The sequence below is a fragment of the Deltaproteobacteria bacterium genome, assembly GCA_035063765.1.
GTDB lineage: Bacteria > Myxococcota_A > UBA9160 > UBA9160 > PR03 > CAADGG01.
Genome location: JAPSFT010000012.1, coordinates 1 through 57,671 on the forward strand (window position 1 = coordinate 1; position 57,671 = coordinate 57,671).

A 57,671-nucleotide genomic window follows, 5' to 3' on the forward strand; every position below is an offset into this window, starting at 1 on the left:
TTCGGTTCTTTCGCTTCTATCCCCGGCCTCCCCGGGTCTGTCCCCGTCAGATCGAGCGCTCGCGGCCGGCCCAGTGGGGGTCGCGCAGCTTGCGCTTGTAGAGCTTGCCGTTCGGGTCGCGGGGCATCTCGGCGATGAAGTCGATCGACTTCGGGGTCTTGAACCGGGCGAGCTTGTCGGCGCAGAAGGCGAGCAGCTCGGCCGCCAGCTCCGGGCCGGGCGTGGCGCCCGCCGCCGGCTCGACGACCGCCTTCACCTCCTCGCCCCACTCCTCGTGCGGAACCCCGAAGACCGCGACGTCGCCCACCTTCGGGTGCGCCAGGAAGACCGACTCGATCTCGGCGGGATAGATGTTGGCGCCGCCCGAGATGATCATGTCGGCCTTGCGGTCGCGCAGGAACAGGTAGCCATCCTCGTCGAGGAGGCCCACGTCGCCCACCGTGAAGTAGGGCCCGATCCGGTTCTTGCGCGTCTTGTCCCGGTCCTTGTAGTACTCGAAGTCGGCGGCGCCGAGCTTCATGTAGACGGTGCCGACCGCGCCGGCCGGGAGCTCGTGGCCGGCGTCGTCGAAGATCTTGATCTCGGCGCCGGCCCAGGGGCGGCCCACCGTGCCGGGCTTCTTCAGCCACTCCTCGGCGCCGACCAGCGTCCCGCCGCCCTCGGTGGCCGCGTAGTACTCGCTGATCGCCGGGCCCCACCACTCGATCATGCGGCGCTTCACGTCGGGCGGGCAGGGCGCGGCCGCGTGCACCATGCAGCGTACCGACGAGACGTCGTAGCAGCGGCGCGTCTCCTCGGGAAGCGCGAGCAGGCGGTGGAACTGCGTCGGCACCATGTGGCTCGTGGTGACGCGCCAGCGCTCGATCGCCGCGAGGCAGAGCTCGGGCGTCCACTTCTCCAGCAGCACGACGGCGTGGCCGTAGTGGAGCGAGGTCGAGGCGAAGACCAGTACGGCGGTGTGGTAGAGCGGCGAGCCGCACAGGTGGACGTTGCCGCCCTCGGGCGCGATCCCGAACATCGCGAAGAAACCCGTCAGGAGGGTGGCGGCGGTGTCGGGGTCGAGCGGGGGCAGCGCGCGGCGCACGCCCTTCGGGCGCCCCGTCGTGCCCGAGGTGTAGTTCATGACGGCGCCGGCCGCGCGCTCGGCGGGAGGTGCGTCGGACTGCCCGGCGGTCAGCTCCGCGAAGGGCCGGAAGTCCGGGATCGCCCCGATCGCGAAGCGCCGGTCGGCCGGGAAGCCGGCTTCGTCGGCGGCCTTGCGGACCGTGTCGGCGAAGCGCTCGTGCGCGACCAGCACCTTCGCCTCGCTGTCGGCGACGATGTAGGCGATCTCGGGCGCCGCCAGGTGCCAGTTGATCGGCACCAGGTACATGCCGGCCTGGCAGACGGCGAGGTAGAGCTCGAGCAGCGCGGGGTCGTTCGGCAGCACGGCGGCCACGCAGTCGCCCTTGCCGAGCCCGAGCGCGCGCAACCCGTGGACGATCCGGTTGGCCGCCGCGTGCAGCTCGCCGCGCGTGCGCGTGCCGCCCTCGGCGTCGACCAGGGCGAGGGCAGCCGGGTTGCGCTGCGCGTGGTTCCAGAAGCCGTGGTCCGCCATCAGCTCGCGTCCTCGGCTTGCAGGGCCGCCGCGGTGCGCTTGGCCCAGGGGTAGTCGGCCTTGCCGCTCGGGGAGCGCTGGATCTCGGGCACCACGTGGAGCGCGCGCGGCACCTTGTAGCCGGCGAGCTGCTTGCGGCAGTGCGCGATCACCTCCTCCGCGGCCGGCGCACGGTCCGGCCGGAGCTGCACGACGGCGGCCACCTGCTCGCCCCAGCGGGCGTCGGGGAGCCCCACGACCAGCGCGTCGAAGACGTCGGGGTGCGACTTCAGGGCGCCCTCGACCTCCTCGGGGAAGATCTTCTCGCCGCCCGAGTTGATGCACTGCGAGCCGCGGCCGAAGACCGTGATCGTGCCGTCGGCCTCCGGCCGCGCGAAGTCGCCGACCACGACGTGCCGCACCCCGCCGTACTCGAGGAAGGTGCGCGCGCTCTTCTCCGGGTCGTTCCAGTAGCCGACCGGCACGCGCCCGCGCAGCGCCACCCGCCCGGTCTGCCCGGAGCCCGGCGCGATCACGCGTCCCTCGTCGTCGAGCACGACCGTGTGCTCGTTCATCCGGAAGCGCATGCCGCCCTCGACGCGCCCCCCGCCCGCGTCCACGCCCTGCGAGCCGCTCTCCGAGGAGCCGAAGTTGTCCATGATCACGAGCTCGGGGAAGTGCGCCTGGAGCTGCGCCTTGACCGTCGCCGACAGGATCGCGCCCGCCGACGAGAGGATCCGCAGCGACGAGAGGTCATAGGAGACGCCGGGCTCGTCGAGGAGCTCCGCGAGGGGCCGCGCCATCGCGTCGCCCACGATCGAGAGCGAGAGCACGCGCTCGTCCTGCACCGTCTGCCAGACGAGCTTCGGGTCGAAGCGCGGCGCCAGGCAGGCGCGGTAGCCCTGCATCATCGCGATCCAGGAGGCGAGCTGGCCCGCACCGTGGATCAGCGGCGCCGCCGACATCAGCGCCTGCGGCGGCTTCTCCGCCGCGCGCGCCGCCACCTCCTCGGGCCGTGCGGGCTGGGGGCCCATCGGGTTCCCGCCCATCATCCCGGCGAAGAACCAGTCCTCGTGCTCCCACATCACGCCCTTCGGCATGCCCGTCGTGCCACCCGTGTAGACGATCCAGAGGTCCTTCGGCGAGCGCTCCGGGAAGTCGCGCGCGGGCGAGCCCTCGGCGAGCAGCGCCTCGTAGCGCTCGGCGCCGGCCAGGTCCGCGGCGCTCCCGTCCTCGACCGCGACCACCACGCGCAGCTTCGGGCAACGCGCGCGCACCGCGGCGACGCGCGGCGACAGCTCGCGGGTGTGGAAGACGGCCTTCGAGCCGGAGTCGTCGAGCAGGTAGCGGAGCTCGTCCTCGACGTAGCGGAAGTTCACGTTGATCGGGACGGCGCGGATCTTGAAGCAGGCGAGCATCGTCTCGACGTACTCGGCGCAGTTGGTCATGTAGAGCGAGACGTGATCGCCGGGCCCGAGGCCGCGCGCCGCGAGCGCGTGGGCGAGCCGGTTGCTGCGCTCCTCGAGCTCCGCGTAGGTGCGCCGCTGCGGGCCGCAGACCAGCGCCGTGCGCTCGCCCACGCGGTCTGCGATCGACTCGTAGAGGTCGGCGATGTTGAAGTGCATGGTTCGAGTGCGCCTTCCCGTTCAGGGCCGCTGCCCGCGGACGATCCACATCGCGAAGAACTGCGAGCCGCCGCCGTAGGCGTGGCCGAGGGCGGTCCGGGCCCCGTCCACCTGGTGCTCCCCGGCCTGCCCGCGCACCTGCAGCGCCGCCTCGGCGAAGCGCAGCATGCCCGAAGCCCCGATGGGGTTCGACGAGAGCACGCCGCCCGACATGTTGACGGGCAGGTCGCCGTCGAGCGCCGTCGCGCCCTCGTAGGTCATGCGCCAGCCCGAGCCCTCGGGTGCGAAGCCCAGGTTCTCCATCCACATCGGCTCGAACCACGAGAAGGGCACGTAGATCTCGGCGCAGTCGATCTCGCGCCGGGGATCGCGGATCCCCGCCTTGTCGTAGACGGCCTTCGCGCACGCGCGCCCGGCCAGCGGGTTCACCTTCTCCTGGCCGGCGAACTGGGTCGGCTCGCTGCGCATCGCGGTGGACCAGACCCAGGCCGGCGGGTGCGCGGTCTCCGGCAGCGCCGCATCGCTCGACAGCACCAGCGCGCAGGCGCCGTCCGAGGACGGACAGGTCTCGTGGAAGCGGATCGGGTCCCAGAGCATCGGCGAGGCGGCCACCGCGTCGAAGCTCAGGGTCGCGTCGCGCACGTGCGCGTAGGGGTTCTTGAGCGCGTTCGCGCGGTCCTTCACCGCGACGCGGATCCCGGTGTCGTCGGGCGCGCCGCTGCGCTGCATGTAGGCGCGGATCAGCGGCGCGAAGTAGCCGCCCGCGCCCGCCACCACCGCCGCCTGGAGCGGCGTCTTCACGGTGAGCGCCCACATCGCGTTGCTCTCGCTCTGCTTCTCGAAGGCGACGGTGAGCACGCGCCGGTGGATGCCGGCCTGCACCAGGCTCGCCGCGACGATCGCGGTCGAGCCGCCGACCGAGCCGGCCGTGTGTACGCGCAGGAGCGGCTTGCCCGCCGCGCCGAGCGCGTCGGCCAGGTACAGCTCGGGCATCATCACACCCTCGAACATGTCGGGCGCCTTGCCGACGACGACGGCCTCGATGTCGCCCCAGTCGAGCCTGGCATCGGCCAGCGCGCGCTCGGCGGCCTCGCGCACGAGGCCCGCGATCGACACGTCGTCGCGGCGCGCCGTGTGGTGCGTCTGCCCGATCCCGACCACGGCGCAGCGCTCGGCCATCACTCCCCCTCCAGCACGCAGACCAGGTTCTGCTGCAGGCACGGGCCCGAGGTGGCGTGGGCCACCGCGCGGCGCGCTCCTCCCTCGTGGATGCGCCGGGCCGCCTCGCCGATCCGGACCAGGCCCGCCGCCATCATGGGGTTCGCTGCGAGCGCCCCGCCCGAGGGGTTGATCACGACGTCCTCGCCGAGTCCCAGCGCCTCGCGCAGGATCCACTCCTGGTGCGTGAAGGGTGCGTGCAGCTCCGCCAGGTCCACCGGCGCGCGGCCCACACCGGCCTGCTCGCCGGCGAGCCGCGTGGAGGGCGAGCTCGTGAGGTCGCGCGCGCCGAGCGCGTGGGGCTCGATGCGGTGGTCGATCCCGCGGATCCAGGCCGGACGCCGGCAGACCTGGCGGGCGCGCTCGCCCGCCACCAGCACCAGCGCGGCGGCGCCGTCCGAGATCGGCGCGCAGTCGTGGCGGCGCAGCGGCGAGGCAACCGGCGGCTCGGCGAGCAGCTTGGCGACCTCGAAGTCGCCGGCCACGGTCGCGTAGGGGTTCGCCTTCGCGTCGCGGCGGCTGCGCGCCGCCACCGCGGCCAGGTCGCCCTCGCTGCGCCCCGTCTTCTCGAGCCAGGCGCGCGCCTGGAGCGCTGCCAGCGACACCGCGTCGGGCCAGAGCGGCGCCAGCACGTAGGGATCGAGCTGGCGCGAGAGCACCTCGGGCAGGTCGCCGGGCGACGACTTCCCGAAGCCGTAGACCAGCGCCGTCTCCGCCTCACCGGTCTGGATCTTCACCCACGCCTCGTAGAGCGCCCAGGCGGCGTCCATCTCGACGTGCGACTCGGGGATCGGCGGCCAGGCGCCCGCGGCGTCGAGCGCGAGCACGAAGGCGAAGGGCTGGCCCTGCAGGAAGTCGGTCGAGCCCGAGCAGGTGAAGTCGAAGGGACGCGCGATGCCCGAGCGCTCGACCGCCTCGTGCACCACCGGCATCAGGATCTCGACCTCGTTGCGCAGATCGCGCCGCGCGTGCTTCGACTGGGCGAAGGAGACGATCGCGACCTCGCGCATCACAGGTGCTCCTGGAGCTGGTCGAAGGGCACGTCCGGCTCGTCGATCGGCCGGAACCAGCGGATGCTCTGCAGGGTGGGCGCGAGCTCGGCCTCCGGCACCCAGGCCGCCTGCACGCGCATGCCGATCCGGACCTGCTCGAGCGGGCACTCCTGCACGACCGAGAAGAACGGCACGTCGGTGCCGTCGAGCAGGATGTGCACGCAGGCGAAGGGCAGCGGCACGTCCAGGTTCTCGCTCGGCACGCGCACGATCGCGAAGGTGGTGACGGTGCCCTTGTCGGAGCACTCCACCTCCTGCTCGGTGGCCACCGCGCAGCGCGGGCACGAGCCTCGCGGGGGCACGTACACCTTGGCGCAGCGCGGGCAGCGCTGGCCCAGGATCTTCCCCTGCGCGATGCCGTGCAGGAAGCGCGAGGTGGCCGTACCGGCCGTGTACTGGTACTGGAGCCGCATGGGGGTCTTGATCGTCTTGACGGGCTGGGGCGCGGCGGTGTCGCTCATGGTTCAGCCCTCCAGCTCGAAGCACTCGATGTCGCCGATGTCGCCGACGGTCTCGGTGCGCCAGCGCGGGCGCACGCGGGCGCCCGTGCGCAGCCGGGCCGGGTCGCCGGCGTCGACCGCGTGCAGGAGCGCGGTGTCGGCGCCGTCGAGCCGGATCAGCGCGTAGGCGAAGGGGTGCGCGAGCGGCTGCGTCTCCCGCGGCCGGGACACCCAGGTCCAGGTCGTGATCGTGCCGCCCGGGCCGACCTCGACGTAGTCGTCGGTCACGGCGGCGCCGGTGGCGGGATCCGCCTCGGCAGGCGGGCACAGCACGCGGCCGGCGCGCGTGCGCACCCCGACCAGCCGGCGCTCGCGCAGCGCGGTGAAGAAGCGCGACAGCACCGGCCCCACCGAGCGCCGGTACGGGTACTCGAGCACGTGCGGCGCCGAGAGCACGCCGTCGATCGTGGTCGCCTGGCCCATGCGTTCCTCCCCGGTGCCGCGACCGGCTCAGCGTCCCCCGGTCCCGAGCACCAGCTCCGCCGCCACCCGCACCTGCTCGACGACGCCGCGCTCGGTGTGCAGCCCGGCCGACCAGCCGACCAGCGCCGAGAACCAGACGTGCATGAGCGTCTGCGCGGCGGCGCGCTCGCGCGCGCTCCCGATCGAGGCGTCGAGCGGCGCGGCGAGATCGGCCGGCGCGCCGCGCAGCGCCGCCGCCACGAGCCGCGCGATGCGGAGCTGGAAGGCCGCGACCTTGAACGCCAGCTCCTCGGTGCCGGTGAGGGCACGGATCATGGCGCGGGTCAGGGCGGGGCGGCCGATCAGTGCCCGGCTCGTGCGGCCGAAGAAGTCCGCGGCGCGCTCGAAGGGGCTCGCGCCCGCGGGCGGGCGCGCGAGCAGGCCCTGCTCGAGCCGGCCCACCTCCTCGTCGAGCGCGAAGAGGAGGATGTCCTCCTTCGAGCGGAAGTACTTGTAGAGCGTCCCGAGCGCGACGTCGGAGCGCTCGGCCACGTCGCGCAGGCGCACCGCCTCGAAGCCACCCCCTTCGGCCAGCGCGACCGCGGCGTCCACGATCCGGCGCATGCGCTTGATCTGGTTGGCCGCGAGCCGGGCACCGGTCGGCACGGGCGTTCCAGGCAGCGGCGCGCGCGCGGCACGGGAGCCGGCACCAGCGGCGGGGTCGGCCTGGCGGGGGCGGGCCATGGCGCAGGATTAGAACACGTTTCATTCCTGGCGGCAAGCGCCGGGGACGCCGGCTCAGCGCCGCCCGCGCGCCGCCTTGGCCTTGCGGGGCCGCTTGGTCGGCCGGGCCTTCGCGGCGCTCCGGCGCTTCGCCGCGCGCGGCGCGCGCAGCCGCGCGGTCACGCGGATCTCGACCAGCGCCCCGGGCGCCGCCAGCTCGACGATGCCGATCGCGGTCCAGGCCGGCCAGGGCGCCCGGAAGTAGCGGTCCTTCACGGCGAGGAAGGTGGCGATGTGCTCGCGCAGGCCCACGTGGAAGGTGGTCATCTCGACCACGTCCGAGAAGTCGAGCTTCGCCGCCGCCAGGACGCGCTTCACGTTCTCGAAGGCCTGCACGAACTGCGCCTCGGGCTCCGTCGAGGCCAGGACGAAGTGCTCGTCGGTGCCGAGCTGGCCCGCGCAGCGCAGCAAGCCGCCGGCGCGGACGGCCGGTGCGAAGTGGAACTGGTCGTAGGCGATCTCCATGCCCCTCGGCACGACGACGTCGCTCTGCTTCATGGTGTCCTCCCGGGTCCCTGCGCGCGGCCAGACGATAGCGGCAGCACGGCGAAGCGGGGGGACGGTACGATCGGCCCGTGCCCGGCAAGCCGCGCGTCTTCATGCCCGACCTGGGCGTCCCGCCCTACGTCGCCCGCTGCAACGAGGTGGCGGCGCGGGGCTACGAGGGCTTCGCGGTCGCCTGAGTCTCGGGGCGCACCGCTCCGCGCGCGCGCAGCTCTCCGATCGTCACGATCTGGCCCGTCCAGGCGAGCGGCTGGCGCGCCATCCACAGGACGGCGTCGGACATGATGACGGGGTCCTCGAAGGGGAAGGCGTCCGCGTCGCCGAGCGTGGCGGCGAAGCCCTCCGTCCAGACCGGGACCTCGAGGCGCAGGCAGTTCACGGCGACCGCGCGCGCGCGCAGCTCGTGGCCGAGGCACTCGGTGAGCGACTCGAGCGCCGCCTTGGTCACCGTGTAGCCGGGGCGGCCGAACTGCGGGGTCCGCGCCGCACCGGAGGAGACGTTGACGACGCGGCCGCCGCCGGCCGCGGCCATGCGCGGCGCCAGGTGCCAGATCGCGTAGAAGGGGCCGTTCAGGTTCACGTCGACCGCGAGGCGCCAGCGCTTCGGCGTGTCGGCGAGGGCGGGCTTCGCGGGCGCCACGGCCGCGTTGTTGACGAGCAGGTCGCAGCGGCCCCATTCCGCGTAGAGCCGCTCGACGAGCCCGGAGACCGCGCCCTCGTCGCGCACGTCGAGCGGTACGGCCCAGGCGCGGCGGCCGGCCCGCTCGACGAGCGCCACCGTCTCCTCGAGCGTGCCGGGGAGGCTGCCGGGCCGCTCGGAGGTCGAGCGCGCGGCGCACACGACGTCCCAGCCGGCGGCAGCCAGGTCTGCGGCGAGCCGGCGGCCGATGCCGCGGCTCGCCCCGGTGACGAGGGCGACCGGCGCCGGCGCCGCACTCATCCGCGCACCTTGCGGAAGAACGACCGCACGTCCTCGACGAGCAGCTCCGGCTCCTCGAGCGCCGCGAAGTGGCCGCCGCGCGGCATGCGCGTCCACTGCTGCACCTCGAAGGCGCGCTCGGCCCACGCGCGCGGCGCGCGGTAGAGCTCCTTCGGGAAGATCGCGCAGCCGGTCGGCGTCTCGACGCGCTCGCCGGCCGGGCCGAAGCGGCCCGAGTGCATGGTCTCGTAGTAGAGCCGCGTCGACGAGGTGATCGACTGCGTGATCCAGTAGATCATCACGTTCGTGAGCAGCTCGTCCTTCGTGAAGCGCCGCTCGACGTCGCCGTCGCAGTCGCTCCAGGTGCGGAACTTCTCGACGATCCAGGCCGCCAGGCCGGCGGGGGAGTCGTTGAGGCCATAGCCCAGGGTCTGGGGCTTGGTGCCCTGGATCTGCTGGTAGCCGGTCTCCTCCTTCTGGAAGTGGGCGAGGTCCCCGAGCCCGGCCTTCTCGACGTCGTCGAGGCCCGCCATCGGATCGCTCCCGTCGGCCGGCGGGAACGCGACCACCATGTTGAGGTGGATGCCGACGCAGTGCGCGCGGTCCACCAGCGCGTTCTGGGTCGAGATGATGGCGCCCCAGTCGCCGCCCTGCGCGCCGTAGCGCGCATAGCCGAGCCGGGCCATCAGCTTGGCGTTCCCCTCGGCCATGCGCCGCACGTCCCACCCCTTCGTGCGCGGCGCCTCCGAGAAGCCGTAGCCCGGGATCGACGGGCAGACCACGTGGAAGGCGTCCTCGGCGCGCCCGCCGTGCTTCTCGGGCTCGCTCAGGGGGCCCAGGATCTTGTGGAACTCGAAGATCGAGCCGGGCCAGCCGTGGGTCACGACGAGCGGGAAGGCGCCTGCGTGCGGGGAGCGCACGTGGAGGAAGCGCACGCGGTGGTCGTCGATCACCGTCGAGAAGTGCGGGAAGGAGGCGAGCCGCGCCTCGTGGCGGCGCCAGTCGTAGTGGTCGCGCCAGTAGGCGACGAGCTCGCGCAGGTACGCGAGCTCCGTGCCGTAGCTCCAGCCCGCGCCCTCGAGCTCGTCCGGGAAACGGGTGCGTGCGAGCCGCTCGCGGAGGTCGGCGAGCACCTCGTCGGACACCTCGATGTGGAACGGCTCGATCGCGTCGCTCATGGCGTGGCCTCCGGCGCAGGCGCGCGGCGACGATACCCCAAAGTGAAGGGGCCGGGACGGTCTCCCGTCCCGGCCCCCGATTCCTGCGGTACGCGGCTCAGCGCCCCTTGGTGAGGCGCCCGATGTCGATGTAGCGGCGGATCTTGCCCTTGCTCGAGTAGGGCGTACCGCTGTTGTCCCAGAACTCGATGCGGTTGCCGGTGCCGGTCTGGACGTTCACGATCGTGTCGGACACGATGCGCAGGTCCAGCGGCTTCGGGATCCCCTCCCAGCCCTTGTACTCCGGGAAGTCATCCTCGCTCCAGCGCGTGTTGTGCCAGATGATCTTCCACAGCTCCTCCTTCTGGTCGTAAGCGAAGGAGTAGAGGGCGTTGTAGGTCTGCTTGTCGATGTAGATGTCCTTGTGGTGGTACGGATGGTCCTTGGCGTTCGGGACCATGCGCACCTTGACCGCCTTGCGGAGCTCCCAGTTGTCGCTCGCGTAGGACAGGCCGTAGGGGCCGAAGTTGTGGTCCTTCGTGTACGGGTACGCGCGCACCTTCGAGTTCACCGGCGCGATGATGTCCATCTCGCCGAGGCAGGTCCACTGGTACTGGGGGACGATGCCGGCGAAGGAGCGCAGGTCGTCGAAGGTGAAGTCGGTGCCCGACACGGCGTCGGTGCGCTGCGCGGTCGAGATGCGGCGCACGCGGCGCAGCGTCGGCACGTAGACCCAGGTGTCGTCGTTCTTGGTCTCCGAGGTCTGCTTGTCGGAGTCCTTGTAGCGGTAGGTCATGACGAGGATGCCGCGCGCGTCGAAGGGCGCGTCCACCTCGATGCCGAAGGCGAGCTTGCGCTTCTCGCCGCGGAACAGGTCGCCGTTCTGGGTCTCGAGGAGCTCCGGCTCGATCCGATGCGAGAGGCGGATCGTCTTCGAGGTGCCCTCGTAGTAGAGGGGCAGCTCCTCGCCGCGGTCCCAGTACGAATAGAAGAAGTGGGTATCGGAGCCGTCGCCGTCCCAGGCGTAGTCGAAGTTCCACATGTGCTTCACGCCGGCCTCTGGATCGCCCTTGCAGTCGATCTCACCGGGGAAGGGGGCGCCGGCGACGTAGTTCACGAGGCTGTTGCCGGGACCGATCTTGGGCTGCCCCTTGAACTTGTCGGTGGCGGCCTGGTACTCCGGCGGCGGCGAGTAGTCCCGGAAGGAAGGACCGATCTCGAGCTTCATGCCCTCGTAGAAGAAGAAGTCCCGGTTGGCCCAGAACTCGGGGGGCAGGAAGGGCTTCAGCTTGTCGACCTGGTCCAGCGTGATGACGTCGCCTTCCTTGAAGCTCGGACCGGCGACGCCCGCGTCGTCCTGCGCGCGTGCGGCGGGCGGGAGGACCAGGGCGGTCAGGGTGAGAGCGGCCAGGAGCCAGCTCGGGCGCCAACGCGTCATCGCGTCGATCTCCTTCGTTGATCCGCGGATGGATCGGGGCGCCCATCCTACCTCATCGACCCGGGAAGTCAGCGCGAATCCGCTCGCGCCCCGTGAAGAGCAGACGCACGGGCTCGGGCGGTGGATTCGCTGACCAGCAGTCGCGTCAGGAGCGCGCGAGCGCACGGTGGGCGGCGATCACCTCGGGCGGGGCCTGCACGAGCTCGATCAGGACGCCCGCGCCGCCGATCGGCGCAGCCTCGTTCCCCTTGGGGTGGATGAAGCACACGTCGAAGCCGGCCGCGCCCTTGCGGATCCCGCCCGGTGCGAAGCGGACCCCCTGTTCGCCGAGCCACTCCACCGCCGCCGGGAGGTCGTCGACCCAGAGTCCCACGTGGTTCAGGGGAGGCTCGTCGACGCGCGGCCTGCCCGCGGGGTCGATCGGCTGCATGAGGTCCACCTCGACCGCGAACGGCCCGCGGCCGGCCGCCGTGATGTCCTCGTCGACGTTCTCGCGCTCGCTGCGGAAGCTGCCCTTCGGCTCGAGCCCGAGCAGATCCACCCAGAGCCTGCGCAGCGCCGCCTTGTCCCGAGCCCCGACGGCGATCTGCTGGACTCCGAGCACGTGGAAGGGGCGGGGCGACATCGCGGGCTCCTCGGGCAGGAGCCGTAGGCTACCAGCCTCCTGCTAGCCTGCCTCGCCGTGCCCAACCCCCCCAAGGCCGCCGTCCACTTCCGCACGCTCGGCTGCCCGAAGAACCGCCTCGACGGCGAGGTGATGCTCGGCACCCTCGCGAGTGCCGGCTACGCGCTCGCCGAGCGGATCGAGGACGCCGACGTCGCGGTGGTCAACACCTGCTCGTTCATCGAGAGCGCCCGCGCGGAGTCGATCGACGCGATCCTCGAGGTGGCCGAGCGGCGCGGCGGCGGGCGGCTGCGGGGGCTCCTCGTGACCGGCTGCCTGCCCCAGCGCTACGGCGCCGACCTCGCCACGGAGCTTCCGGAGGTCGACGCCTTCATCGGCACCGGGGAGTTCCCGCGCATCGCCGGGATCCTCGACGGCCTCCTCGAGGATCCGGAGGGCACGCGCCGGGAGGGCCGCACCCGGGGCGTCTACGTCGAGGCCGGGCGCACGCACCTCTACGACGAGCACGCGCCGCGCCTCCTGATCGGGCCGACCCACACGGCCTACCTGAAGATCGCCGAGGGCTGCGACCGCGTGTGCGCGTTCTGCGCGATCCCGGGCATCCGCGGCCGCTTCCAGAGCCGCACGCTCGACTCGGTGCTCGCCGAGGCGCGCCAGCTCGCCGCCGCCGGGGTGCGCGAGATCAACCTCGTCGCGCAGGACTCGACCTCGTGGGGGAAGGACCTGGGGCCCTCCGCGGAGGGCGCCGGCCGCCGCCGGCTCGCCGACCTGCTCGTCGCCCTCGACGCCGATCCGGGGCTCGACGGCGTGGCGTGGGTCCGCCTCCTCTACGTCTACCCGAGCGCGGTGACGGAGCCCCTCATCGAGGCGCTCGCGGCCCGCCGGCGGGTGCTGCCCTACGTCGACGTGCCGCTCCAGCACGCGAGCGACGCGATGCTGGAGGCGATGCGCCGGGGGACCACGGCCGATCGCCAGCGCAGGCTCGTCGAGCGCCTGCGCGCCGGGATCCCGGACCTCACCCTCCGCACGACCTTCGTCGTCGGCTTCCCGGGCGAGACGGACGCGGACTTCGAGACGCTCTGCGATTTCGTTCGCGAAGTACGTTTCGATCGGGTCGGCGCGTTCCGCTACTCCGACGAGGAGGGCACCGCCGGCTTCGAGCTGCCCGCCAAGGTGCCGAAGCGGGTCGCCCGCGAGCGCCACCGCGCGCTGCTGGCGCTCCTGCGCGAGCTCCAGCGCGAGCAGCTCGGCGCGCTCGTCGGCCGCGAGGCCGACGTTCTCGTCGACGCCGGCGGCCGCGACCGCGCCCGGGGCCGGCTCGCCTCCCAGGCGCCCGAGATCGACGGCGAGGTCCTGCTGCGCGGCGGGGCCGGGACCGGGAGCTTCGTACGCGCGCGGATCAGCGGGGTGCGCGCTCCGGACCTGGTCGCGGAGCCCTGTGCGGAGCCGGCCTGAAGGCGCCCGGATGCGTGGCTACTCGTCGGAGGCGTCCCGGCGGACCGGATCGGCCGGAACCGGCGCGGGGGAGCCGGCCCGGGCAGCATCCCTCGCCGGCAGCCCCCTGAAGTCGCGGGCGACCAGGTACTTCTCCGCGCTCCCCTGCCGGGTCGCCTGGAGCTTCGTCGTCTTGCAGGCCGCGAAGCGGCGGCCGAGGCGGCCGGCGATCGCCTGCGCCTCCGGGCTCTCGAGCAGCTTCAGGACGAGCGCTCCGCCCGGGCGCAGGAGCTTCGGGACGAGCGCCTCGACCGCCTCGAGGAGCGCCTCCTCGCGGGCGCGGTCGGTCGCACGCACCCCCGTGAGCTTGGGCGCAGCGTCCGAGAGCACGACGTCCGCCAGGCCCCCGAGCGCGTCGAGAATCCTTGCTTCGACGCCGGCTTCCGAGAGATCTCCATGGATTGCGATCGCGTTCGCGAGATCCGGAAACGGCTCGATCCCGGCCTGATCGATGCCGGCGACGCGGCCGCCGGGCCCGACCGCCGCCGCGGCCACCTGCATCCAGCCCCCCGGCCACGCGCCGAGGTCGGCGACGCGCTGGCCCGGGCGCAGCACCCGATGGGCGCGCTGGAGCTCCTCGAGCTTGTAGGCCGCGCGCGAACGGAACCCTTCCCGCTTGGCACGCCGGTAGAAGGGGTCCTTGCGCTCGTACATGACGACCCGGAGGGCCAGGCGCTCCACGCGCCCTGCAGGCAGGCCCTACCTGCGCGGAGCCACCGCTGCCCGCACGCGGACCAGCCCGTCGTTCGGGCCGGGCACGGCGCCGCGCACGAGGAGCAGGTTGCGGTCGGCGTCCACGCGGGCCACGACGAGGTTGCGCGTCGTGACCTGCTCGTTGCCCATGTGGCCCGGCATGCGCAGGCCCTTGATCACGTGGCCGGGATAGGTGCCGGGGCCGATCGAGCCCGGCAGCCGGAAGCCCTCGTGGGTCCCGTGCGATTCCTTCTTGACCGCGAAGTGGTGGCGCTTCACGACGCCGGCCATGCCCCGGCCCTTGCTGGTGCCGACGACGTCGATGCGCTGGCCCTTCGCGAACACGTCGACCTTCACTTCCTGGCCGACTTCCCACTTCGTGGCATCCTCCCCCGTCACCCGCGACTCGCGCAGGTGGCGCTTGGGAGCGACCTGGGCCTTGTCGAAGTGGCCGAGCAGCGCCTTCGTCGTGCGCACCCGCTTGCGCTCGCCGAAGCCGAGCTGGAGCGCATCGTACCCGTCCTTCGCGGCGGTCTTCTTCTGGACGACGGGGTTCGGGCCGGCCTCGAGGACCGTCACCGGGATCATCTGGCCCGTCTCGTCGTAGATCCGGGTCATGCCGATCTTGCGGCACAGCAGCTCGAGCGCCACGAAGGGGTCTCCCAGGCTCTGAGGGGCGGCGGAAAGTAGGAGAAGCGTCCCATCGTGTCGACCCGCCCCAGCGACCCGCCGAAGATCCGCGCCACCCTGATCCCCGGCGACGGGATCGGCCCCGAGGTCACCGGGGCCGCCCTCCGGATCCTCGACGCCGCCGGCGTCGCGATCGCCTGGGAGCAGGTCGAGGCCGGCGGCGAGGTGGTGGTGAAGTACGGCACACCCGTCCCGGAGGCGGCCCTCCAGTCGATCCGGCGGCTCGGCCTCGCCCTGAAGGGTCCCATCACCACCCCCGTGGGTGAAGGCTTCCGCAGCGCCAACGTGACCCTGCGCCAGGCGCTCGACCTCTATGCGTCGGTGCGGCCGGTGAAGACGATCCCGGGCCTGCCGGCCCGCTTCGAGGCCGTCGACCTGATCGTCGTGCGCGAGAACACCGAGGGTCTCTACTCGGGCCTCGAGCACCGCGTGGCGCCGGGGGTCGTGACGAGCCTCAAGGTGGCGACCGAGCGCGCCTGCCTGCGCATCTCCCGCTTCGCGTTCGGGCTCGCCGCGCGCCAGGGCCGGCGCCGGGTGACCGCGGTGCACAAGGCCAACATCATGAAGATGAGCGACGGCCTGTTCCTCGAGTGCGCCCGCAAGGCGGCCCGCGAGCACCCGGCCATCGGGTACGACGAGATCATCATCGACAACTGCGCGATGCAGCTCGTGCGCGATCCCTCGCGCTTCGACGTGCTGCTGCTCGAGAACCTCTACGGCGACATCGTGTCGGACCTGTGCGCGGGGCTGGTCGGCGGGCTCGGGGTGGTGCCGGGCGCCAACGTCGGCGACGACTGCGCGGTCTTCGAGGCGGTGCACGGCAGCGCGCCCGACATCGCCGGCAGGCGGCTCGCGAACCCGACCGCGCTGACGCTCTCGGCCGTGGAGCTGCTGCGCCACGCCGGCGAGGGCGAGGCCGCGGCGCGCATCGAAGCCGCCGTGCACGCCTGCCTCGCCGATCCCGCCACGCGCACGCACGACCTCGGCGGGCGCTGCAACCTCGACGGGTTCACCGACGCGGTGATCGAGCGGCTCGGGTGAGCCGGCCCGGAGGTCGCGGGCACGGCCGGGCGCTCGTCGTCGGCTTCGACGGCGCGGACTGGGACGTGCTGCGGCCGCTCGTCGCAGCCGGCCGCATGCCGCACCTGGCGGGGTGGCTGCGCGAGGCGGGCGCTGCGGGGGGCGCGGCTCCACCGGGCGCCCGGCTGCCGAGCACGACGCCGCCGATGAGCTTCCCCGCCTGGAGCTCGTTCGCGACGGGCCTCGCGCCGGGCCACCACGGGGTCTTCGACTTCACGCAGAAGCTCGACGGCGCCTGGCGCCTGCGCTTCGTGAACGCGACGGATCGCCGCGGGGCCTCGCTGTGGGGACGCCTGGCGGCGGCCGGCGGCGCCTTCCTGTGCCTGGGCGTCCCCGCCACGTTCCCGGCCGAGCCGCTCCCGGACCGTCACGGCCTGCTGGTGCCCGGCTTCGACGCGCCCGTCTCGACGGGCTCCGACGCCCGCGCCGCCAGCGACCCGGCTCGCTACGCGCGCATCGCGCGCCGCGCGGGCCCCTGGATGGTGCCCGACCTCGACGAGCGGGCGCGCACGGCTTGGCGGAGCCGTGCGGCCGGCGCCTGGTACGCGCGCGCCAGCGAGGTGTTGCTCGGGCGCATCGACCGCAAGACCGGCTTCGCGCTCGAGGCCCTTCGCCAGCTCCGCGAGGAGGGCCGCGAGCCGGACCTGATGGTGGTCGTCTTCTCCGAGAGCGACACCGCTGCCCACCATTTCTGGCGGGACCACGATCCGGGCTCGCCGCGCCACGACCCGGCCGCGACCCTCGCGCGCCGCGGGGCGCTCGCCGCCGTCTACGAGCGGCTCGATGCGGCGGCGGGCGCCCTGCGCGCCGCCTTCGGCGACGACGCGACCTGCGTCCTGCTCTCGGACCACGGCCAGGGGGGCGCCTCGCGGCGCGTGCTGCACCTGAACCGCCGCCTCGCCGACTGCGGCCTGCTCGCGCGCGCCCCGCGCAGCGCCGCCGGCCGCGGCGCGCGGCTCGCCCGCGACACGGCGCTCCGCTGGCTGCCGCCGCGCGCCGCCCAGGCCGTCTTCCGGCGCGCGCGCACCTCCGCCGCCCGGCTCGAGAGTGCGGCGCGCTTCGGCGGCGTCGACTGGCGCCGCACCGTCGCGGTCTCCGAGGAGGCCAACACCCAGCCCGGCGTCTGGATCGCCCTGCGTGGCCGCGAGGCCGGCGGCGCCGTCGCCCCCGCCGACTACGAACGCGTGCGCCAGGACGTGATCGACGCGCTGCTCGACTGGAAGCTCGAGGGCGGCGCCCCGGTCATCGCCCGTGCGCGGCGACGCGAGGAGGTGTACGAGGGCCCCTTCGTCCCGCGCGCGCCCGACGTCGTCGTCGAGCTGGCGCTCGAGGACGGCTACGCGCACTCGCTGGTGCCGACGCCGTGGCACGAGGGCGGCGGGCCCGCCGTGCGCACGCTCACGGGCGGCGAGCTGGGCGGCGGGCGGGGCTGCGGCCTGAACGGCACGCACCGTCCCGACGGGATCTGGCTCGCGCTCGGGGCTGCGCGGCCCGCGGCGCCCGCGTCGATCGCGGGGGTGGCGCCGGCGCTCGCCCCCCTGCTCGGCCTCGCGGCCGCCGGCTCCGACCACGCCGCGCCCGCACCGGCGCCCTACGACGCTGCCCAGGAAGGCCTCGTCGCCGCCCGCCTGCGCGCGCTCGGCTACCTCGAGTGAGCGCGCCCGGAGCACCGCGCCTGTCGCTCGTGTTCCCCGTCTTCGACGAGGAGCGCAACCTGGGCCCGCTGCTCGCGAGCGCGCTCGCGCTGGCGCCGCGCCTCGCCACGCCCTTCGAGGTGATCGTGGTCGACGACGGCTCGCGCGACCGCTCGGCGGCCGTCGTCGAGGCGTGGCGCCGCCGGGATCCGCGCGTCCGCCTGCTCCGCCACCCGGCCAACGCCGGCTACGGCGCCGCCCTGCGCTCGGGCCTGCGGGCGGCGCGCGGCGAGTGGGTGTTCTTCACCGACGCGGACCTCCAGTTCGACCTCGCCGAGCTCGGCCGCCTGCTCGCGCACACGAGCCGCGCCGATCTCGTGATCGGCTACCGCGCCCCCCGCCAGGACCCCTGGCACCGCCGCGCGATCGCACGCGCCTGGGGCCTGCTCGTGCGCGCGCTCTTCGGCCTGCGCGTTCGCGACATCGACTGCGCCTTCAAGGTCCTCCACCGCCCGGTGCTGGACGCCCTCCCGTTCGCGTCGCTCGGCGCGTTCGTGAGCACCGAGCTGCTGGTGCGCGCGACGCGCGCGGGCTTCCGGATCGTCGAGGTGCCGGTGTCGCACCACCCGCGCCGCGCCGGACGGGCGAAGGGCGCGACGCCACGCGTGATCCTGCGCGCGCTCCTCGAGCTGGCCGCCCTCCACGGGGAGCTGCGGCGGCCGGCGGCCGGGCCCGGCGGCCGGGGTCTCGGGCACGCCGCAAGCGGCCCGGCGGACGCGCTGCGCTACTCGAGCCAGACCGCCGCGCAGCCGCGCGGCGCGCTCACCGGATTGCAGCGTGCGACCGTTTCGCCCGGGAACGAGACCTCGTAGCCGGTGCCGAAGCGGGGATCCGGCTCCGGGTAGTCGGTGCTCACGAACTGGGCGCCGCTGGCGAGCGCGGCGTCGCGCGGGCCGGTGTCGCCGAGCCGGGCCTCGACGGTGTCGGCGTCGGCGCGGGTGCGCACCAGGTAGCCGGCGGCGACGGCGGCCTGGATGCGGGCGAAGTCGCCGATCGGGTCGTTGAGCTTGATGAAGGCGGCGTCGGGCGCGCCCTCGACGGCGTTCGGGAACAGCACGCGGCCCTCGGCCGAGGGGCGCCCGTCGGTGTAGATCGCGCGCTTGCTTCCCCCGTTGTCCATCGCGAAGAGCAGCGTGCCGCGCAGGCGGCCGAGCGCGGGCCAGCCGTCGCGGCGGATCGCCTCGTCGAGGGTGGCGCGCCGGCCGCGCACGTCGTCCGGCGTCACCAGCTTGTGGCGGGGGACCACGGCGCGGATCTCGGCGTCGAGGTCGTCCATCTCCTCGGGGCCGAAGGGGATCGGGACGACCCACCCGAAGTCGGGCTCGACGCGCTCGTCCTTGAGCTCGAGCAGGATCAGGATCGGCAGGTGGCGCGGGTTCGCGTCCGACCACGCCACGACGGTTTCCAGGCACGCGCGCAGCGTGTAGCAGGTGGTCTCGAAGTCGAGATCCTGCACGTGCAGCACCTTCATCCCGGGCTGGTCGAGCGCGGGAACACCGGATGCGGTCGGCAGGCCCACGGCCGCCGGGCCGAGCCGGCTCGCGTAGCGGCCGCCCTCGGGGTCCGCGAAGACGTCGAGCTCGATCTGCCGCACGCCCTCGACGCCGAACTGCAGGTCGAGCGGCGGGTGCTCGTAGTCCCACGCGGTCCCGATCAGGGGAATGAAGCTCGCGAGCGTCGAGAAGAGCGGCTCGTGCGGGCGCCGGTGATAGCTGTTGTGCGAGCCGATCACCTGGATCTCGTCGAGGCGGAGGCAGTCGTGCAGGGGCTCGAGCTTGCGCGCCAGCACCCGGCGCTGGAAGGCGCGCAGGTAGTCGCGGCGGAAGTTGCGGGAGCCGGGCGCGGGCACGGCCTCGAGGTCGGCGAGCACGGCGAGGCGCTGCGGGTAGCCGCCGCAGCCGGACAGGGGGCGGCGCAGGTCGGCCGCCGCCGGCGCGGCGGCGGCGAGGGCGAACAGGACGGCGAGCACGCGCGCGCGCATGGGTACCTCCGGCAGCGAGGACGCCGGGGCGCCCGCGGGCGGCCATCCTATCCCAGACCAGGCCGCGGGTGGGGGAAAACTCTCCCTCGGTCACCCTTCGCCGGCCGGCCGCGTGGCCGGGCGACGGGAGCGGGTTCATGCGACGGGTTCTAGGCTGCCGCGCCGTGCGGATCGCGATCGTCGGCGCGTTCCCCTTCCCGCTGCCCCAGGGCTCGCAGGTCTACTGCGCGGAGCAGGCCCGCGCGCTGCAGGCTGCCGGCGCCGAGGTCGAGCTGCTCGTCTACGGCAGCGGGGCCGGCGCGCTGCCGGCGGCGGCGCGAGGGCTTGCGATCACGCGCGTGCCGCGCGCGCTCTCGCCCCGCCGGCTCGGCTCGGGCCCGCACGCGGCGAAGCCGCTCGCGGACCTGGTCCTCGCCGCGATCCTGCTGCGCGCCCACCGGCGCCGGCGCTTCGACGCCGTGCTCGCGCACAACGCCGAGGCGGCGCTCGCGGCGCTGGCGGTGCGGCCGCTGCTCCGGCGCCCGGTCGCCTACGTCGCCCACACGCTCTGGCGCCACGAGCTCGCGAGCCATGCGCCGGGCCCGCTCGCGACGCGGCTCGCCGTGCCGCTCGCGGAGCTCGGCGCGGGGCTCGACGCGCTGGTGGCGCGCCGTTGTGACGCCGTCCTCGCGCTCGCGCCGGCCGCAGGACGGGCCCTCGCTCCGCACGCGCACGGGCCCCTGGCCGTGATCCCGCCGATGCTCGAGCCGGCTCCCGATCCCGCTCCCCGCGCCGTCGCCGGGGCCTGCGCCCGCCACGGGCTCGAGCCCGGCCGCTTCGCGCTCTACGCGGGCAACCTCGACGCCTACCAGGCGCTCGCCACGCTGGCCGCCGTGGCGCGCAGGATGCGCGCGCCGATCGTGGTCGCGACGCACGCCACGGGCGTCGCGCCCGCACCCCTGCGCACGGTCCACGCCGCCGACGCGGCCGTGACGCGGCTCCTGACCTTCGGCGCGGGCGTGGCGGTGCTGCCGCGCCGCGCGCCGGGCGGCTTCCCGGTGAAGCTGCTCAACTACCTCGAAGCGCGCCGTGCGGTCGTCGCGCGGCGCGGCATCGCGGCGGGGCTCGTGCACGGGGAGTCCGCCTGCCTCCTGCCCGACGACGCGGGTCCGGCGGTCTGGGCCGAGGCCATCGACGCGCTGCTCGACGACCCCTCCCGCGCCGCCCGGCTGGGGGCCGGCGGGCGCGCGGCGCTCGAGCGCGGGCACGATCCGGACGCGCTCGCGCGCGCGACGCTCGGCCTGCTCGCGCGCGCGGGCGCACGCCCGTGAGGGGAGCCGGCGCAGATCGGGATCGAGACCGGCGCGCGGGCGGCCGAAGAGCAGGACGGCCCGCCGCGGCGAGCCCACCGGAGGCCCGGCCGATGCAGTGCTGCCCGCCCTCCCCGCGCGCCCCCCTTGTGCTCCTCGCCTGCGCGCTGCTCGCCGGCTCCGGCCTCGCCCGCGCGGCCGGCAACCCCGCCGGCGGCTGCGCGGTGCCGGCCGAGGCGCAGGCGGAGGACAGCTCGGACCCGGACGTCGTGGTCGGCAACGGCACGCCGGAGAGCTGCACGGGCGCGGCCTTCGTCGCGGCCGTCGCCGCGGGGGGCGTCGTCACCTTCGACTGCGGGCCCGCGCCGGTCACCATCGTGCTCGACGAGACCGCCAAGGTCTTCAACGACACGGGCCCCCGGATCGTGATCGACGGGGGGAACCGGGTGACGCTGAGCGGTGGTGGCCAGGTCCGGATCCTCTACATGAACACCTGCGACCCGAACCAGGTCTGGACGACCTCGCACTGTGACGACCAGGACCACCCGCAGCTCACCGTGCAGAACCTGACCTTCGCCGACGGCGACGCCAGCGGCGAGAGCCCGGGCGGCGGGGGGGCGATCTTCGTCCGAGGGGGGCGCTTCAAGGTCGTGAACAGCACCTTCGTCCGGAACCGCTGCGACGAGGTCGGGCCGGACGTCGGGGGGGCCGCGATCCGGGTCTTCGACCAGTTCCAGGACCGGCCCGTCCACGTGACGCACTCGACCTTCGGCGGGGGGCCGGCGCTCGGCAACGTCTGCTCGAACGGGGGCGGGCTCAGCAGCATCGGCGTCTCCTACACCGTGTGGAACAGCCTCTTCTCCCACAACCGGGCGATCGGCTACGGCGCCAACCCAAAGCGTCCCGGCACCCCCGGCGGCGGCAGCGGCGGCGCGATCTACAACGACGGCAACACCTTCGCGCTGCGCCTGTGCGGTACGCGCATCGTCGAGAACAGCGCCAACGAAGGGGGGGGCGCGATCTTCTTCGTGAGCAACAACGGCACCGGTACGCTCGCGATCGAGGACTCGCTGCTCGCCGCCAACCCGAGCCTCGGCTTCGAGACGCGGGGCCTGCCGGGCATCTTCCTGCTCGGCGACCCCTCGCCCGAGATCGTCGACTCCGTGATCACGGCACCCGAGGCCCCGGCGGCCGGGCTCGCACTCGGAGCGCTCGCGACGTTGGCCGCGCTCGCACGGCGCCGGCGCGCGCCGCTCAGGGCGCCGGCTTCGCCCGCGGCTTGACGAAGCGCAGGGTCATGCGGTCGCTCTCGCCGATGGCCTGGTACTTCGCGCGGTCCTGCTCGCCGAGGCGGTAGGTCGGCGGGAGGGTCCAGACCCCCTCCGGGTGGTCCCGGGTGTCCTTCGGGTTCGCGTTGACCTCGGAGCGGCCGGCCAGCTCGAAGCCGGCGCGCTCCGCCGCGGCGATCACCTCGGACTCCGGCACGTAGCCGGTCTTCGCCGACAACGCCGGATCGGCGCCCTCCGCGGCCCGGTGCTGCACGACGCCCATCACCCCGCCCGGCTTCAGCACCCGGAAGGCCTCCTCGTACACCGCATCCTGGTAGCCGCCGTTGATCCAGGTGTGGTTGTTGCGGAAGGTCAGGACGAGGTCGTAGTGATCGGCCGCACCGAGAACGAGCTTCGACGGCGGGTCGATCGTGACCACCTCGACGGCGCCGAAGCGGGCCGGATCGCCGGCGAGCTTGTCGGCCAGGGCCTTCGCCGCGCGCGTCGCGTACGCGTCCGCCGGGCCCTCCGGGTCGAAGTTCGTGACGGTGAGCCGCCCGTCGGGCGCCAGGAACCCGGCGAGGATCTCGGTGTACCAGGCGCCGCCGCCTGGCCAGAGCTCGAGCACGCGCATGGTGGGCTCGATCCCGAAGAAGAGCAGGGTCTCCTGCGGATGGCGCCAGCCGTCGCGAGCGCGGTTCTCGGGCGCGCGCTGCGGCGCGTCGATCGCCTGGCGCAGCTTCGCGGCGGTGGCGGCGGGCGGCACCTCGCTCGCGGCCAGCGCGGGCGCGGCGGCGAGCAGGATGGCGGCGGCGAGCCAGGAGACGGAGCGGGTCGTCACGAGGGTTCCTTTCGCTTCAGCCGATCCGCGCGCTCTGGCCGCCGTCGACCGCGAGCGCGACGCCGGTGACGAAGCGCGCCTCGTCGGAGGCCAGGAAGAGCGCCGCGTAGGCGACGTCCCAGGCGGTGCCCATCTTGGCGCCGAGCGGCACCTGCGCGTCGCGCAGCTCGATCAGCTTCTGCTTGTCGGCGCCGGTGGCGGCGGCGATGCCCTCGATGGCCATCGGCGTGTTCATGAGCCCTGGCATGATGGCGTTCGCGCGGATCCCGAACTTCGCGTTGCCGACGGCGAGCGACTGGGTGTAGGCGTTGACGCCCGCCTTCGAGGCCTTGTAGGCGACGATCGGGGTCGCGCAGACTGCCGCGATCGACGAGATGTTCACGATCGCCCCGGCCCGCTGCCGGCGCATCACGGGCAGCACGTGCTTGCAGGGCACGACGACGCTCTTCAGGTTGACGGCGAGGATCCGGTCCCAGGCGTCGAGGTCCACGTGTGCCGGCCCGGCGTCGCCGCCCCCGATGCCCACGTTGTTGTGCAGCACGTCGATCCGGCCGTGCTCCGCGACGCAGCGCGCGAACAGCGCCGCGACGTCCGGCTCGCGCGTGGCGTCGGCGGCCACGGCGTCGGCCGCGCCGCCCTCGCCGCGGATCTGCGCCACCGTCTCCTGGGCCGCCTCGAGCCGGTGGTCGACCACCACCACGCGCGCGCCCTCGCGCGCGAAGAGCACCGAGGTCGCCCGCCCGTTGCCGATCGTGTCGCCGGGCGTCTGGCCGCCGCCCATCACGACGGCGATCTTGCCGGCGAGCCGCGGCGCCCGCGGACCGATCGGGCCGGCCATCCTCAGCGCACCGGCAGGGTCGGCAGCTCGGGCGAGTCCGGCTGCACGCCGAGGGTGTTGAGCGCCATCGACACGAGCTGGTACTGGCCGACCGCGAAGACGAGGTCGAGGACCTGCTGGGTCGAGAAGTGGTTCCCGAGCGCCGCCCAGGTCGGGTCCGAGACGAAGGCGTCGGCGCGCAGCTCGTCGACGGCGCGGAGCAGCGTGCGATCGGCGTCGCTCCAGCCCGGCGCGCCGGGGCCGTCGGCCACGCGCTCGATCTCGGCCTCGGAGACGCCAGACTGGCGCGCGATCACGGCGTGCTGCCCCCACTCGTAGCCCGAGCGGCACAGCCAGCCGATGCGCAGGATCGCGAGCTCGCGCTCGCGCGGCGCCAGCGTCGAGCGCGCCAGCACGTGGTTGCCGAACACCAGCCAGCGCTTCATCAGCTTCGGATGATGGGCGAGGGTGCGGAAGATGTTCAGCAGCGGCCCGGAGCCGAAGCGCTCGCGGGTCTCGGGGTCGATCTCGGCGTCGGGGAGCGGCGCGAGCCGCGGCTTGTCGAGGCGCATCGGTCCCTCCTCGTCGCCGATGCTACAGCGGAGCGCGCAGCAGGGGAAAGGCGTCCACGATCGCGCGCAGATCGTGGACCACGGCCGCGCGCTGCTCGGGCGTCGAGACCCCGAGGCGCACGAGCACGAGGTCGCGCCCGGGGTCCACGACGACGTACTGGCCCTGGAAGCCGTTGGCCGTGAAGATCCCGGTCCCGTCCTGGGCGAGCCACCAGTGCGCGCCGTAGCGGCCGATGCTGGCTGGCGTCTCGCGGCGCGCGTGGTCGACCCAGCCTGCCGGCAGCACGCGCCGGCCCTCCCAGAGCCCGTCGCGCAGGTAGAGCAGCCCGAAGCGCGCGAAATCCCGCGCCGTCGCGAACACGTACGAGGAGCCGATGAAGGTGCCGGCCGCGTCGAAGCGCGGCTCGGCGCTGCGCATCCCGATCGGGTCGAAGAGCGCGCGGCGCAGGAACGCCTCCATCCCCGCGCGCCCGCCGCCGACGGCCGCGCCCGCGATCGCGGCCACCAGGTTGCTGGTCCCGCTCGAGTAGTTCCAGTAGGTGCCGGGCGGGTGCGCGAGCGCGCGCGCCGCGGCAAAGCGGGCGATGTCGTCCCTGCCCTCGCGGAACAGCATCTCGACCACGTCGGAGCGGCCCGTCGCCTCGTAGAGCTCGACGAAGTCGAGCCCGTCCACCATGCGCAGCAGGTGCTCGAGCGTGATCGCACCGCGCGGATCGCCCGGGCCGCGCCAGGCCGCGACGGGCGCCGGCGCGTCGAGCGCGAGCCGGCCCTCGGCGACCAGCACGCCGACGGCCGCGTGCAGCATGCTCTTCGCCATCGACCAGGAGGGAAAGGTGTCACCGGCGCCCTTGCCCGGCGCGTAGCGTTCGAGCACGAGGCGCCCCTGGTGGACCGCGAGCAGCGCGAGCGTCTCGCCGTGGGACGCGGCCGCGCCCGCCGCGAACGCGCGCCCGGCCGCCGCGTCGAGACGGGCGGCGTCGACCTCGGCCCCGGGCGTGGCGATCGGCCACGCGTCGGTCGGAAAAGGCACGGCCGCGGGCTGCGGGGGAAGCGGCAGGAGGGGCGCCATCCCGCCCATGTAGCCCAGCCCGGTCGCGCCGTGTAGGCGCGGAGCCGTCCGCCCTGCGGGCGTCGAGCCGAGGGCGTGGTGCGCAGCGCAGCACGCCGATGTGCGCGACCGGGAGTCCGCGAGCGCAGCGGCCCTCGCGCCACCCCGGAGTTGGCGACAAGGGAAGCGGGAAGTGGTAACCCCTGCGGGCCGGCGGCCCGGAGCGTGCCCTCTGGCCGCGTTCGCTGGAGCTCCGTGACCGCGCCGCACGAACCCCCGCGCCCCGAAGCCGCCCCTGCGCCGCGCGCTCCCGGCTTCGTCGCCTTCTTCATCGACCGGCCGATCTTCGCCGCGGTGGTGGCGATCCTGATCACGCTGGCCGGCGCGATCTCGATCCCCCTGCTGCCGGTCTCGCAGTTCCCGCCGATCGTACCGCCCACCGTGCAGGTCTCCGCGAGCTACACGGGGGCCAGCGCCGACGTGGTGGAACGCACCCTGACCCTCCCCATCGAGGAGCAGGTGAACGGCGCCGAAGGCATGCTCTACATGAGCTCGACCAGCGCCAACGACGGGTCGATGGGGCTCACCGTCACCTTCGAGCTCGGCCGGGACGCCGACATCGCCACCGTCAACGTGAACAACCGCGTGACGGTGGCCGAGCCGCGCCTGCCCGAGGAGGTCCGGCGCCTCGGCATCACCGTGCGCAAGCAGTCGCCCGACCTGACGATGGTCGTGAACCTGGTCTCGCCGGACCGATCGCGCGACGCGCTCTTCCTCTCGAACTACGCGCTGATCAACCTGGTCGACCCGCTCAAGCGCGTACCGGGAGTGGGCGAGGTGTCGCTCTTCGGCGAGCGCCGCTTCGCGATGCGCGTGTGGCTCGACCCCGAGCGGCTCGCCAAGCTCGGCCTCGACGCCACCGACGTCGTCACCGCGGTGCGCGAGCAGAACGTGCAGATCGCCGCCGGCCGGGCCGGCGCGCCGCCCGCCCCCGAGAGCCAGCAGCTCGACATCCCGCTCCAGACCCGGGGCCGGCTCACCACCGAGGAGGAGTTCCGCGCCATCGTGATCCGCGCGGAGCCGGACGGCTCGCTGCTCCGGCTCGGCGACGTCGCGCGGGTCGAGCTCGGCGCGCAGAGCTACGCGGGCTTCACGCGCCTCTCGGGCCAGCCCACCATCTCGATGGGCGTGTTCCAGCTCCCGGAGGCCAACGCGCTCGACGTGTCGGCCGCCGTACGCGCCGAGCTCGCGCGCATCGCCGAGCGCTTCCCGGCCGGGGTCGACTGGCGGGTGCGCTACGACCCGACCGAGTTCGTCGCCGAGTCGATCGACGAGGTGGCACGCACGCTCCTCGAGGCGATGGCGCTGGTGTTCTTCGTGGTGTGGATCTTCCTCCACGACTGGCGCACCACGCTGATCCCGGCCGTCACGATCCCCGTCTCGCTGGTCGGCACCTTCGCGGTCCTGAACGCGATCGGGCTCTCGATCAACACGATCACGCTCTTCGCGCTGGTGCTCGCGATCGGGCTCGTGGTGGACGACGCGATCGTGGTGGTGGAGAACGTGGCGCGGCTGATGGCGGCCGGGGTCCCGCGCCGCGAGGCGGTGGGACGATCGATGGGCGAGGTGACCAGCGCGATCGTGGCGTCGACGCTGGTGCTCGGGGCCGTCTTCGTGCCGGTGGCGTTCCTGCCCGGCACCACGGGCCTCCTGCTGCGCCAGTTCGGGATCACCGTCACCTGCGCGGTGCTGATCTCGCTGCTCAACGCGCTGACGCTCTCGCCGGCCCTGTGCGCGCTGGTGATGCGCGCGCACGGCGAGGAGAAGAACGCCCTGTTCCGCGGCTTCGAGCGCGGCTTCGGGGCGGTGCTGCGCCGCTACGATCGCGGCGTGCGCGCGCTCTTCCCGCGCCGGCTGCTGGTGCTGGGTGTGTTCGGCGCGCTGGTCCTCGGAACCGCGCTGCTCTTCCGCGCGATGCCCACCGGCTTCCTGCCCGACGAGGACCAGGGCTACTTCATCACGAGCTTCCAGCTCCCGGACGGCGCCTCGCTCGACCGTACGCTGGCCCTCGCGAAGCAGGTGGAGGAGGTCCTGCTCGGCACGCCCGGCATCGTCGCCACCAACCTGTTCGGCGGCTTCGATGCCCTGACCGGCACCTTCCCGCCCAACATCGGCTCGGTGTTCGTGTCGCTCGCGCCGTGGGACGAGCGCGGCAAGCAGGGCCAGTCGCTCGAGGCGATCTTCGCCGCGGTGCGCCCGAAGCTCGCCGCGATCCCGGGCGCGCGGATCTTCGCGCTGAACCCGGCGCCGATCCGCGGCCTCTCGCGCACGGGCGGCTTCGAGTTCCAGCTCCAGGACCGCGGCGGCGGGCCGCTGCCGGAGCTGGCCGCCGTCGCGCAGCGGATCGTCGACGCGGGCAACGCGGCGCCGGAGCTCCAGAACCTGTTCACGACCTTCCGGCCCACCGTGCCCCAGGTGTTCGTCGACCTCGACCGCGCCAAGGCCCGGACGCTCGGCGTCGGTATCACCGACGTCTTCCAGACGCTCCAGATCTACATGGGCGGGCTCTACGTGAACGACTTCGACCGCTTCGGCCGCCTGTTCCGGGTGTACGCCCAGGCCGAGCCCGACCTGCGCGCTCGCCCCGAGGACGTGAAGCGCCTGTGGGTGCGCTCGGAGCGCGGCGAGATGGTGCCGCTCTCGACCCTCGTCCGGCTCGAGCGCATCACCGGGCCGCGCGACATCCCACACTACAACGTGTTCCGGGCGGCCAAGATCCAGGGCGAGCCGGCACCCGGCTACAGCTCGGGCCAGGCCCTCGACCGCATGGAGGCGATCGCGCACGAGCTGATGCCGCCGACGATGTCCTTCGAGTGGACGGGTACCGCCTTCCAGGAGCGCCAGGCGGGCCGCGAGGCGCAGATCATCCTCGCGCTCTCGCTGCTGGTCGTGTTCCTGTTCCTGGCCGCGCAGTACGAGAGCTGGACCCTGCCGCTCGTGATCATGCTGGTGGTGCCGCTGGCGTTCCTGGGGGCGCTCGGTGCCCAGGCGCTGCGCGGGCTCGCGAACGACCTCTACTGCCAGATCGGCCTCGTGACCCTGATCGGGCTCGCCAGCAAGAACTCGATCCTGATCGTCGAGTTCGCCAAGCGCCGCCGCGAGGAGGGCCTGAGCCTGGTGGACGCCGCGCGCGAGGCCGCCGAGACGCGCTTCCGGCCGGTCGTGATGACGGCCTTCGCGTTCATCCTCGGCGTCGTTCCGCTGGTGGTCGCGGGCGGCGCCGGCTCGGCCGCGCGCCGCTCGCTCGGCACGGCGGTCTTCGGCGGCATGCTGGTGGCGACCCTGCTGAGCCTCGTGCTGGTGCCGGCGCTCTACGTGCTCGTGCAGGGCGCGGCCGAGTGGCTGCGGCGACGGCCGGGCCGCGAGGACCCTGCGGAGCACCGGGCATGAGAGCCTCTGGAGCATCCGGAGCGGGCGAAGCGCGGGAAGGAGCCTCGTGATGAGGAGAGGGCACAGGCGCGCGGGGCTCGCGGCCGCGGCACTCGCCGTCCTCGTGGCCGGCTGCAGCGGGGGTGAGCAGGCGCAGGCCCCTCCGCCGCCGGAGGTCGTGGTGGCCACGGCGCGGCTCGGGGTGGTTCCCGATCGGCGCGAGTACGTGGGCAACGTGCGCTCCGCCAACCGCATCGAGGTGCGTGCGCGCGTGCGCGGCTACCTGCTGGCGCAGCGCTTCACGGACGGCCAGCGCATCGCCGAGGGCGACGTGCTCTTCGAGATCGATCCGAGCACCTACCTGGCTGCGCTCGGGGAGGCGAAGGGCGAGCTCGCCCGCGCGAACGCCGCAGCGACCCGGGCCCGGCGCGACTTCACGCGCGCCCAGGAGCTCTTCGACGCGAAGGTGGTGAGCGTGTCGGTGCTCGACCAGCGCCGCGCCGAGCGCGATTCGGCGCTCGCCGACGTCGAGGCCGCCGCAGCCGCCGTGCACACGGCCGAGCTCAGCGTCTCGTACTGCACGGTGCGCGCCCCGATCGCCGGCCGCATCGGCCGCGCGCTGGTCGACGTCGGGAACCTGGTCGGGGAGTCCGGGCAGGACACCGTGCTGGCCGAGATCGTGCAGATCGACCCGATCCACGTCTACTTCGCGCCCACGGAGCTCGAGCGGCTCGAGGTCCAACGCGGCGCGCGGGAGGGCCGCATCCCGAGTGAGCGCACCGGCACGATCCCGATCCGGATCCGGCTCGGCGACGGCACCCCGTACCCGCACGAAGGCGTGGTCGACTACGTCGACCCGACCGTCGAGCCGACGCGCGGCACGATCACCGTGCGCGCGCTGGTGCCGAACCCGGACGGCGTGCTCAAGCCCGGCGAGTTCGTGCGCGTGATCGCGGTCTTCCCGGACATCCACGACGCGGTGCTGGTGCCACAGCGCGCGGTCCTCGACCAGCAGGCCGGCCAGTACGTGCTGGTCGTGAAGGACGACGACACCGTCGAGCAGCGCTCCGTCCAGATCGGCGGGGTCCACGACGGCATGCAGCAGATCCGTGAGGGCCTCGCTGCGGGCGAGCGCGTGATCGCCGATGGGGTGCAGAAGGTGCGTCCCGGGGAGAGGGTGACGTCGAAGCCGCTCGCGGCGCCGGCGCCGGGCGGGTGAGCGCACCCGGCGCTGCTCGTGCGGTGGCGATGGCGCCACCCCGAAGCGGCGCCGGAGCGCGCGCGTGGTAGCTTCGCCAGCGGTGACGCAGGACCCGATCGCATCGCGGGTGGGTGCGCGAGCCGGCCGGCGCGCCGAGTGCTTCGCATGGGCCGGCGCGCTTCTGGCCGCGGCTTCGTGGCAGGCCTACAGCGTGACGGCGCTGCCCATCATCGTCTCGCCGGACGGCTTCGACTATCTGTACCTCTCCGGAACGCTCTTCGAGCAAGCGGGCTGGGGCTCGGTGCGGATGCCGCTCTATCCGCTCTCGCTCCGGCTCGCGATCGCCACCTTCGGCTTCGACAGCGCGACCCTGGTCGGGCTCAACGCCGCGCTGGCCCTCGTGGGCTCGCTGCTGCTCGCCCTCGCCGTCCGTGCGAGCTTCGGGCTGGTCCCCGGGCTCGTGCTCTTCGCACTGCTCTGCATCCATCCTCCCAACGTCGCCTACGCGCACGCGGTGCTCACGGAGTCGGGCCAGTACGCGTTCGTGGCGGCGCTGGCGCTCGTCAGCTCCCTGCGGGCGTCGCAGGCGCGGCCCGGCGAGGGCCCGCTCGCAGTCGCCGCACTCGTGCTGCTCCTGCTCGCATTCCTGTGGCGCCAGACTCTCGTGTTCCTGGCGCCGGCCGTCGCGCTGTGCTTCGCACTCGCCACCCGACGCGACGGGCTGGGGGCGGCGCGGCCCCCGGCCGGATCGGGATGGAGGGGCCGCCTCCAACGCTACCGGTCTTCCCTGGCGCTCCTGCTGCTGCCACCCCTCGCGATCCTCGCCTGGAGGGCCCCGCTCGATCGGCAGGGCGCCGGTCCTCGCGAGGGCCTTGCGGTCCTGTACGGCGCGCTGCTGCAGGGCCTGCCGCCCGTGGACTCGCCCGCGGTCGCCTCGATCCGAGAGCCCTACCGGGCGGCACTTCGCCGCGCCGCACCCGAGGGCTCGCTGCCGCTGCACGGGCTCCAGGGAAGCTCCGGCCTCTGGGAGATGCTGGAGACCTTCCGGGCGAGCACCGCCGAGCCCGAGCAGCTCTTCTGGGAGCTCGCCCGACGCCATCCCGGCCGCTACCTCGCGGGAGCCGCCCGGACCGCCGGCCATCTGCTCGGCATCGAGAGCTCGCGGAGCGCCGTCGCGGAGATGTGCGGGCTGGTCCTGGTGAAGGACCGGGATTTCGTACCGACGACCTGGTCGATCGACCCTCGGCCGGACGCGGTTCGCTACGTGACGGAGCGGCTCTCCCTCGCTCATCCCGGAAGGCCCTATGCGAGCGCCGCACGGCTGCTGCGCCACGCGATCGAGCCGTTCCGCAGCCTCGTCATGATCGGGGGGCTCGCCGCATGCGGCTTCGCCCTCCTGGCGCTCGTCCGGCTCGACCCGCGCATCGCGTGGCTCGGCTGCCTGCCCCTGGCGCTGGTCGCCCCCTACACCGTCCTGCTCCTGTCCGAGGACCGCTACGCCTACGCCGCTCACGGCCTCCTGCTGGCCAGCGCGGTCGTGGCGGTCACGCTCGTGTGGAGGCGCTCGCGCCCTCGCGCGCCCCTGCCCCGCCACCGCTAGCGGGCGAGGAGGGCGGGCTAGCTAGCTCGCTCTCTTACGAGATGGGCTCTAGACCTCGTCCGCAGACACGACGGCCTGGAAGGAGACGCCGAGTGCGGCGAAGTGACGCTCACCGCATCGGACCTTGTCCGCCTCCAGGCTGCGGAGCTTCAGGAAGTCCTTCGTGCTCTTCGTCTCGCGCACGAGGTACACCGTCTCGTCGGCCTGCTTCACGATCGCCCAGTCCGGGTTGTACGCGCCGACGGGGGTGTCGACGACGAACCAGCGCGGCAGCTTGACGAACAGGCGGATGTCGTCGCGCTGGTCGAGGCGCTCGGCGAACTTGCGTTCGACCTCGGAGTCGTACTGCACGTAGGGGTAGATCGACCTCTTCACTTCGAGCGAACGGAGATGGTCGACCAGCTCCGGGCTCTCGAACCGGGTCATCTCCCATTCGCTGTCACCGTCGGGCCCGCCGAGGCGTTCGTACTTGATCCCGTCCACCAGGAGCCGGTGCAGCGCGTGCTTCAGGATCGCGGCGACGGCGTCGAGGAAACGCTGGGGATCGGCGAACAGCTCCGCCAGGCGGCCGCACTCGCGGAGGATGCGCGCCAGCGTGGCGCGGGTCAGCTCGGTCTCGTTCTGGAGATAGGCGAGCACGTCCGGGACGGGCCGGTCCCCCCAGTCGACTTCCTCGTCGCTCACGCCCGCACCCGCGGCGCTCACACCGCCACGGCCGATCGCGATCCGCCCCGCGCTCACGCGCACGACCGGCTTCTCGATGCGCGGCATCCGGCGCAGCGCGGCCAGCGAGCGCGCCACCAGGGTCTCGGTGTCGAACTCGACGCGGTACGTGGTGCGCGGCTTGATGCGGTTCCAGAGCGCCTCGAACTCGGGGCCGAGCTGGACCTCCTTGCGGAGCACGTTCTCGCGCTGGTCGCGCTCGCGCTGGATGTGGCGCTCGATCTGGTACGACGCCAGCAGGTCCACCACGGCTGGAGCGAGCGGCGCGTGCGCGTCGGGCAGCACCAGCGCGAAGCCCGGCTTGCGGGGATCGAAGGCGGGCTGGATCCGTCCCTCGGCATCCAGCAATCCCTGGCCGACGAGGCTGTCGCGGATCTCCCCGGCCGCCACACGCCCGATCGGCTGCTCCTCACCGCCGACGACGCGCACGAGCCGGGCGAGGGCCGTGATCGGCACCTTGCCGAAGCGGACGCCGCAGTCCTCCTCGTACTCGCTCTGGAGCGCGCGCGCGAAGTCCTCGTAGCTCTCGTTGGCCATGACGAAGAGCCGGTTCACGGACTCGTCGAAGACGCGCCGGCCGGTCTGGTCCACCGGCAGGCGCAGGCCACGGCCGATCTCCTGGCGCTTCTTCAAGGTGCTGCGCGTCTCGTTGAGCGTGCAGATCTGGAAGACGTTGGGATTGTCCCAGCCTTCACGAAGAGCCGAGTGGCTGAAGACGAAGCGGAGCGGCTCGTCGAGCGAGAGGAGCTGCTCCTTGTTGCGCATGATCAGCTCGTAGACCGCGTCGTCGGCCTGGGTATCGCCGCGCGTGTCCTCGAGGACGCCCTTGCGGTCCTGCGCGAAGTAGCCGTCGTGGAGCTTCGCGAAGGGAAGCTCGAGCCACGGGATCGAACGGAAGCGCTCCTGCTTCGCCAGCTCGGCCAGCGCCTCCTCGAAGGCGAGCGCGAACTTGCCCTGCACCGGCTGGCCGGCGCCGTCGTAGTCCCGGTAGTTGGCGACCCGGTCCACGAAGAAGAGCGACAGCACCTTGATCCCGCGCTCCCGCACCTGGAGCTCCTTCTCCAGGTGCTTCGCGACCGTGTGCTTGATCTGGGCGCGCCAGCCGTCGTCGCGCAGGCCTCCCATCTCCTCGCCGAGGCGCAGCTCGCGGCCGCTGCTGAAGCGCACGCGCTCGCGCCCGGGCTCGCAGTCGATCTCGGCCACCGAGAAGCCGTCCCGGTAGCAGGCGCGCTCGTTCGAGAGCGCGTAGAGATCGGCGCCGGCGCCGAGGGTGACGGACTTCTCCTTCGGGCCGCCGGGCTGCTGCACGTGGATCCGCAGCTTCGCCTTGATGCCGCGACGGTTGTCGACCTGTTCGAGCCGCACGAAGGCGTCGTTGGCGCCCGCCTCGGCCGCCGCGCCCGCCACCACGATCTGCTTCACGAGCCGCAGCTCGAAGGCCCGCACGGGATCGAGCCGGTAGACGGGGTTGTAGAGATCGCGGTGGGTCGCCGAGTAGCGGAGCGTACAGAGGGGATTGAGCGCCCGGATCGCCTCCTGCGCGCGCTCGGTCGAGTCGACGCTCTGCGGCTCGTCGATGATCACGATCGGGCGCGCCGCCTGGACGAAGTCGATCGGGGCGCGGCTCGAGAGCTGGTCGCTCCCCCGGTAGATGACGTTGCTCTTCTGCTCCTCCTCGCTGCCCATGAAGTTGCGGCGGAAGGCGTCGATGTTGATGACGAGGATCTGGAGGGTCGTGCCGAGCGCGAACTGGCGCAGCCGGCTCACGCGCCGGGCGTCGTACACGAAGTGCTCGCAGGCGAGCTGGTCGTAGAGCGCCCGGAAGTGGTCCTTCGTGATCTCGATGTTCTTGAGCACGCCCTCGCGGACCGCCACGCTCGGAACGACGATCACGAACTTGCGGAAGCCGTAGCGTCGCGACAGCTCGAAGATCGTGCGCAGGTAGACGTAGGTCTTGCCGGTCCCGGTCTCCATCTCGACCGTGAAGTGCGGGCAGCGCCGGGCCTGGTTCGCCGGCGCGTCGAACAGCTCCCAGGCCGCGAGCGGTGCGGCGGGATCGGCGACCTCGATGTCGTTGCGCTCCTGCACCTCGCGCGTGTTGGCGAGGAGCCGCTCCTCGGAGACGAGCACCTGGTTCCCGAGGCCCAGCTCGGTGCGCTCCTGACCCGGGAACAAGGCTCCGATCGCTTCGGTGTGCACCACCGAGAACGCCGGCCCGCCCTGGGGCTGCCCCTCGAAGAGATCCGCGACGGCGCGGACCGCGTCGAGCTGGAAGGCCTGGTTGGGGTCGAACTGGAGCTTCATCCGGTGTGCGTCCGGCCTATTCGAGCACCCAGCGCCCGTTGCGGCGCAGCTCGACGTGCATCGCGTCGGGAGCCAGGTCGAGGTCCCCCGGCCATTCCACGAAGCCCTGCGCGCAGTGCACTGCGGAGAAGAGCGCTGGATCCCGCAGCGGCTCGAAGACGCCGCGGAAGAACGAATCGCGGAACTCGACCTCCCCGCTGACACCGTCCGCGAAGCGCACCGACAGGCGGTGCGGACCGCTGACCTTCACGCTGACCACCTCGTCCAGTCGCATGGCGTCTACTCCAGGGGAGCGATCTGGCGCGGCTGCTCGTGGCGCCGGCACTGCTCCCAGTTGACACGCAGCTCCTCGCGGTGGAGCGCCGCCCATTCGAGCACCAGCGCCAGGGAGCGGCGAGGAAGGGCTCCCCCGATCACCTCCAGCGTGTCGATCGCGATCTCGGCCGACTCCCCGCCGTAGACGGCGTGGAAGTGAGGCGGAGGATGGTCGGCGAAGAACATGCGGATCGTGATCCCGTAGAAGTAGGAGATCCTCGGCAATCGCACTCCCTACACGGTGCGGAAGCTCGTCACGCCCTTGCTCTCGAAGGTCTTCACCGCGTTCGCTCCATGGTCGAGACGGTAACCGAGGCGCAGGCGAGCCAGCCGCTCGCGCCGACCATGCCCCCGCGAGGTGGTCTTCCACTACCGGGGCAGCCGTCGCAGGATCGCGCTCCTCGAGGGACCGGGGTGGATCGCTTCGCCCGGGAAGGGGTTGCGGTGGAGGCGGCGTCGCGAGATCGCGGGCGCGCGCGAGGAGGCGCTGCGCCAGCGGGTGGCCCACCCGATAGGGATTCACGTCCTCGACCCGGGATCCCATCCGGTACCCGAGGCCGACCTCGTCGGCCAGGAGGACGCCCTTCGAGAACGGGGTGCGGAAGGCGAAGAGCGCGGCGTCGACCTGGTGCGGGTTCAGGTCGACCTGGGCGTCGGCCAGCACCGGCGCGAGCCGGTCGAGGGTGCCGGAGGGCGAGCGCCTGGTCAGCTCGTGCGCCAGGTAGCGGGCGTGTACGTCGGTGATCGGCAGCGCCTTCTCCGGCCGGCAGTGTACGCGCGGGTGCCCAGGGGGCGATCCCGCGCCCCGCATGCGCGCCACGCGGTCCCGGGCGCGCACGCCCCGCGCACCCGGACCGCAGCCAGGCCGGCCCCCCTCAGATTGCGCGCGCGCGCAGGCCCGACACGGCCGCGAGCGCCGCGTAGTCGCGGTCGCGGTGCAGGACCTCGAGGTCGTGACGGAGCGCGCACGCGGCGATCAGGCAGTCGACCGAGGAACGCACCGTGCGGCCGGCCCGGCGGGCGGCGCGGTAGAGCGCGACGGCCTCGAGGACGGTGGCGTCGGCGAGCGGCGACTCGACGATCGGCAGCGCCAGCATCGCTTCGCGCGCGAGACGGTAGGCGCGCTCGTCGGCAAAGCCCTGCAGCACCTCCTGGATCACCGGCAGGCAGGTGACGACCTCGTCGAAGTCCACGAGGGCCTCGAGGTCGAGCGGCCGCACGCGCCGCAGGACCTCGATCCAGACCGACGTGTCGACGAGGATCACCCGCGCCGGCCCGGCCGCGCCGCGACCCGGTCGCGGCGCATCGTGGCCAGCTCTCCCTCCCAGAGGCCCGATCCGCGCAGCTCCAGGATCCGGCGGGCCTTGACGCGCCGGACGAACTCCTCGAGCGCCCGCTGCACCGCCCGCGAGTAGGTCTTCTCGCCGGAGAGGCGCGTCGCCTCCTCCAGCAGATCCTCAGGAAGCACAAGATTCGTACGTTTCATGTGTATGACTCTAGCATGCCGCGGAGGGCGGGCGCCCCGGGCGGGACGAAGGCTCCGGGCGGACCCGGGCGCGGCGGGGTCGTGGGGAAGGGCCGGGAGCAGGCATCCGGGACCTCCCGGGCGGCGCTCCGGCAGACCCGGACGACCCGGGGACGCGGTCGGCTAGAGTGGGCGGACCTTCGACCCACCCCTCTCCCCGGGGCGGGCTCGGGGGTCCTTGTGTTCGCGGAGATCCATGGAGCCGGCCCCGCCCCGCCACCTCGACGAGCTGCTCGAGCGCGTGCTCGCGCGCGCGGGGCCGGTGCGGGTCACGGGGCTGCGCGGCGCCGCGCGGGCGCTCGTGGCGGCGCGGCTCGCACGCGCGTCGGCGCCGGGACCGGCGCTGGTGGTCGCGCCCGACGCCAAGGCCGCGGACGCGCTCCTCGACGACCTCACGGCCTTCCTCGGCGAGCCGCCGCCCGAGGAGGGCGGCCGGGTGCGCGCCTTCCCGCGTCCCGACACCCTGCCCTACGACCGGCACTCGCCGCAGCCCTTCGTGGTGGCGCAGCGCATGGACGCGCTCTACCGGCTCCTCGCCGAGCCGGCGGAGCTGGTGCTGGTGGCGCCCGTCACGGCGCTTGCGCTGCGCGTGCCGTCGCGCGAGGCGGTGCGCGGGCGCACGGTCCACCTGGAGGTCGGCCAGACGATCGACCGCGACGCGCTCGTCGAGCAGCTCCTCGCCGCCGGCTACGCGCGCATGCCGCTCGTCGAGGAGCGCGGCGAGCTGGCGGTGCGGGGCGGCATCGTCGACCTCTTCCCGCCGCACCGGCGGCGCCCGGTGCGGATCGAGCTGCTCGGGGACGACGTCGAGTCGATCCGCGAGTTCGACGCGGCGAGCCAGCGCTCGCAGGAGAAGCTCGTGCACGTGGCGGCGCCGCCGCCGCGCGAGCTGCTCCTCGACCGCGGCCTCCTGATCGCGCGCGGCGAGGAGATCCGCGCGCGCGTCGAACACGAGGGCGCGTCGCCCCGCGAGATCGACGCGCTCCTCGACGCGCTGCTGCGCGGGCACCTTCCCCCCGGAGCCGAAGCGCTGGCGCCGGTCCTCGCGCCGGGCCTCGAGACGCCCTTCGACTGGCTGCCGCCCGGGACCCTCGTCGCGATCGAAGAGCCGGAGGCGTGCCGCGAGCGCCTCGCTCGCTTCGCCGAGGAGGCCGCCCACGGCCACCGGGTGGCGCGCGAGGCGGCGCGTCCGGTGGCGCCGCCCGGCGAGCTGCTGCTCGCGCCGGGCGCCGTGTGGGCCGCGCTCGATCGCCTCCGCTCGGTGTCGCTCGAGCGCCTCGACGTGGCCGACGACACGGGGGTGCCGCGCCTCGCCTTGCGCACGGCCGACCACGACGAGCTGCGCCGCGAGCTCGTCCGCGCGCGCGCCGGCGACGCCGCCCTGCTCCCGCTCGTGACCCGGCTCGAGGGCTGGCTGCGCGAGCGCTGGCGGGTGGTGCTGGCGGCGCCGGCGCTCTCGGGCGCCGAGCGCCTGCGCCAGCTCCTCGCCGAGTACGGCCTCGACCCGAAGCTGGTTCGCGACGCGCGCCCCGTCCCGGCGTGGGGCCGCTCGGGACGCGTCGAGGTGCGGGTCGCCGGCGTCTCCGAGGGCTTCGCGCTGCCCGGCGAGCGCTTCGCGCTCGTCACGGAGGAGGAGGTCTTCGGCCCGCGCGAGCGCCGCCGCCACCACCTCTCGATCCGCGAGACCGCGGCGATCGAAGGCCTGGGCCAGCTCCAGCCGGGCGATCCCCTCGTGCACCACGAGCACGGGATCGGCATCTACCGCGGGCTCGTGTCGCTGGCGCTCGACCTGCGTGGCGCCGGCCCGCGCGTCGAGGGCGAGTTCCTGCGCCTCGAGTACGAGGGCGGCGACCGGCTCTTCGTACCGGTGCACCGGCTCAACCTCGTGCAGCGCTACGTGGGCGCCGAGGGCGTCGCCCCGAAGCTCGACAAGCTCGGCGGGCAGAGCTGGGAGAAGACGCGCCGGCAGGTGAAGGGCTCCCTGCGCGACATGGCGCGCGAGCTCCTCGGCCTGCACGCCGCCCGCGAGCTCGCCGAGGGCTTCGCCTTCTCCCCGCGCGACCGCGCGCTCGAGGAGTTCGAGGCCGCCTTCCCCTACGAGGAGACGCCGGACCAGCACGCCGCGATCGAGGACGTGCTGGCCGACATGCAGCGCCCGAAGCCGATGGACCGGCTCGTGTGCGGCGACGTCGGCTTCGGCAAGACGGAGGTGGCGATCCGCGCGGCCTTCCAGGCGGTGAGCGCCGGCAAGCAGGTGGCCGTGCTGGTGCCCACCACCGTCCTGTGCGCGCAGCACGAGGAGACCTTCCGCCGGCGCTTCGACGGCCACCCCGTGCGCATCGAGTCGCTCTCGCGCTTCCGCACCCCGAAGGACGCCCGGGCCGTGCTCGAGGGGCTGCGCAGCGGCCGGGTCGACATCGTGATCGGAACCCACCGGCTGCTCCAGAAGCACGTCGAGTTCCGCGACCTCGGGCTCCTGGTGGTGGACGAGGAGCACCGCTTCGGGGTCGCCGACAAGGAGCGCATCAAGCGGCTGCGCAAGACCGTGGACGTGCTGACCCTCACCGCGACGCCGATCCCGCGCACGCTCCAGCTCGCCTTCGCCGGCCTGCGCGACCTGTCGGTGATCCACACGCCGCCCGCCGACCGGCTCTCGATCCGCACCCAGGTGGCGCGCTGGTCGGAGTCGCTGATCCGCGAGGCGGTGCTGCGCGAGGTGCGGCGCGGCGGGCAGGTGTTCTTCGTGCACAACCGGGTGCACTCGATCGGCGAGATCGCCGAGATGCTGGCGCGCGTGGTGCCGGAGGTGCGCGTGGTGGTGGCGCACGGGCAGATGGGCGAGCGCGAGCTCGAGGCGCGCATGCTGCGCTTCCTCCACGGCGAGGCGGACCTGCTGCTCTCGACCACGATCATCGAGAGCGGCCTCGACGTGGGCCGCGCCAACACGATGCTGGTGGACCGCGCCGACCACTTCGGGCTCGCCCAGCTCTACCAGCTGCGGGGCCGGATCGGCCGCAGCCACCACCGCGCCTACTGCTACCTCCTCGTGCGCGGCGCCGAGCGTACGCTCAGCGACGACGCGAAGAAGCGCCTCGAGGCGATCCAGTCCTTCACCGAGCTCGGCAGCGGCTTCAAGCTCGCGAGCATGGACCTCGAGATCCGCGGGGCCGGCAACCTGCTCGGCGCCGAGCAGTCGGGCAACCTCGCCGCGGTCGGCTTCGACGCGTACATGGAGCTGCTCGAGGAGACGGTCGAGGAGCTGCGGGGCCGGGCCCGCCCGCCGGCGGTGGACCCCGAGATCCGGCTCCCGGTCGCGGCGCGGCTCCCCGACGACTACGTGCCCGACGTGAGCCAGCGCCTCGTGCTCTACAAGCGCCTGGCCTCGGCGCCCGACGAGGCCGACGTCGACCGCATCCGCGACGAGCTGCTCGACCGCTTCGGGCCCTGCCCGCCCGAGACCGCCAACCTGCTGGCCGTGATCCGGCTCAAGATCGCGGCCCGCCGGCTCGGCGTGGCCGCCGTCGACCTGGCCGGCGACCAGATCGTCCTGACCGCCGCCGAGACCACCCGCATCGACCCGCGCCGGCTCGTGAACCTGCTGACCCACCCGACCGCGGGCATCCGCGTGGCACCGAACCACCGCATCTACGCACCGGTGGCCGGCGACGCGCGCGACCCCGAGCACCTGTTCGGGGCCGCGCACGCCCTGCTCGGCCAGCTCGCGGCCTGACGGCCGCGTGCGTCAGGCTGCCGGCTTCTCGTAGCGCGTCCGCTCGAGCCCGCGCGTGGAGCGGCGCGTCCACCCGTGCCACTCCGCGACGATCATGGCCGCGATCAGCAGGCCCAGCCACCCGGATGGGCGGCCGAACAGGAAGGTCAGCAGGAAGGCCGCGGCAGCCCCGGCGGAGAAGAACAGCGACCGCTCGATGCGACGCGCGAACTCCTCCCGGACCCCGGCGTTGGGCAGGACGTACGCCGTGCGCGAGAACGGAAGCCAGGGAAGGAAGAGGTCCCGCCCGGCCGCGTCCGACACGAGCGAGCGTTGGAGCCGTCCCTTCCAGGTCGATGCGTTCATGGTTCAACTCCGACAGTGCGTGCCTGCGCCGCGCCGGGAAGCACGACCCAGGCACCAGAGGATCAGGAGCAAGGGCTCGGCGCCGAGCAGGCCGCAGCCCGGCGCCGGAGCCGCGAGATCGAGTGCGGGATGGATCGAGGGGAAGCCCAGTCCGCGCGAAGGAGGCGGCGTATTGCGCCACCCGGACCCCGTCGGCCGCTCGCCGGGTCCGATCCAATGCGGCAGGCCTGGCCCGGACACCGGGAGGGAGGTAAAGGGGAGCACGAGAAGATTCATCTCGAGCGGGTTGCCCGTCGATTCGGGCGGGCTCGAGGAGTCCTCCCCCGTGATCCAGTCGTAGAGGAGCGTGTAGTAGAGCTGATAGAGCTTGCCGGTGAGATCGGCCATGTGGGACGCCATCGCCGCACCCGCACCCAGGAACAGGGGATTGCCGGTCAGGAGACTTGCCACCAAGCCGGTTCCTACCGAGACGGCGGCACCGCTGAACCTCCCGAAGGCGCCGGCCATCTGGAAGCCCACGGTCTCCTGCGCCCTCCGTCCCGTCCAGTCCCAGTAGTGTGCCGGATCCCCGGCGCCGTACACGTACTGGTGGACGGCATTGTAGATGGGGTCGGGGCTCAGGAAGCGGCGGGCGGCGGGATCGTAGAGGCGGTCGCCGAGGAGGACGAGGCCGGCGGCCTCCTGGCCCTGGGCGAAGCCGCGCTCGTCACCAGGCTCGCCGTGGACGCGATCGGGGCCGTAGGCGGTGTACTCGCGCACGCTGCGCAGCTCGCCGGTCTCGCTCCAGCGCGAGCGCACGTTGCCGCGCCAGTCGAAGTGCCGGTAGCTCCGGCGATTCGCGACGAGGTCGATGTCGACGGCGCCGAGGTCGATGCGGACCGCGTCGCCGTTCGCGTCGGCCTCGACCAGGCCCCCGAAGCGCTGCTTGCGCACGACGCCCGCCACCACCGAGCCCCGCAGGCGGCCTTCCGCGTCGTGCTGGAAGCTCGCGCCGCCGAAGCTCGCCACGTGCCCCGTCGCGTCCCAGGTGATCGGCACGCCGTTGCGGCGGGTGGCGAAGCCGGCGGCGTCCCACTCGTAGCGGCTCTCCACGACCTCCGTCGTGGACGTGCAGGGGCTGCAGGGTCGCGGCAGCGACGTGATCGTGCGCAGGACGATCTCGTGCAGCCGGTTCCGTTCGGGATTGGTGACGAAGTGCCGCTCGCGACGCACGTCGCCGTCCGTCTCGCTCTCGAACTGGAGGTCCATCAGACCCGAGTGGACGTTCCACACCGTGGCGTCATCCGCCTCGCAGGCCGGCCCGTTGCACCAGTAGACGGTTCCCGAATCGGTGAGGCCCACCGGCCACCGCCGCCCGTCGACGTAGCGGAAGCCGATCGCACGCTCCATGAACGCGACCGCGCCGAAGGAGGCAGGGGCCTGGTAGCGCGCGTTCGTCTCGCGGAACGGGCCGTTGGGAGCGGGCCCCGAGAGATCGCGCCCGATCCTCTCGATCGTCTCGCGCTCGACCTCGCGGCCTGCACCGTCGTGGCTCACGGCGCCAGCGAGCCGCCCGAACTCGTCGTAGGAGAAGCTGCGCACGATTCCGTTACCGTGGCGGATCTCCTCGAGCCGCCCGTTCCCGTAGACCTTCTCGTAGACGACCGCGGCTCCGTCGAGGAGCTGCGCCTCGCGGCCCGCCGCGTCGTAGCGGATCCCGAGCAGGCGGAGCAGCTCGCCGTCGGCCCGGATCAGGGCCGCGCTCGTCGGGCGGTCGCGCCCGTCGTAGCCGAACCACGACCGCTCGCCGTCGGGCCAGGTGACGGTGAGGACCCGGCCCTGCGCGTCGTAGGCGATCTCGGTCGAGCCGGGAACGGTCGAGTCGTCCTTGCGGACCAGACGGCCCTGGGCGTATGCGTAGCCGACCTCGGACGCGGGCGCGCCCGGGCGCTGGTTGCGCCGCCACACCGTGCGCCCGGTGGCGTCGTGGGCGAGCTCCGTCGTCATGCCGTTCGGGCGCTCCACGCGCGCCAGCTCGCCGAGCGCTGTCCACGCGAGCTGCGTCGCCCGCCAGGCACCGTCGACGCGCTCGCGCTGGCTGCGCAGCCGTCCGAGCGCATCGTAGTCGAGCTCGGTGGTGGCGCCGTAGGGGCGCAGGATCGCGCGCAGCCGGCCGTCGCTGCGGCGCTCGAGGACGACATCCTGGCTCTGGCCGCCGCTGGCCGTCTGGCTCATCACGAGCGAGCGCACCTGGCGAGCGGCGTCGAAGACACGCGCCACCACGCCCGGGAACTGCGTGCCGCTCTCCGAGCCCGGGTCGACCCCGATCGTCAGGTTGCCCACCGCGTCGAACTCGCGGTGCGCGACGAAGTCCGGGTCGCCGGGGTGGGCTGCCGGGAGCCGCACCTCGGCGGGCTGTCCGTGCTCACCGTACTCCGCGAGGTGGACCGTGCGGCCGTCTGCCAAGGTCACCCGCGCGACCGTCTCGAGGGGCCCGTACTCGAGAGCGAACTCCTCCCCGGCGCCGTTGCGCTCGCTCACGAGCCGGCCCTGCGCGTCGAAGCTGCGCTCGACCAGCACGCCACCACCGTCGCGGATCCGCCGCGGCAGCGCGGTCCAGGGGTCGCCGAGGTGGACGGTGCCGGGCGCGTACTCGATCTGGATCCGGCGGCCGCTCGGCGGCGTCGACTCGACCAGCTCGTCGGTGGCGTCGTAGCGGGCGCTCGTGACGAGCCCGTCGGGCGTCCGCACGCTCGTGACGCGCGCGCCCGTCCAGCCGAGCTCGGTGCGCTCGCTCATCGCGTTCGTGTGCGCGAGCAGCCGGTGCGAGGCATCGAAGACGAACTCCGAGGTGCGCCCGAGCGGATCCGTCACCACGGTGCGCAGCGGCGTCGCGTCGTGGCGGAAGCCCCAGCGCGGCGACTCCTCACCGAGCAGCGTCATCGCGAGCGTGCGTCCGAGCGGATCGAGCTCGTAGCGGACGCGCTCCTGCTCGGGGTTGGTCACGACGATCGCCCCGGGCCGCCGGCCCTGCGCGTCGAGCTCGTAGGCGTAGCCCTGCACCGGCAGGCCCTGCTCGCGGCCGAAGGCCGTCTGCACCCAGGCGAGCCGGCCCCGGTCCCAGCCGTAGGTGCACTGGCGGCCCGCGCGATCGAGGATCTCGACCACCTCCGGCCCCTGGTAGCGCACGAGGAAGACGTCCGTGCAGGCGCCGGGTGCCGTGCACTGCGCGATTCGGAGCGACACCGCGTCGGGCCGCTGGAGCTCGAGGCGCGGATAGCTCGCATGGCGCCACGCGATCCGTTCGAGCCGCCCGTCCGGTGCGAAGGAGAAGCGCAGGCCTCCGCGCGATTCGACGGCCGTTGCGTCGACGACGCGCCAGCGGGTGCCCGGGACCGGGCCGGGCGCGCTCGTCAGGTGGAGCGCGCCCGTGTCGTCGCGGAAGACGCCGCCTGCGTAGGTCATCTCGAACGACCAGCTCCAGCGGTCGGTCGCCGAGTTGTAGACCTGCGTCACGGCCTGGGTCCCGAGCCGGGTCTCGATCGTGAGATCGGTGCGGCGCAGGAGCAGGTTGCCGCCCGCCAGGTCCACCACCCCATCGCGCGCGGCGAAGGCGGCGGGCTCCCGCCACGCGGCGAGCCCCGGGTGCGGCGCGAGAGGCTGGGGCGCGCAGGTCGCCCCGAGAACCACCGCCAGCGCGAATGCCGATGCGAGCGCACCGAGCCGTCTTCCGTGCCCGGTCCAGAACGCGATCCCGACCTCGATCCACAGCCTGGTCGCGACGATCCACAGCCTGGTCCCGAAATTGGGCCCGCGCTGGGCCCCGTGGTCCGTCCCGAGCTTCGTCCCCATCGTCGTCTCGCCGGGACACGAAGGGGCGAGGTCGGGTGCGATCCTACCGCGCGCGGGCCAGTGGCAGATCCAAGGAACGCGCTAGGAAGCCCGAAGGTCCGGAGGATCGGCCGGCCCCTTGGGGGCCCGATGGGGACGGTGCCGGGCCCGGCCGTTACCATGCGCCCGGTCTCGGGAGGGAACCACCGCATGGTCTCGTTGCGACGCTCGCACCGCCCGCGCCGGGCCAAGCTTCCGTTCGCGCTGCTCGCGGTCCTCGCCGCCGTTCCGGGAGCCGCCGAGGATGCCGGGCCGGCTGCCCCCGACCCGGCGGATCCGCCGGCCGCGGCCGCGGGCGAGGTCGTGGACGGGATCGCCGCCCAGGTCGGCACCGACGTCGTCCTGGTGTCGGACGTGACGCTCCTCGCCACCCCGATCGAGGTGAAGATGCGGGAGGGCGGCGCCCCCGACTCGGACCTCGCGCTGATGCGCGGCGAGGTGCTCGAGCGGCTGATCGACCGCAAGCTGATCGCGCTGTTCGCCAAGCGCGCCGAGATCCAGGTCAACGACCTCGAGATCGACGAGGCGGTGAGCGGCATCGCCGCCGAGAACCACCTGAGCCCGGAGCAGCTGCGCGCGAGCGTCGAGGCGCAGGGGATGACGTGGGAGGCCTACCGCCAGCGCCTCGGCGAGGACATCCTCCAGCAGAAGGTGATCGCCGGGATGGTGCGCTCCAAGGTGCGCGTGGACGACGCCGAGGTCCGCGCGTTCTACGACGAGCGCTTCGGTGACCAGCCCACGACCGGCGACGAGGTCCATCTCCAGCACATCGCCGTCGCCAGCCAGGGCGACAAGCCCGGCGCCAAGCAGGCCGCCTGCGACCGCGTGCGCAGCGGGCTCGGCCGGGTGCGCGCCGGCGAGGACTTCCTGGCCGTCGCCCGCGAGGTGTCCGAGGGCAATCCGGACCTCGGCTACGTGCCGGTGGCCTCGCTGGCGCCCTGGATGGCGGAAGCCGTCGCGGGCCTGCGCCCGGGCTCGCTGTCCGGCGTCCTCGAGCTGCCGGTCGGCTGCGCCGTGCTGCGGCTCGTCGATCGCCGCGCCGTCCAGCCGGTGAGCTACGAGCAGGCCCAGGAGCGGATCCGCCAGGGTCTCCTCGAGCAGAAGTTCGAGAAGGAGCTCGACGCCTTCCTCGAAAAGCTCCGCAAGCAGACCTACGTCGAGCGCAAGGGCGCCTTCGCCCGCCGCGACGCCAGCGCCGGAGGCGCACCGCGGCTGCAGTGAGCGCCGTCCCCGACGCCGCGCCCCGCGAGATCGCCGTGCGCGGTGCCCGCGAGCACAACCTGCGCGGCATCGACGTGCGCATCCCGCGCGACCGGCTGGTGGTGATCACCGGCCTCTCGGGCTCGGGCAAGTCGTCGCTCGCCTTCGACACCATCTACGCCGAGGGCCAGCGCCGCTACGTCGAGTCCCTGTCCGCCTACGCACGCCAGTTCCTCGACCAGATGCGCAAGCCCGAGGTCGAGGAGATCAGCGGTCTCTCGCCCGCGATCTCGATCGAGCAGCGCAGCGTCGCGCGCAACCCGCGCTCCACGGTGGGCACGATCACCGAGATCCTCGACCACCTGCGGCTGCTCTACGCGCGGGTGGGGGAGCCCCATTGCTGGATCTGCGGCCAGGCGATCGCGAGCCAGACCGTGGCGCAGATGGCCGGCCGGGTGCTGGCGCTGCCGGAGGGGACGCGCGTCGAGCTGCTGGCCCCGGTCGTGCGCGGGCGCAAGGGGAGGTACGAGAAGGAGCTCGAGCAGTGGCGGAGCCAGGGCTTCACCCGCGTGCGCGTGGACGGCGTCGTGCACGATCTCGCCGGCGAGATCCGGCTCGCGCGCCATGCGGCGCACGACCTCGATCTGGTGATCGACCGGATCGCGGTGCGCGAGACGGCACGCGGGCGGATCGCGGAGTCGCTCGAGGCCGCGCTGCGGCTCGGCAACGGGATGGCACGGGTCGTCGCGGGCGGCGAGGAGTGGCTCTGCTCGGAGCGCAACACCTGCCCGCGCGACGGCGTCTCCTTCCCCGAGCTCGCGCCGCGCCTCTTCTCCTTCAACTCCCCGCACGGCGCCTGCCCCGCCTGCGATGGTCTCGGTACGCGAGAGGAGCTCGACCCGGCGCGCGTGGTGCCCGATCCCGACCGCCCGCTGCGCGACGCCGTCGAGCCCTATGGCACGACCCGCAAGCGCCCGAAGTACTACGCCGCGCTGATCGCCTCGCTCGCTCGACATTTCGACGTGTCGATCGCGACACCCTGGCGGGAGCTTCCGCAGGCGGTGCGCGACGGCATCCTGCACGGCGTCCCCGGCGAGGTGTCCTTCGCCTTCGAGCGGGCGGGCCGCACGGAGCGCGTCGAGCGCCCCTGGGACGGCGTGCTCGGCGAGCTCGCGCGCCGCGGCGACGCCGAGGAGCTCGCGCGCTTCCGCAGCCCGCGCCCGTGCGCGGCCTGCGAGGGCTCGCGCCTGCGCCCGGAGGCGCGCGCCGTGACGATCGGCGGGCTCTCGATCGACGCGCTCTGCCGGCTCCCGATCGAGCGGGCCGCCGCCTTCCTCGACGGCCTCGCGCTCCCCGAGCAGCGCGCCACGATCGCGGACCGCATCCTGCGCGAGGTGGCCGAGCGGCTGCGCTTCCTGCTCGACGTCGGGCTCGACTACCTCGCGCTCGACCGCCCGGCCGCCTCGCTCTCGGGCGGCGAGGCGCAGCGGATCCGGCTCGCCACCCAGGTGGGCGCCTCGCTGCTCGGCGTACTCTACGTGCTCGACGAGCCCTCGATCGGGCTGCACCCGCGCGACAACCGGCGCCTGCTCGCGACGCTGCTGCGCCTGCGCGACCAGGGCAACAGCATCCTCGTGGTCGAGCACGACGAGGAGACGATCCGGGCCGCCGACTGGGTGGTGGACCTGGGGCCGGGCGCCGGCATCCACGGCGGCACCGTGGTCGCCGAGGGCCCTCCGGCGGCGATCCTCCGTACACCGGGCTCGCTGACCGGCGACTACCTGGCCGGCCGCCGCCGCATCGAGCCGCCCGCCACCCGGCGCACGCCGGGCCCCCACTGGCTCACCCTGCGCGGCGCGCGCGAGCACAACCTGAAGGACCTGACCCTGCGCGTGCCGCTCGGGCTCTTCACGGTCGTGACGGGCGTCTCCGGCTCCGGCAAGAGCACGCTCGTGAACGACACCCTCTACCGCGCGCTCGCCGCGCGCCTGCACGGCGCCGACGCGCCCCCCGGCCGCTTCGCGTCCCTCGAAGGCGTCGAGCGGATCGACAAGGTGATCGACGTCGACCAGTCGCCGATCGGCCGCACGCCGCGCTCGAACCCCGCCACCTACACGGGCGCCTTCGACGGCATCCGCAAGCTCTTCGCGGGCGTCCCCGAGGCGCGCCTGCGCGGCTGGGGCCCCGGGCGCTTCAGCTTCAACGTGAAGGGCGGGCGCTGCGAGGCCTGCCAGGGCGACGGCCTCCTGCGGGTCGAGATGCACTTCCTGCCCGACCTCTTCGTCACCTGCGAGGCGTGCCGCGGCCGCCGCTACGGGCGCGAGACCCTGGCGGTGCGCTTCAAGGGCCTCTCGATCGCGGACGTGCTCGAGCTCTCGGTCGAGGAGGCGCTGCCGGTCTTCGAGCACGTGCCCGCCGTCCGCCGCCCGCTCCAGACGCTCCACGACGTGGGCCTCGACTACCTGCACCTCGGCCAGGCCGCGACCACCCTCTCGGGCGGCGAGGCGCAGCGCATCAAGCTCGCCCGCGAGCTCGCCCGCCGCGACACCGGCCGCACGCTCTACATCCTCGACGAGCCGACCACGGGCCTCCACTTCGCCGACGTCGACCGGCTGGTCGGCGTGCTCCAGCGCCTGGTCGAGCTCGGCAACACCGTGCTCGTGATCGAGCACCAGCTCGACGTGGTGCGCTGCGCGGATTGGGTGATCGACCTCGGGCCCGAGGGCGGCGAGGCGGGCGGGCGGATCGTGGTCGAGGGGCCGCCCGAGGCGGTGGCCCGGGCGCGCGAGGGGCACACGGGGCGCGCGCTGGCGGCGCGCGCGCGATGAGCCCGCCCCCGGACGCGAAGGCCGCGCGCGAGCCGCGGGCCTTCCCGAGCCCCTTCCAGGCTTCGCTCCTCGTGCTCTCCGGGGTCTTCGTCGCGAGCCTGGTCGCGGCGCTCGTCCAGGAGGCGACCTCCCCGACCACGGCTGCCGGCCTGGCGACCGTCTTCGGGCTCGGTGCGGCGGCGCTCCTCGGCGCGAGCCACGTCCCGCCACCCCATGCCGAGCGGCTCGGCCTGCGCCGTCTGCGCCCCGCGCAGCTCGTTGCGCTCGTGCTGCTCCTGCCCGTGGTGCTGCTCGCGGCCGAGCTCGACCCGCTGCTCTCGACCTGGCTGCCCGCTCCCGACGCCGCGGCGTACGAGCAGCGCCTGCGCGAGGCGCTTCCGACCGGCGAGAAGCTCGGGCTCGTCGAGACCGTGGTCGTCGTGATGGGGCTCGCGCCGCTCGTCGAGGAGTGGCTCTTCCGCGGCGTGATCCAGCAGGGCCTCGTGGCGCACCTCGGTGCAACGGGCGGCATCTTCGTGACGGCACTGCTCTTTGCGCTCGGCCACGGCGGGGCGGGCCTGTCGGTGCAGGCCTGGGCGGCCGTCGTGGCGCAGGTCTTCGTGCTCGGGCTCGCCTTCGGCTGGGTGCGCCACGCGACCGGCTCGCTCTTCGCCGCGATCCTGCTCCACGCCGGCACGAACGGACTCGGCGTGCTCGCGCTCACGCTCGGCCAGAGCCAGGCCGCAGCAGCGGGCGGCCACCTCCCGCTCGGCGTGCTCGCCGGGGCCGCGCTATCCGTGGCGCTCGGCGGCTGGTGGCTGCGCCGCATCCCGCCGGTCCCGGCCGCCCCGGAGCCGTCCTCGCGTGGAGCCGACGATGTTGATCTATGACGCCGAGAGCCCGGCCCCGCGCCGCCTGCGGATGTTCCTGCTCGAGAAGGGCCTCGAGCTGCCGGCCGTCACGGTGGACGTCTTCGCCGGCGAGAACCGCGAGCCCGCGTTCCTCGCCGTCAATCCGGCGGGCCAGACACCGGCCCTGCGCTGCGACGACGGCAGCACGCTCGGGGAGGCGGTCGCCATCGCCGAGTACCTCGAGGAGCTGCACCCGGCGCCGGCCCTGATCGGCAGCACGCCCGAGGAGCGGGCCCGGACCCGGCAGTGGTGGCGGCGCGTGGAGCTCAACGTCACCGAGTTCATCCACAACGCCTATCACTATGCCGAGGGGCTCGCGCGCTTCGAGTCGCGCATCCCGGTCCTGCCGGACGCGGCAGCCGGACTGAAGGCCGTCGCGCAGGATCGCCTGCGCTGGCTGGACGGCCTGCTCGGGACGGGCCCCTACCTGTGTGGCGAGCGCTTCAGCGCCGCCGACGTGTGGCTCTACGTGTGGCTCGACTTCGGCCTCGCCGCCGGCCAGCCCTTCGACCGCGCCCTGCCGCGCGTGGGACCGTGGTTCGAGCGGGTGGCAGCGCGGCCGAGCGCCGCCGGCAGCCGCTCGTTGCTGCCGGCCGCCCGGACCGGGGGCGCATGAGGCCCTCCGGCGGGTGACGCCCGGCGGGAGCGAACGATTCCCTGCAACCCTCTCAGGCCGCCCCGGCGATCCCGCCCCCCGCCGTCTTCGCGCGGTACATCGCGCGGTCCGCCGCCTGGAGGAGGCCCTTCAGGTCGCCGCCGTCCTCGGGGAAGAGCGCGATCCCGACGCTCACGCCGCACGCCACGTCGCGGCCGTCGATCGCGACCGGCTCGCGGGCGGCGGCAAGCACGCGCTCGGCGACGTCGCGGGCACCGGCCGCGCCGACGTCGGGCAGCAGCAGCACGAACTCGTCGCCGCCGAGGCGGGCCAGGAGGTCGGGCCCGCGCGTGCAGCGCTGGAGGCGCGCGGCCACCTCGCAGAGCAGGAGGTCGCCGGCCTCGTGGCCGAGCGAGTCGTTCACGCGCTTGAAGTCGTCGAGGTCGACGAAGAGCAGGGCGGCCGGCACCGGCTGCTCGGTGGTGTCGGCAAGGAGCGCGGCGGCGTCGGCCTCGAGGCCGCGGCGGTTCAGGAGCCCCGTGAGGGGGTCCTGGCAGGCCGCCTCCTCCATCGCGCGCTCGCGCTGCTTGGGCTCGGTCACGTCGACGACCGTCACGAGCAGGTCCTCGCCCGCCGGCACCGCGAGGAAGCGCAGCCAGAGCTCCTCGCCGCCACGCAGGACCGGGCGCTCGACGTCGCAGGCCTCGCCCGTGCGCACCACCTCGCGGAAGGCCTGGAACAGGAAGGGCGTGTGCGGGTGGACGGCGTCCCGGAAGGGCCGGCCCATCAGCTCGACCTGCGCCTTGCCCATCCAGGCGGCGGCGGCCGGGTTCGCGAACACGCACAGGAAGTCGCGCACCTCGCCGGCCGCGTCGCGGCGCGGGCGCAGGCGCAGGATCCCGTTCGGCGAGCCGTCGACGATGCCGCGCACGAGCGCTTCGCTGCGGCGTAGGGCGGCCTCGGCGCGCTGGCGCTCGGTCCCGTCGCGGAGCATCACGACGCGGCCGCGCAGGCCGCCGCGCGGCAGCAGGATCGGCGAGATCGAGAGATCGAGGCGGCGCCCGTCGGCGGTCTCGACCTGCGCGCTGCCGGCGCGCGCGCGCAGCGCCTCGGCGAGGCCGGACGCGCTCGCCAGCAGCTCCTCGACGCGATAGCCGACGGCGCGATCCCGCTCGCAGCCGAGCATCCGCAGCGCCGCCGGATTCACGTCCACGACGCGGTCGTAGCCGTCCGCCACGACCACCCCGTCCTGCATGTGGTCGAAGACCGTGTGGTAGGCGACGCCGCTCATGCGGAAGAGCTGGAGCCGCAGGAAGCCCCAGGCGTAGAGCATGCAGCTCAGCGACAGCGCGATCGGCGTCGGGCCGAACTCCATCTCGAAGAAGCCGATCGTGAAGAGCACGTTCACGACCGAGGGCAGCAGGGTGGCCACGAGCAGCAGCGCCACCTGCGAGCGGTGCAGCTTGGATTCGCGCCACCACTCGGAGGCGATCATCGCGACGCTGGTGGCGATCAGCAGGTAGGAGTAGGGCAGGTGGACGCGCCAGAACCACGGCCCCCAGCGCGCGCGGATCGTGCCGTGATGGATCGCATCGGCGGCCGACATCGTCCACATCCAGCCGTGCAGGTCATTGGTCCAGACCAGCGCGACCGTCACGGCCGGCAGCGCGAGGAGCCCGGCGACGTGCCAGGGCCGCACGCGCAGGCGCTCGAGGTGGCGGACCAGGAAGAGCAGGAGCAGCGGCGGCACCAGCGCGATCGCGGTGTACTTGACCTTGGCCGCGAGCCGCACCACCTCGCGCGAGCCGGCCTGCCACTCGACGACCGCGGCGATCGTCCACACCGCGACCCCGAGCATGCACAGGGCGATCGTGCGCGTCCCCGGCCCGGAGCGGCGCCGGAGCAGGGCGCTCCCGAGCGCCAGGTAGCCACCGGCCGCAACGAGCAGGAACGGTGCCCAGCCGTTCATTTCCAGCATCGCGACCGGCCCTTCGGCGGGACGACTGTGTGCGGAGGCGCGCCCATCGGCTCCCCGTCGGAACACCGGTTTCCGGCGCTCCGCCGGGGAAATCGGCTTCTCGAGAGGCGGTCTTGAACCGGACCGGACGCGGTGGGAGGTGTTGGCCCACACCCCCCCCCTAGGGGGCTAGCCGAACAGCTCGGCGATCGTCGCCTGCACGGCGAGCGCCGCGGCCCGCGGATCGGGCGCCTCCCGGATCGGGCGTCCGATCACGACGTAGTCGGCGCCCGCCTCGAAGGCCGTGCGGGGGGTCGCAACGCGGCGCTGGTCGTCGCCGCCGCCCGCCCCGTGCCCGCTGGCCGGGCTCGCCGGCCGGATGCCCGGCGTCACGATCGCGAGCCGATCGCCCAGCTCGGCGCGCAGCCGGCGCACCTCGAGCGGCGAGGCCACGACGCCGTCGCAGCCGGCCGCGAGCGCCGTGCGCGCGCGTTGCAGGACGAGATCCTCCGCCGTGACCGAGGGCGGATAGCCGAGATCGCGCAGGTCGGCGGCGTCGAGGCTCGTCAGCACCGTCACGGCCAGGACCCCCGTCGCGCCCTTCTCGGCACAGGCCGCCTCGAGCACGCGCCGGCCCGCGTGCACGGTCACGAAGTGCGCGCCCTGGGCTCGCACGTTGCGCACCGCCGCGCCGACGGTCGCGGGGATGTCGAGGAGCTTCAGGTCGAGGAAGACCTTGCGGCCGCCGTCGAGCAGCTCGCGCACGAAGGGGAAGGCGCCGTCGGCGCAGAAGAGCTCGAGGCCCACCTTGTAGAAGGCCACCGCGTCGCCGAGCGCGCGCACGAGCCGCCGCGCCTCGCCGGGGTTCGCGAAGTCGAGCGCGACGATCAGGCGCTCGCGCGGCGGGATCGCGCGGGGCGGCGGCGGCTCGGTCGCGGCGGCCATCCGCGGGTGGCTAGCCCGCGGCCCGGTCAGGCGCCAGCGGTGCTCCCGCCGCCGGGGCCACCTCCCGACTCCCCCGAGCCGCGGGGCCGCGCCGCCTCCATTGCCCTGGCGACGAAGCGCTTCGCGTCCTCGAGCCAGGCCAGGCGCTCCTGCGCCGTCGTTGCCTGCCAGGACCTCCGCTGCTCCGCGTCGTGGGCCGACCAGCCGTCCGGCCCCCTCGCGGAGGCGGTCCCGCTCTCGGCCCCGCGTTCACCCATCGTCTCGTCCTCCGCCGCCGCCCGCCAGCCCTTCGAGTGCGGCCACGTCCTCCAGATCCTTCGCCCGACCGACGCGCCGCTTCATCTCGACGAGGTCGCGGATCGACGCCACCCGGATGGCTCCGGCCCCGAGCTCGACGACCTGGGCGCGGCGGTAGGTCTCCTCGAACGGGAAGGGGGGGTCCGCGAAGACGTCCAGTGGTCCTCCACGGACATCCCCGCTTCACCGCGCAGCGCAGCGGCGAGGCGAGCCGCAAGCGCTAGAGACCGAGTCGGCTGCGCACGATCGCGCGGATGGCGGCCGCTACGCGATCGACCGAGACGCTGGCGTCGACATGTTCCAGGTAGGGCCGGTCGAGCGCGCGGAACCGCTCGGCGACGCCTGCGAGGAAGGCCCCGTCCTCGAAGGCCGGCTCCGCGACGGCGCCGCGCGCCGCCACCCGGGCGAGCCCCGCCCCGGGGTCGAGGTCGAGCACCAGCGCCAGGTCGGGGAGCGGGAACTCGGCCTCCGCCTCGGCCAGCAGCCGCGCGGGATCGAGCCCGCGGGCACCCTGGTAGGCGACCGTCGAGAGGAAGTAGCGATCGGTGAGCACGAGCGCGCCGCTCGCCACACCGGGACGCAGGACCTGCGCCACGTGCTCGCGCCGGTCCTCGACGAACCAGCGCAGCTCCTCCTCGGGCACCACGCGAGCGCCCGAGCGCGCCATCTCGCGGATGCGCCGGCCCCACGGGCCGTCGCTCGGCTCGTGCGTCTCGACGACCGTGTGGCCGCCGGCGCGCAGCACGCCGGCGAGGCGGCGGAGCTGGGTGGACTTGCCGGCGCCGTCGACGCCCTCGAAGGCGATCAGGCGACCGGCGTTCACCGGCGTCTCGTGACGGGCCGGGCACGGAAACGCCGTGCGGCGCACGCAGCGCGCAGCCCAGGGCCGGCACGCGCCTTGCTCCTACACGGCCCGGCGTCGCAAGGCGCCTCCCGCACGCGCCCCTCTGACGGGACCGGGGGAGCGGGCGGGAGGGGAGACGCCGGGCGGGAGCAGGTGGTGCGAGGCGGGAAGATCAAACGGGGTGAGGCCCGCCTCGCCGCTCTCATGCCCGGCGTCTCTCCGTTCGCCTTCGGCTCCCGGTGACGATCGGCGGGAGCCGAGCCGTTCAGATCTCGCCGATCAGGAGGAAGGCGGTCACGAAGCCGACCAGCGCGATCGACTCGATGAGCGCCATCCCGAGGATGAACGGGGTGTTCATCGCCCCCGCCGCGCCCGGGTTGCGGGCGATGCCGGCGGTGGTGTTGCTGGCGGTGAGACCCTGGCCGAGGCCGCAGCCGAGCGCCGCGAGGCCGAAGGCGAGGCCTGCGCCGAGCGCCGGGCCCCAGCCCGCACCGTGCTCGGCGGCTTCCTGGGCGAAGGCCACGTCGGCCACCAGCAACGCAGCAAAGGTGAAGACCAGCAGCTTCGAGAACCGGACCATGTTTGCTCCTTGCCAGGCCCCGCCGTGCGAGGCCGCTTCCTTGGCCGAGCCTCTGCCGAGCCTAATGATGCTCCTCGAGGGCCAGACCGATGTAGATCATGCTGAGCAGCGCGAACACGAACGCCTGGATGAACGCGACCACGAGCCCGAGCCCGAGGAAGATCGCGGGAATCGCGATCGGCACGAGCCCGAGCCAGACGGCGACCACGGTGTGGTCCGCGAACATGTTCGCGAGCAACCGGATCGCCAGGGTGAAGATGCGCGCCACGTTGAGCGGCAGCTCGATCGGGATCATGAGCGGCGCGAGCAGCGGCACGTGGAGGTGCTTGCCCCCGATCTTCAGGTCGAAGAGCGGGCCGGTGAACTGGTAGACGTACTTCCACCCCTGCTTGGCGATCCCGACGTAGTGATAGACGAAGAACACGATCGTGCCCCAGGCGAGCCCGACCGAGATGTCGCTCGTCGCTCCGCCCACGGCCGGGACGAGGCCGAGCAGGTTCGAGATCAGGATGAAGAAGAAGATCGAGGCCACGAGCGGCATGAAGCGCTTGTAGTCGTCGCCGATGATCTGGTGCGCGAGGCTCGCGAGTCCCTCGAGGACCGCCTCGATCACGTTGCGCACCGTGATGCCCTGGTCGGGCAGCAGGCCGCCGTCGCTCGTCGCGAGCGAGCGCCGCACCGCCACGGCCGCCAGCACCAGCAGCGTCACCGCGAGCAGCGCCGCCTGGATCACCCAGTCGACCCCCGCGTGCTCGAGCGGCCGGTAGATGTTCACGCCGGATCCTCCTCGTCGGCCGGCGGCGGGAGGACGTCGGCGCGCCAGACGCTCCAGTGCTCCCACGCGGGGTCGTCGGGCGGGAGCGCCGGCGCGTCCGGATCGAGCGGGGGGCCGAGCCACCAGGCGCCGACCAGCAGGGCGGGCACCACCGTGGAGACCCCGAGCAGGAGCCCGAGCGGGTGGGCGCCGGCGACCAGCGCCACCCCCATCGCCGCGAAGAGCATCGCGAGGCGCATGCCGAGCAGCGCCACCCACGGGCGGCTGCCCCCGAGCTGGCCGGAGAGCAGGCGCGTGGTGCACGCACACAGCGCCCGGAAGTTCACGACCTCGAGCCCGGCCCCGAGCGCGTAGGCGGCCGTGAAGGCAGGCCCACCGAGCAGCGCCGAGGTGGCGATCCCGCCTGCCGCGAGGGTCAGGTGGAAGCGCTCGAGGACCCGCGAGGAATCGACGTTGGGGGAGAGGCTCGTCACTTCGACTCCGGCGCTCCGCCGCTCTGCTCGTCTCCGTCCCGATCCGGATCGCGATCCCGGTCACGCTCCGGTGTCAGGACGCTGCTCCAGCCCGGATCCCGGTCGCCCTCGTCGTCACCCGGCAGCGGGTCCGCCCGTCCGATCGTCGGCGTCTTGATCCGCAGCAGGCGCAGCAGCAGCGCTGCGAACCCGAACGCCATGCCCGCGAAGAGCCCCCAGGGCTCGCTACCGAAGCGCCGGTCGACCCACCAGCCGGCGGCGGCGCAGATCACCATCGCCACCACGGCCTCGATCGCCCCCTGGTAGGCCGACGCCATGCCTCGCTTCGCCGCGAGCGGGTCGGGCACCCACCGGCTCGCGGGCCCACGGTCGGGCGGCGCGGGGCGGCGCGGTTGCTCGGGTCCGCTCATCGGCCTCGCTCCGCAGGAGGGCGTGTCCGACCCCCGAGGGCTCCGAGAGCGGCGCGCACCATAGCGACTGGCCCCGCGGCGCTCAACGCAGGCGCCGGAAGGCCCGCCCGGCTGCAGCGAGGGTGGCGGCGACGTCGGCGGGGCGGTGGGCGAGGGACACGAAGCAGGCCTCGAAGGGCGACGGCGGCAGGTAGACGCCGGCCTCGAGCAGCGCGTGGAAGAAGGCGCGGAAGCGCTCGGCGCTGGCCTTCTTCGCGGTCTCGAAGTCGCGCACCGGGCCCGGGTGGAAGAAGAAGCCGAACAGGCCCCCCACCGCGCTCGTCGCGAGCTCGACTCCCGCCGCCGCCGCGCGCTCGGCGAGCCCCTCGGCGAGCGTGCGGCTGCGTGCCTCGAGGGCGGGATAGGTCCCGGGCTTCTCGAGCTCGCGCAGGGTCGCGAGCCCGGCGGCCATCGCGAGCGGATTCCCGGACAGGGTGCCCGCCTGGTAGATCGGGCCCTCGGGCGCGATCTGCGCCATCAGGTCCGCGCGCCCGCCGTAGGCCGCGGCCGGGAGCCCGCCTCCCACCACCTTGCCGAGGATCGTGAGGTCGGGCCTCACGCCGTAACGTTCCTGCGCGCCGCCGAAGGCGACCCGGAAGCCCGTCATCACCTCGTCGAAGACGAGCAGCGCGCCGTGCCGGTCGCAGAGCGCGCGCAGGCCCTCGAGGAAGCCCGCGACGGGCGGCACGCAGCCCATGTTCCCGGCCACCGGCTCGACCAGCACGCAGGCGATCTCGCCGGGCCGACGCCGGAAGGCGTCGGCCACGGCGTCGAGGTCGTTGAAGGGCGCCTGCATGGTGAGCGCCGCGAGCTCGGGCGGCACCCCCGGCGAGCCCGGGATCGCGAGGGTCGCCACCCCGCTGCCCGCTCCCACCAGCAGCGAGTCGGCGTGCCCGTGGTAGCAGCCGTCGAACTTGAGGATGCGCGGGCGGCCGGTGGCGCCGCGCGCCAGCCGGATCGCGCTCATCGCCGCCTCGGTGCCCGACGACACGAAGCGCACCCGCTCGACCGACGGGAGCGCGCGGCAGACGAGCTCCGCCAGCTCCACCTCGCGCTCGGTCGGCGCGCCGAAGCTGGTGCCGGCGGCCGCCGCGGCGCGCACCGCGCGCAACACCGCCGGATGGGCGTGGCCGAGGATCAGCGGCCCCCACGAGCCCACGTAGTCGACGTACTCGTTGCCGTCCGAGTCCCAGATCCGCGCGCCCCTGCCGCGCACCAGGAAGGGCGCCGTCCCGCCGACCGTGCCGTAGGCCCGGACGGGGCTGTTCACGCCGCCCGGGATCACCTTCCGGGCGCGCACCATGAGCCGCTTCGAACGCTCGTGCTTCATGGCCGGGAGGGTAGGCACGCGGCTCGCCCTTGTCGGCCCGCATCGGATAGCGTCCGGGCATGCTGCACGCCTGGCAGGCGAGGGCGGAGGAGCGCTACCGGACGCGGCTGCGAGAGGCGCTGCGCGGCCGGCGCGTCCTGATCACGGGCGCCTCTTCGGGGATCGGACGCGCCTTCGCGCTCGATGCCGCGGCCGCCGGT

At 73.7% G+C, this 57,671-nt stretch carries 46 protein-coding genes and 3 pseudogenes (1 of these 49 running past the window's edge); 15 read left to right on the forward strand and 34 right to left on the reverse strand.

Translation table 11 applies throughout. From position 1 onward, the window contains the following. Positions 1-46: 46 nt before the first annotated feature. The 11 genes and pseudogenes from OZ948_10805 to OZ948_10855 form a co-directional block, all read right to left on the reverse strand. Entirely contained in the window at positions 47-1,597 is a 1,551-nt protein-coding gene (locus OZ948_10805; protein MEB2345221.1) for an acyl-CoA synthetase, read from the reverse strand. After that, a complete protein-coding gene (locus OZ948_10810) occupies positions 1,597-3,201 on the reverse strand; it encodes an acyl-CoA synthetase (GenBank protein ID MEB2345222.1) in 1,605 nt (534 codons plus the stop codon). The genes OZ948_10805 and OZ948_10810 overlap by 1 nt, the downstream gene beginning before the upstream one ends. 21 nt (positions 3,202-3,222) lie before the next feature. Beyond that, entirely contained in the window at positions 3,223-4,380 is a 1,158-nt protein-coding gene (locus OZ948_10815) for a thiolase domain-containing protein (GenBank protein ID MEB2345223.1), read from the reverse strand. After that, complete coding sequence (locus tag OZ948_10820) at positions 4,380-5,429, reverse strand: thiolase domain-containing protein (GenBank protein MEB2345224.1); 1,050 nt, start codon at positions 5,427-5,429, stop codon at positions 4,380-4,382. The genes OZ948_10815 and OZ948_10820 overlap by 1 nt, the downstream gene beginning before the upstream one ends. Further along, positions 5,429-6,394, reverse strand: a pseudogene (locus tag OZ948_10825) (Zn-ribbon domain-containing OB-fold protein). The gene OZ948_10820 and the pseudogene OZ948_10825 overlap by 1 nt, the downstream one beginning before the upstream one ends. A gap of 27 nt (positions 6,395-6,421) precedes the next feature. Continuing rightward, positions 6,422-7,117, reverse strand: coding sequence for a TetR/AcrR family transcriptional regulator (locus OZ948_10830; protein ID MEB2345225.1), 696 nt, complete (start codon positions 7,115-7,117; stop codon positions 6,422-6,424). A 147-nt stretch (positions 7,118-7,264) separates the two neighbouring features. Beyond that, a pseudogene (locus OZ948_10835) lies at positions 7,265-7,654 on the reverse strand (RidA family protein). 160 nt (positions 7,655-7,814) lie between these two features. Further along, positions 7,815-8,600, reverse strand: a complete 786-nt coding sequence (locus OZ948_10840) for an SDR family NAD(P)-dependent oxidoreductase (protein MEB2345226.1) — start codon at positions 8,598-8,600, stop codon at positions 7,815-7,817. After that, a complete protein-coding gene (locus OZ948_10845; protein ID MEB2345227.1) occupies positions 8,597-9,757 on the reverse strand; it encodes an epoxide hydrolase in 1,161 nt (386 codons plus the stop codon). Before OZ948_10845 ends, OZ948_10840 begins: the two co-directional genes overlap by 4 nt. A 97-nt stretch (positions 9,758-9,854) precedes the next feature. Beyond that, positions 9,855-11,174, reverse strand: coding sequence for a DUF1329 domain-containing protein (locus OZ948_10850; protein ID MEB2345228.1), 1,320 nt, complete (start codon positions 11,172-11,174; stop codon positions 9,855-9,857). A gap of 145 nt (positions 11,175-11,319) precedes the next feature. Then, a complete protein-coding gene (locus OZ948_10855; GenBank protein ID MEB2345229.1) occupies positions 11,320-11,799 on the reverse strand; it encodes a VOC family protein in 480 nt (159 codons plus the stop codon). Between the two features lie 57 nt (positions 11,800-11,856). On the opposite strand from OZ948_10855, the gene rimO reads away from it, so the two are divergent. After that, positions 11,857-13,254, forward strand: coding sequence for a 30S ribosomal protein S12 methylthiotransferase RimO (gene rimO / locus OZ948_10860; protein ID MEB2345230.1), 1,398 nt, complete (start codon positions 11,857-11,859; stop codon positions 13,252-13,254). Positions 13,255-13,272: 18 nt separating this feature from the next. Here rimO and OZ948_10865 read toward each other — a convergent pair whose 3' ends face one another. Beyond that, positions 13,273-13,974 (reverse strand): RlmE family RNA methyltransferase, encoded by a 702-nt coding sequence (locus OZ948_10865; protein ID MEB2345231.1) that lies wholly within the window; start codon positions 13,972-13,974, stop codon positions 13,273-13,275. An 18-nt stretch (positions 13,975-13,992) separates the two neighbouring features. Further along, complete coding sequence (gene rplC, locus OZ948_10870; GenBank protein MEB2345232.1) at positions 13,993-14,637, reverse strand: 50S ribosomal protein L3; 645 nt, start codon at positions 14,635-14,637, stop codon at positions 13,993-13,995. 54 nt (positions 14,638-14,691) lie between these two features. Here rplC and OZ948_10875 point away from each other — a divergent pair, with 54 nt between their 5' ends. Genes OZ948_10875 through OZ948_10885 form a run of 3 tightly spaced genes read left to right on the forward strand, consistent with a single transcriptional unit; the run spans position 14,692 to position 18,262 of the window. Continuing rightward, on the forward strand, positions 14,692-15,717 hold the full coding sequence (locus OZ948_10875) for an isocitrate/isopropylmalate dehydrogenase family protein (protein ID MEB2345233.1): 1,026 nt from the start codon (positions 14,692-14,694) through the stop codon (positions 15,715-15,717). Next, positions 15,714-17,411: an alkaline phosphatase family protein gene (locus OZ948_10880; protein MEB2345234.1), complete on the forward strand. Its 1,698-nt coding sequence runs from the start codon at positions 15,714-15,716 to the stop codon at positions 17,409-17,411. Before OZ948_10875 ends, OZ948_10880 begins: the two co-directional genes overlap by 4 nt. Then, complete coding sequence (locus OZ948_10885) at positions 17,408-18,262, forward strand: glycosyltransferase family 2 protein (GenBank protein ID MEB2345235.1); 855 nt, start codon at positions 17,408-17,410, stop codon at positions 18,260-18,262. Before OZ948_10880 ends, OZ948_10885 begins: the two co-directional genes overlap by 4 nt. Here OZ948_10885 and OZ948_10890 read toward each other — a convergent pair. Beyond that, positions 18,175-19,431: a phosphatidylinositol-specific phospholipase C1-like protein gene (locus OZ948_10890; protein ID MEB2345236.1), complete on the reverse strand. Its 1,257-nt coding sequence runs from the start codon at positions 19,429-19,431 to the stop codon at positions 18,175-18,177. The genes OZ948_10885 and OZ948_10890 overlap by 88 nt on opposite strands. Positions 19,432-19,595: 164 nt before the next feature. Here OZ948_10890 and OZ948_10895 point away from each other — a divergent pair, with 164 nt between their 5' ends. Together OZ948_10895 and OZ948_10900 are read left to right on the forward strand one after the other, a co-directional pair. After that, positions 19,596-20,741, forward strand: a complete 1,146-nt coding sequence (locus OZ948_10895; protein MEB2345237.1) for a glycosyltransferase — start codon at positions 19,596-19,598, stop codon at positions 20,739-20,741. Positions 20,742-20,833: 92 nt separating this feature from the next. Beyond that, positions 20,834-22,003 carry a hypothetical protein gene (locus tag OZ948_10900; protein ID MEB2345238.1) on the forward strand — a complete coding sequence of 390 codons (1,170 nt, stop codon included), beginning with the start codon at positions 20,834-20,836 and terminating at the stop codon, positions 22,001-22,003. Here OZ948_10900 and OZ948_10905 read toward each other — a convergent pair. From OZ948_10905 to OZ948_10920, 4 genes are read right to left on the reverse strand one after another with little or no spacing between them, the layout of a single operon-like run. After that, positions 21,975-22,829: a methyltransferase gene (locus tag OZ948_10905; protein ID MEB2345239.1), complete on the reverse strand. Its 855-nt coding sequence runs from the start codon at positions 22,827-22,829 to the stop codon at positions 21,975-21,977. The two genes, OZ948_10900 and OZ948_10905, sit on opposite strands and share 29 nt — an antisense overlap. Before the next feature lie 16 nt (positions 22,830-22,845). Further along, entirely contained in the window at positions 22,846-23,667 is an 822-nt protein-coding gene (locus tag OZ948_10910) for an SDR family NAD(P)-dependent oxidoreductase (protein ID MEB2345240.1), read from the reverse strand. A gap of 2 nt (positions 23,668-23,669) precedes the next feature. Next, complete coding sequence (locus OZ948_10915; protein MEB2345241.1) at positions 23,670-24,218, reverse strand: carboxymuconolactone decarboxylase family protein; 549 nt, start codon at positions 24,216-24,218, stop codon at positions 23,670-23,672. Positions 24,219-24,240: 22 nt separating this feature from the next. Beyond that, positions 24,241-25,248: a serine hydrolase gene (locus OZ948_10920; protein MEB2345242.1), complete on the reverse strand. Its 1,008-nt coding sequence runs from the start codon at positions 25,246-25,248 to the stop codon at positions 24,241-24,243. Between the two features lie 273 nt (positions 25,249-25,521). Between OZ948_10920 and OZ948_10925 the strand changes: the two genes are divergently transcribed. From OZ948_10925 to OZ948_10935, 3 genes are all read left to right on the forward strand, one after another. After that, positions 25,522-28,716, forward strand: a complete 3,195-nt coding sequence (locus OZ948_10925; protein MEB2345243.1) for a multidrug efflux RND transporter permease subunit — start codon at positions 25,522-25,524, stop codon at positions 28,714-28,716. A gap of 49 nt (positions 28,717-28,765) precedes the next feature. Continuing rightward, a complete protein-coding gene (locus tag OZ948_10930) occupies positions 28,766-29,914 on the forward strand; it encodes an efflux RND transporter periplasmic adaptor subunit (GenBank protein MEB2345244.1) in 1,149 nt (382 codons plus the stop codon). 82 nt (positions 29,915-29,996) lie between these two features. Continuing rightward, complete coding sequence (locus OZ948_10935; GenBank protein MEB2345245.1) at positions 29,997-31,496, forward strand: hypothetical protein; 1,500 nt, start codon at positions 29,997-29,999, stop codon at positions 31,494-31,496. A 48-nt stretch (positions 31,497-31,544) separates the two neighbouring features. Here the strand turns inward: OZ948_10935 and OZ948_10940 are convergent, their stop codons facing one another. The 6 genes and pseudogenes from OZ948_10940 to OZ948_10965 all read right to left on the reverse strand — a co-directional run bounded on the left by OZ948_10940 (position 31,545) and on the right by OZ948_10965 (position 36,324). After that, on the reverse strand, positions 31,545-34,523 hold the full coding sequence (locus tag OZ948_10940; protein ID MEB2345246.1) for a DEAD/DEAH box helicase family protein: 2,979 nt from the start codon (positions 34,521-34,523) through the stop codon (positions 31,545-31,547). A 16-nt stretch (positions 34,524-34,539) separates the two neighbouring features. Continuing rightward, positions 34,540-34,797 carry a DUF2442 domain-containing protein gene (locus OZ948_10945; protein ID MEB2345247.1) on the reverse strand — a complete coding sequence of 86 codons (258 nt, stop codon included), beginning with the start codon at positions 34,795-34,797 and terminating at the stop codon, positions 34,540-34,542. A 5-nt stretch (positions 34,798-34,802) separates the two neighbouring features. Then, positions 34,803-35,063, reverse strand: a complete 261-nt coding sequence (locus OZ948_10950; GenBank protein MEB2345248.1) for a DUF4160 domain-containing protein — start codon at positions 35,061-35,063, stop codon at positions 34,803-34,805. A gap of 325 nt (positions 35,064-35,388) precedes the next feature. Continuing rightward, a pseudogene (locus tag OZ948_10955) lies at positions 35,389-35,649 on the reverse strand (hypothetical protein). Positions 35,650-35,713: 64 nt separating this feature from the next. Continuing rightward, entirely contained in the window at positions 35,714-36,103 is a 390-nt protein-coding gene (locus OZ948_10960) for a PIN domain-containing protein (GenBank protein MEB2345249.1), read from the reverse strand. Then, a complete protein-coding gene (locus tag OZ948_10965; GenBank protein MEB2345250.1) occupies positions 36,100-36,324 on the reverse strand; it encodes a type II toxin-antitoxin system VapB family antitoxin in 225 nt (74 codons plus the stop codon). The genes OZ948_10960 and OZ948_10965 overlap by 4 nt, the downstream gene beginning before the upstream one ends. Positions 36,325-36,559: 235 nt before the next feature. Between OZ948_10965 and mfd the strand changes: the two genes are divergently transcribed. Further along, a complete protein-coding gene (gene mfd, locus OZ948_10970) occupies positions 36,560-40,093 on the forward strand; it encodes a transcription-repair coupling factor (protein ID MEB2345251.1) in 3,534 nt (1,177 codons plus the stop codon). Between the two features lie 12 nt (positions 40,094-40,105). Here the strand turns inward: mfd and OZ948_10975 are convergent, their stop codons facing one another. Both OZ948_10975 and OZ948_10980 read right to left on the reverse strand, forming a co-directional pair. After that, positions 40,106-40,438 carry a hypothetical protein gene (locus OZ948_10975; protein MEB2345252.1) on the reverse strand — a complete coding sequence of 111 codons (333 nt, stop codon included), beginning with the start codon at positions 40,436-40,438 and terminating at the stop codon, positions 40,106-40,108. Positions 40,439-40,441: 3 nt separating this feature from the next. After that, positions 40,442-44,269, reverse strand: a complete 3,828-nt coding sequence (locus tag OZ948_10980; protein MEB2345253.1) for a hypothetical protein — start codon at positions 44,267-44,269, stop codon at positions 40,442-40,444. Between the two features lie 189 nt (positions 44,270-44,458). Here OZ948_10980 and OZ948_10985 point away from each other — a divergent pair, with 189 nt between their 5' ends. From OZ948_10985 to OZ948_11000, 4 genes are read left to right on the forward strand one after another with little or no spacing between them, the layout of a single operon-like run. Next, positions 44,459-45,529 carry a SurA N-terminal domain-containing protein gene (locus tag OZ948_10985; protein ID MEB2345254.1) on the forward strand — a complete coding sequence of 357 codons (1,071 nt, stop codon included), beginning with the start codon at positions 44,459-44,461 and terminating at the stop codon, positions 45,527-45,529. Further along, positions 45,526-48,336 (forward strand): excinuclease ABC subunit UvrA, encoded by a 2,811-nt coding sequence (gene uvrA, locus OZ948_10990; GenBank protein MEB2345255.1) that lies wholly within the window; start codon positions 45,526-45,528, stop codon positions 48,334-48,336. Before OZ948_10985 ends, uvrA begins: the two co-directional genes overlap by 4 nt. Then, positions 48,333-49,205: a CPBP family intramembrane metalloprotease gene (locus OZ948_10995; protein MEB2345256.1), complete on the forward strand. Its 873-nt coding sequence runs from the start codon at positions 48,333-48,335 to the stop codon at positions 49,203-49,205. Before uvrA ends, OZ948_10995 begins: the two co-directional genes overlap by 4 nt. Continuing rightward, a complete protein-coding gene (locus OZ948_11000) occupies positions 49,192-49,842 on the forward strand; it encodes a glutathione S-transferase family protein (GenBank protein ID MEB2345257.1) in 651 nt (216 codons plus the stop codon). Before OZ948_10995 ends, OZ948_11000 begins: the two co-directional genes overlap by 14 nt. Positions 49,843-49,894: 52 nt before the next feature. On the opposite strand, the gene OZ948_11005 is transcribed toward OZ948_11000, so the two are convergent. The 8 genes from OZ948_11005 to hemL form a co-directional block, all read right to left on the reverse strand. Next, positions 49,895-51,790 carry a diguanylate cyclase gene (locus OZ948_11005; GenBank protein ID MEB2345258.1) on the reverse strand — a complete coding sequence of 632 codons (1,896 nt, stop codon included), beginning with the start codon at positions 51,788-51,790 and terminating at the stop codon, positions 49,895-49,897. 177 nt (positions 51,791-51,967) lie between these two features. Continuing rightward, positions 51,968-52,723: an orotidine-5'-phosphate decarboxylase gene (gene pyrF, locus OZ948_11010; GenBank protein MEB2345259.1), complete on the reverse strand. Its 756-nt coding sequence runs from the start codon at positions 52,721-52,723 to the stop codon at positions 51,968-51,970. Positions 52,724-53,240: 517 nt separating this feature from the next. Further along, on the reverse strand, positions 53,241-53,843 hold the full coding sequence (gene tmk, locus OZ948_11015) for a dTMP kinase (GenBank protein MEB2345260.1): 603 nt from the start codon (positions 53,841-53,843) through the stop codon (positions 53,241-53,243). Positions 53,844-54,129: 286 nt separating this feature from the next. After that, positions 54,130-54,444, reverse strand: a complete 315-nt coding sequence (locus OZ948_11020) for an ATP synthase F0 subunit C (GenBank protein ID MEB2345261.1) — start codon at positions 54,442-54,444, stop codon at positions 54,130-54,132. A 61-nt stretch (positions 54,445-54,505) separates the two neighbouring features. Next, positions 54,506-55,219, reverse strand: a complete 714-nt coding sequence (atpB, locus tag OZ948_11025) for a F0F1 ATP synthase subunit A (GenBank protein ID MEB2345262.1) — start codon at positions 55,217-55,219, stop codon at positions 54,506-54,508. Further along, entirely contained in the window at positions 55,216-55,692 is a 477-nt protein-coding gene (locus tag OZ948_11030; protein ID MEB2345263.1) for a hypothetical protein, read from the reverse strand. The genes atpB and OZ948_11030 overlap by 4 nt, the downstream gene beginning before the upstream one ends. After that, positions 55,689-56,039: an AtpZ/AtpI family protein gene (locus OZ948_11035; protein ID MEB2345264.1), complete on the reverse strand. Its 351-nt coding sequence runs from the start codon at positions 56,037-56,039 to the stop codon at positions 55,689-55,691. Before OZ948_11035 ends, OZ948_11030 begins: the two co-directional genes overlap by 4 nt. A 145-nt stretch (positions 56,040-56,184) precedes the next feature. After that, positions 56,185-57,471: a glutamate-1-semialdehyde 2,1-aminomutase gene (gene hemL, locus OZ948_11040; GenBank protein MEB2345265.1), complete on the reverse strand. Its 1,287-nt coding sequence runs from the start codon at positions 57,469-57,471 to the stop codon at positions 56,185-56,187. Between the two features lie 59 nt (positions 57,472-57,530). Here hemL and OZ948_11045 point away from each other — a divergent pair, with 59 nt between their 5' ends. Continuing rightward, positions 57,531-57,671, forward strand: the start of a protein-coding gene (locus OZ948_11045) for an SDR family NAD(P)-dependent oxidoreductase (GenBank protein ID MEB2345266.1). 738 nt of this gene lie beyond the right edge of the window; 141 of the gene's 879 nt are visible here — the first part of the coding sequence; its start codon is at positions 57,531-57,533; its stop codon lies off the right edge, out of view.

Bases quoted from the DNA above. Each gene is read 5' to 3' on its own strand.
- OZ948_10805 (MEB2345221.1), bottom strand. From the start codon at position 1,597: ATGGCGGACCACGGCTTCTGGAACCACGCGCAGCGCAACCCGGCTGCC.
- OZ948_10810 (MEB2345222.1), bottom strand. From the start codon at position 3,201: ATGCACTTCAACATCGCCGACCTCTACGAGTCGATCGCAGACCGCGTG.
- OZ948_10815 (MEB2345223.1), bottom strand. From the start codon at position 4,380: ATGGCCGAGCGCTGCGCCGTGGTCGGGATCGGGCAGACGCACCACACG.
- OZ948_10820 (MEB2345224.1), bottom strand. From the start codon at position 5,429: ATGCGCGAGGTCGCGATCGTCTCCTTCGCCCAGTCGAAGCACGCGCGG.
- OZ948_10830 (MEB2345225.1), bottom strand. From the start codon at position 7,117: ATGGCCCGCCCCCGCCAGGCCGACCCCGCCGCTGGTGCCGGCTCCCGT.
- OZ948_10840 (MEB2345226.1), bottom strand. From the start codon at position 8,600: ATGAGTGCGGCGCCGGCGCCGGTCGCCCTCGTCACCGGGGCGAGCCGC.
- OZ948_10845 (MEB2345227.1), bottom strand. From the start codon at position 9,757: ATGAGCGACGCGATCGAGCCGTTCCACATCGAGGTGTCCGACGAGGTG.
- OZ948_10850 (MEB2345228.1), bottom strand. From the start codon at position 11,174: ATGACGCGTTGGCGCCCGAGCTGGCTCCTGGCCGCTCTCACCCTGACC.
- OZ948_10855 (MEB2345229.1), bottom strand. From the start codon at position 11,799: ATGTCGCCCCGCCCCTTCCACGTGCTCGGAGTCCAGCAGATCGCCGTC.
- OZ948_10890 (MEB2345236.1), bottom strand. From the start codon at position 19,431: ATGCGCGCGCGCGTGCTCGCCGTCCTGTTCGCCCTCGCCGCCGCCGCG.
- OZ948_10900 (MEB2345238.1), top strand. From the start codon at position 20,834: ATGCAGTGCTGCCCGCCCTCCCCGCGCGCCCCCCTTGTGCTCCTCGCC.
- OZ948_10910 (MEB2345240.1), bottom strand. From the start codon at position 23,667: ATGGCCGGCCCGATCGGTCCGCGGGCGCCGCGGCTCGCCGGCAAGATC.
- OZ948_10915 (MEB2345241.1), bottom strand. From the start codon at position 24,218: ATGCGCCTCGACAAGCCGCGGCTCGCGCCGCTCCCCGACGCCGAGATC.
- OZ948_10930 (MEB2345244.1), top strand. From the start codon at position 28,766: ATGAGGAGAGGGCACAGGCGCGCGGGGCTCGCGGCCGCGGCACTCGCC.
- OZ948_10940 (MEB2345246.1), bottom strand. From the start codon at position 34,523: ATGAAGCTCCAGTTCGACCCCAACCAGGCCTTCCAGCTCGACGCGGTC.
- OZ948_10945 (MEB2345247.1), bottom strand. From the start codon at position 34,797: ATGCGACTGGACGAGGTGGTCAGCGTGAAGGTCAGCGGTCCGCACCGC.
- OZ948_10965 (MEB2345250.1), bottom strand. From the start codon at position 36,324: ATGAAACGTACGAATCTTGTGCTTCCTGAGGATCTGCTGGAGGAGGCG.
- mfd (MEB2345251.1), top strand. From the start codon at position 36,560: ATGGAGCCGGCCCCGCCCCGCCACCTCGACGAGCTGCTCGAGCGCGTG.
- OZ948_10975 (MEB2345252.1), bottom strand. From the start codon at position 40,438: ATGAACGCATCGACCTGGAAGGGACGGCTCCAACGCTCGCTCGTGTCG.
- OZ948_10980 (MEB2345253.1), bottom strand. From the start codon at position 44,269: ATGGGGACGAAGCTCGGGACGGACCACGGGGCCCAGCGCGGGCCCAAT.
- OZ948_10985 (MEB2345254.1), top strand. From the start codon at position 44,459: ATGGTCTCGTTGCGACGCTCGCACCGCCCGCGCCGGGCCAAGCTTCCG.
- OZ948_10995 (MEB2345256.1), top strand. From the start codon at position 48,333: ATGAGCCCGCCCCCGGACGCGAAGGCCGCGCGCGAGCCGCGGGCCTTC.
- OZ948_11000 (MEB2345257.1), top strand. From the start codon at position 49,192: ATGTTGATCTATGACGCCGAGAGCCCGGCCCCGCGCCGCCTGCGGATG.
- OZ948_11005 (MEB2345258.1), bottom strand. From the start codon at position 51,790: ATGAACGGCTGGGCACCGTTCCTGCTCGTTGCGGCCGGTGGCTACCTG.
- pyrF (MEB2345259.1), bottom strand. From the start codon at position 52,723: ATGGCCGCCGCGACCGAGCCGCCGCCGCCCCGCGCGATCCCGCCGCGC.
- OZ948_11020 (MEB2345261.1), bottom strand. From the start codon at position 54,444: ATGGTCCGGTTCTCGAAGCTGCTGGTCTTCACCTTTGCTGCGTTGCTG.
- hemL (MEB2345265.1), bottom strand. From the start codon at position 57,471: ATGAAGCACGAGCGTTCGAAGCGGCTCATGGTGCGCGCCCGGAAGGTG.